This is a genomic window from Subtercola boreus, from assembly GCF_003399635.1.
GTDB lineage: Bacteria > Actinomycetota > Actinomycetes > Actinomycetales > Microbacteriaceae > Subtercola > Subtercola boreus_B.
This window is the reverse complement of the sequence record NZ_NBXB01000039.1, coordinates 1-57,671: the sequence shown is the minus strand read 5'-3', so window position 1 is coordinate 57,671 and position 57,671 is coordinate 1. Positions and strand designations below refer to the sequence as shown.

General features: G+C 67.2%; 55 protein-coding genes. 38 read left to right on the top strand and 17 right to left on the bottom strand.

Annotation, left to right across the window (positions count from 1 at the left end; genetic code table 11):
• Window positions 1-103: 103 nt before the first annotated feature.
• Window positions 104-1,402 carry a glycosyltransferase family 4 protein gene (locus tag B7R22_RS14755; protein ID WP_116412468.1) on the bottom strand — a complete coding sequence of 433 codons (1,299 nt, stop codon included), beginning with the start codon at window positions 1,400-1,402 and terminating at the stop codon, window positions 104-106.
• A 2-nt stretch (window positions 1,403-1,404) separates the two neighbouring features.
• Window positions 1,405-3,720 (bottom strand): glycoside hydrolase domain-containing protein, encoded by a 2,316-nt coding sequence (locus B7R22_RS14750; protein ID WP_116412467.1) that lies wholly within the window; start codon window positions 3,718-3,720, stop codon window positions 1,405-1,407.
• Window positions 3,721-3,986: 266 nt separating this feature from the next.
• On the opposite strand from B7R22_RS14750, the gene B7R22_RS14745 reads away from it, so the two are divergent.
• The 16 genes from B7R22_RS14745 (at window position 3,987) to B7R22_RS14675 (ending at window position 23,068) form a co-directional block, all read left to right on the top strand.
• Window positions 3,987-4,649 (top strand): hypothetical protein, encoded by a 663-nt coding sequence (locus B7R22_RS14745; RefSeq protein ID WP_116412466.1) that lies wholly within the window; start codon window positions 3,987-3,989, stop codon window positions 4,647-4,649.
• Complete coding sequence (locus B7R22_RS14740; RefSeq protein ID WP_116412465.1) at window positions 4,649-5,440, top strand: lytic transglycosylase domain-containing protein; 792 nt, start codon at window positions 4,649-4,651, stop codon at window positions 5,438-5,440. The genes B7R22_RS14745 and B7R22_RS14740 overlap by 1 nt, the downstream gene beginning before the upstream one ends.
• A 3-nt stretch (window positions 5,441-5,443) precedes the next feature.
• The gene (locus B7R22_RS14735; protein WP_116412464.1) at window positions 5,444-7,435 is read left to right on the top strand and encodes a protein kinase domain-containing protein; all 1,992 of its coding nucleotides are present in this window, start codon (window positions 5,444-5,446) and stop codon (window positions 7,433-7,435) included.
• Window positions 7,432-8,025 (top strand): hypothetical protein, encoded by a 594-nt coding sequence (locus B7R22_RS14730; RefSeq protein ID WP_116412463.1) that lies wholly within the window; start codon window positions 7,432-7,434, stop codon window positions 8,023-8,025. The genes B7R22_RS14735 and B7R22_RS14730 overlap by 4 nt, the downstream gene beginning before the upstream one ends.
• 68 nt (window positions 8,026-8,093) lie before the next feature.
• Window positions 8,094-8,219 carry a hypothetical protein gene (locus B7R22_RS20110; RefSeq protein ID WP_301182621.1) on the top strand — a complete coding sequence of 42 codons (126 nt, stop codon included), beginning with the start codon at window positions 8,094-8,096 and terminating at the stop codon, window positions 8,217-8,219.
• A gap of 411 nt (window positions 8,220-8,630) precedes the next feature.
• Window positions 8,631-9,023, top strand: coding sequence for a hypothetical protein (locus B7R22_RS14725; RefSeq protein ID WP_147305409.1), 393 nt, complete (start codon window positions 8,631-8,633; stop codon window positions 9,021-9,023).
• Between the two features lie 283 nt (window positions 9,024-9,306).
• Window positions 9,307-10,470, top strand: coding sequence for a phosphate ABC transporter permease subunit PstC (gene pstC / locus B7R22_RS14720; protein WP_253259100.1), 1,164 nt, complete (start codon window positions 9,307-9,309; stop codon window positions 10,468-10,470).
• Between the two features lie 8 nt (window positions 10,471-10,478).
• Complete coding sequence (gene pstA / locus B7R22_RS14715; RefSeq protein ID WP_116412461.1) at window positions 10,479-11,765, top strand: phosphate ABC transporter permease PstA; 1,287 nt, start codon at window positions 10,479-10,481, stop codon at window positions 11,763-11,765.
• Window positions 11,762-13,402 carry a phosphate ABC transporter substrate-binding protein PstS gene (gene pstS, locus B7R22_RS14710; protein WP_116412460.1) on the top strand — a complete coding sequence of 547 codons (1,641 nt, stop codon included), beginning with the start codon at window positions 11,762-11,764 and terminating at the stop codon, window positions 13,400-13,402. The genes pstA and pstS overlap by 4 nt, the downstream gene beginning before the upstream one ends.
• Window positions 13,403-13,632: 230 nt before the next feature.
• Window positions 13,633-16,251, top strand: coding sequence for a hypothetical protein (locus tag B7R22_RS14705; protein ID WP_147305408.1), 2,619 nt, complete (start codon window positions 13,633-13,635; stop codon window positions 16,249-16,251).
• Between the two features lie 115 nt (window positions 16,252-16,366).
• Window positions 16,367-17,449, top strand: a complete 1,083-nt coding sequence (locus tag B7R22_RS14700) for a hypothetical protein (protein ID WP_116412458.1) — start codon at window positions 16,367-16,369, stop codon at window positions 17,447-17,449.
• Window positions 17,450-17,488: 39 nt separating this feature from the next.
• Window positions 17,489-18,559: a hypothetical protein gene (locus B7R22_RS14695; protein ID WP_116412457.1), complete on the top strand. Its 1,071-nt coding sequence runs from the start codon at window positions 17,489-17,491 to the stop codon at window positions 18,557-18,559.
• Window positions 18,560-18,716: 157 nt separating this feature from the next.
• Window positions 18,717-19,790, top strand: coding sequence for a hypothetical protein (locus B7R22_RS14690; RefSeq protein WP_116412456.1), 1,074 nt, complete (start codon window positions 18,717-18,719; stop codon window positions 19,788-19,790).
• The gene (locus tag B7R22_RS14685) at window positions 19,787-20,641 is read left to right on the top strand and encodes a hypothetical protein (protein WP_116412455.1); all 855 of its coding nucleotides are present in this window, start codon (window positions 19,787-19,789) and stop codon (window positions 20,639-20,641) included. The genes B7R22_RS14690 and B7R22_RS14685 overlap by 4 nt, the downstream gene beginning before the upstream one ends.
• Window positions 20,638-21,660 carry a sortase gene (locus tag B7R22_RS14680; protein ID WP_253259099.1) on the top strand — a complete coding sequence of 341 codons (1,023 nt, stop codon included), beginning with the start codon at window positions 20,638-20,640 and terminating at the stop codon, window positions 21,658-21,660. The genes B7R22_RS14685 and B7R22_RS14680 overlap by 4 nt, the downstream gene beginning before the upstream one ends.
• A 613-nt stretch (window positions 21,661-22,273) precedes the next feature.
• Window positions 22,274-23,068, top strand: a complete 795-nt coding sequence (locus B7R22_RS14675; protein WP_253259106.1) for a phosphate ABC transporter ATP-binding protein — start codon at window positions 22,274-22,276, stop codon at window positions 23,066-23,068.
• A gap of 60 nt (window positions 23,069-23,128) precedes the next feature.
• Here B7R22_RS14675 and B7R22_RS14670 read toward each other — a convergent pair whose 3' ends face one another.
• Complete coding sequence (locus tag B7R22_RS14670; protein ID WP_116412454.1) at window positions 23,129-23,785, bottom strand: hypothetical protein; 657 nt, start codon at window positions 23,783-23,785, stop codon at window positions 23,129-23,131.
• Window positions 23,786-23,915: 130 nt separating this feature from the next.
• Between B7R22_RS14670 and B7R22_RS14665 the strand changes: the two genes are divergently transcribed.
• Both B7R22_RS14665 and B7R22_RS14660 read left to right on the top strand, forming a co-directional pair.
• Complete coding sequence (locus B7R22_RS14665) at window positions 23,916-25,085, top strand: inorganic phosphate transporter (RefSeq protein ID WP_116412453.1); 1,170 nt, start codon at window positions 23,916-23,918, stop codon at window positions 25,083-25,085.
• A gap of 5 nt (window positions 25,086-25,090) precedes the next feature.
• On the top strand, window positions 25,091-25,423 hold the full coding sequence (locus B7R22_RS14660) for a hypothetical protein (protein WP_116412452.1): 333 nt from the start codon (window positions 25,091-25,093) through the stop codon (window positions 25,421-25,423).
• On the opposite strand, the gene B7R22_RS14655 is transcribed toward B7R22_RS14660, so the two are convergent.
• Complete coding sequence (locus tag B7R22_RS14655; protein WP_116412451.1) at window positions 25,404-26,291, bottom strand: IclR family transcriptional regulator; 888 nt, start codon at window positions 26,289-26,291, stop codon at window positions 25,404-25,406. The genes B7R22_RS14660 and B7R22_RS14655 overlap by 20 nt on opposite strands.
• Window positions 26,292-26,435: 144 nt before the next feature.
• Here B7R22_RS14655 and B7R22_RS14650 point away from each other — a divergent pair, with 144 nt between their 5' ends.
• The 11 genes from B7R22_RS14650 to B7R22_RS14600 all read left to right on the top strand — a co-directional run bounded on the left by B7R22_RS14650 (window position 26,436) and on the right by B7R22_RS14600 (window position 37,640).
• A complete protein-coding gene (locus B7R22_RS14650) occupies window positions 26,436-27,101 on the top strand; it encodes an ABC transporter permease (RefSeq protein ID WP_116412450.1) in 666 nt (221 codons plus the stop codon).
• Window position 27,102: 1 nt separating this feature from the next.
• Window positions 27,103-28,197: an ABC transporter ATP-binding protein gene (locus B7R22_RS14645; protein ID WP_116412449.1), complete on the top strand. Its 1,095-nt coding sequence runs from the start codon at window positions 27,103-27,105 to the stop codon at window positions 28,195-28,197.
• On the top strand, window positions 28,194-28,985 hold the full coding sequence (locus B7R22_RS14640; protein WP_116412448.1) for an ABC transporter permease: 792 nt from the start codon (window positions 28,194-28,196) through the stop codon (window positions 28,983-28,985). Before B7R22_RS14645 ends, B7R22_RS14640 begins: the two co-directional genes overlap by 4 nt.
• Window positions 28,986-29,046: 61 nt before the next feature.
• Window positions 29,047-29,991 (top strand): glycine betaine ABC transporter substrate-binding protein, encoded by a 945-nt coding sequence (locus B7R22_RS14635; protein WP_116412447.1) that lies wholly within the window; start codon window positions 29,047-29,049, stop codon window positions 29,989-29,991.
• Entirely contained in the window at window positions 29,991-30,509 is a 519-nt protein-coding gene (gene fae / locus B7R22_RS14630; protein WP_116412446.1) for a formaldehyde-activating enzyme, read from the top strand. The genes B7R22_RS14635 and fae overlap by 1 nt, the downstream gene beginning before the upstream one ends.
• Entirely contained in the window at window positions 30,506-31,609 is a 1,104-nt protein-coding gene (locus B7R22_RS14625; RefSeq protein ID WP_116412445.1) for a mandelate racemase/muconate lactonizing enzyme family protein, read from the top strand. The genes fae and B7R22_RS14625 overlap by 4 nt, the downstream gene beginning before the upstream one ends.
• 39 nt (window positions 31,610-31,648) lie before the next feature.
• Entirely contained in the window at window positions 31,649-33,148 is a 1,500-nt protein-coding gene (locus B7R22_RS14620; RefSeq protein ID WP_116412444.1) for an aldehyde dehydrogenase, read from the top strand.
• Window positions 33,115-34,101: an NAD(P)-dependent oxidoreductase gene (locus B7R22_RS14615; protein WP_253259105.1), complete on the top strand. Its 987-nt coding sequence runs from the start codon at window positions 33,115-33,117 to the stop codon at window positions 34,099-34,101. Before B7R22_RS14620 ends, B7R22_RS14615 begins: the two co-directional genes overlap by 34 nt.
• On the top strand, window positions 34,098-35,285 hold the full coding sequence (locus B7R22_RS14610) for an iron-containing alcohol dehydrogenase family protein (protein WP_116412442.1): 1,188 nt from the start codon (window positions 34,098-34,100) through the stop codon (window positions 35,283-35,285). The genes B7R22_RS14615 and B7R22_RS14610 overlap by 4 nt, the downstream gene beginning before the upstream one ends.
• Window positions 35,282-36,784 (top strand): NAD-dependent succinate-semialdehyde dehydrogenase, encoded by a 1,503-nt coding sequence (locus B7R22_RS14605; protein ID WP_253259098.1) that lies wholly within the window; start codon window positions 35,282-35,284, stop codon window positions 36,782-36,784. The genes B7R22_RS14610 and B7R22_RS14605 overlap by 4 nt, the downstream gene beginning before the upstream one ends.
• 148 nt (window positions 36,785-36,932) lie before the next feature.
• A complete protein-coding gene (locus tag B7R22_RS14600) occupies window positions 36,933-37,640 on the top strand; it encodes a hypothetical protein (protein WP_116412441.1) in 708 nt (235 codons plus the stop codon).
• Window positions 37,641-37,645: 5 nt separating this feature from the next.
• Here the strand turns inward: B7R22_RS14600 and B7R22_RS14595 are convergent, their stop codons facing one another.
• The 4 genes from B7R22_RS14595 to B7R22_RS14580 form a co-directional block, all read right to left on the bottom strand.
• Window positions 37,646-38,497, bottom strand: coding sequence for a hypothetical protein (locus B7R22_RS14595; protein WP_216363482.1), 852 nt, complete (start codon window positions 38,495-38,497; stop codon window positions 37,646-37,648).
• A 3-nt stretch (window positions 38,498-38,500) separates the two neighbouring features.
• Window positions 38,501-39,235, bottom strand: a complete 735-nt coding sequence (locus B7R22_RS14590) for a helix-turn-helix domain-containing protein (RefSeq protein WP_116412440.1) — start codon at window positions 39,233-39,235, stop codon at window positions 38,501-38,503.
• Between the two features lie 74 nt (window positions 39,236-39,309).
• Entirely contained in the window at window positions 39,310-40,167 is an 858-nt protein-coding gene (gene ppk2 / locus B7R22_RS14585) for a polyphosphate kinase 2 (RefSeq protein WP_253259104.1), read from the bottom strand.
• A gap of 168 nt (window positions 40,168-40,335) precedes the next feature.
• Complete coding sequence (locus tag B7R22_RS14580; protein ID WP_116412438.1) at window positions 40,336-41,187, bottom strand: alpha/beta fold hydrolase; 852 nt, start codon at window positions 41,185-41,187, stop codon at window positions 40,336-40,338.
• Window positions 41,188-41,320: 133 nt separating this feature from the next.
• On the opposite strand from B7R22_RS14580, the gene B7R22_RS14575 reads away from it, so the two are divergent.
• The 5 genes from B7R22_RS14575 to B7R22_RS14550 all read left to right on the top strand — a co-directional run bounded on the left by B7R22_RS14575 (window position 41,321) and on the right by B7R22_RS14550 (window position 44,492).
• Complete coding sequence (locus B7R22_RS14575) at window positions 41,321-41,947, top strand: hypothetical protein (protein WP_147305406.1); 627 nt, start codon at window positions 41,321-41,323, stop codon at window positions 41,945-41,947.
• 64 nt (window positions 41,948-42,011) lie between these two features.
• Complete coding sequence (locus B7R22_RS18865) at window positions 42,012-42,461, top strand: hypothetical protein (protein WP_147305405.1); 450 nt, start codon at window positions 42,012-42,014, stop codon at window positions 42,459-42,461.
• A gap of 81 nt (window positions 42,462-42,542) precedes the next feature.
• The gene (locus B7R22_RS14560) at window positions 42,543-43,052 is read left to right on the top strand and encodes a hypothetical protein (RefSeq protein ID WP_147305404.1); all 510 of its coding nucleotides are present in this window, start codon (window positions 42,543-42,545) and stop codon (window positions 43,050-43,052) included.
• 84 nt (window positions 43,053-43,136) lie between these two features.
• Window positions 43,137-43,535 carry a hypothetical protein gene (locus B7R22_RS14555; protein WP_116412433.1) on the top strand — a complete coding sequence of 133 codons (399 nt, stop codon included), beginning with the start codon at window positions 43,137-43,139 and terminating at the stop codon, window positions 43,533-43,535.
• 150 nt (window positions 43,536-43,685) lie between these two features.
• Window positions 43,686-44,492: a hypothetical protein gene (locus tag B7R22_RS14550; protein WP_116412432.1), complete on the top strand. Its 807-nt coding sequence runs from the start codon at window positions 43,686-43,688 to the stop codon at window positions 44,490-44,492.
• A gap of 18 nt (window positions 44,493-44,510) precedes the next feature.
• Here B7R22_RS14550 and B7R22_RS14545 read toward each other — a convergent pair whose 3' ends face one another.
• The gene (locus tag B7R22_RS14545; RefSeq protein ID WP_147305403.1) at window positions 44,511-44,693 is read right to left on the bottom strand and encodes a hypothetical protein; all 183 of its coding nucleotides are present in this window, start codon (window positions 44,691-44,693) and stop codon (window positions 44,511-44,513) included.
• A gap of 575 nt (window positions 44,694-45,268) precedes the next feature.
• Between B7R22_RS14545 and B7R22_RS14540 the strand changes: the two genes are divergently transcribed.
• Entirely contained in the window at window positions 45,269-45,553 is a 285-nt protein-coding gene (locus tag B7R22_RS14540; RefSeq protein WP_116412430.1) for a hypothetical protein, read from the top strand.
• A gap of 77 nt (window positions 45,554-45,630) precedes the next feature.
• Here the strand turns inward: B7R22_RS14540 and B7R22_RS14535 are convergent, their stop codons facing one another.
• From B7R22_RS14535 to B7R22_RS14525, 3 genes are all read right to left on the bottom strand, one after another.
• A complete protein-coding gene (locus B7R22_RS14535; RefSeq protein WP_116412429.1) occupies window positions 45,631-46,398 on the bottom strand; it encodes an SCO1664 family protein in 768 nt (255 codons plus the stop codon).
• Between the two features lie 2 nt (window positions 46,399-46,400).
• Window positions 46,401-46,973: a DUF3090 domain-containing protein gene (locus tag B7R22_RS14530; protein ID WP_116412428.1), complete on the bottom strand. Its 573-nt coding sequence runs from the start codon at window positions 46,971-46,973 to the stop codon at window positions 46,401-46,403.
• A 74-nt stretch (window positions 46,974-47,047) separates the two neighbouring features.
• A complete protein-coding gene (locus tag B7R22_RS14525; protein ID WP_116412427.1) occupies window positions 47,048-47,734 on the bottom strand; it encodes an MSMEG_4193 family putative phosphomutase in 687 nt (228 codons plus the stop codon).
• Between the two features lie 320 nt (window positions 47,735-48,054).
• Here B7R22_RS14525 and B7R22_RS14520 point away from each other — a divergent pair, with 320 nt between their 5' ends.
• Genes B7R22_RS14520 through B7R22_RS14510 form a run of 3 tightly spaced genes read left to right on the top strand, consistent with a single transcriptional unit; the run spans window position 48,055 to window position 50,595 of the window.
• A complete protein-coding gene (locus B7R22_RS14520) occupies window positions 48,055-49,338 on the top strand; it encodes an IS256 family transposase (protein ID WP_437184151.1) in 1,284 nt (427 codons plus the stop codon).
• A gap of 6 nt (window positions 49,339-49,344) precedes the next feature.
• Entirely contained in the window at window positions 49,345-49,554 is a 210-nt protein-coding gene (locus B7R22_RS14515) for a hypothetical protein (RefSeq protein WP_116412426.1), read from the top strand.
• 36 nt (window positions 49,555-49,590) lie between these two features.
• Complete coding sequence (locus tag B7R22_RS14510) at window positions 49,591-50,595, top strand: LacI family DNA-binding transcriptional regulator (protein WP_116412425.1); 1,005 nt, start codon at window positions 49,591-49,593, stop codon at window positions 50,593-50,595.
• 18 nt (window positions 50,596-50,613) lie between these two features.
• On the opposite strand, the gene B7R22_RS14505 is transcribed toward B7R22_RS14510, so the two are convergent.
• The 5 genes from B7R22_RS14505 to B7R22_RS14485 all read right to left on the bottom strand — a co-directional run bounded on the left by B7R22_RS14505 (window position 50,614) and on the right by B7R22_RS14485 (window position 57,371).
• Complete coding sequence (locus B7R22_RS14505) at window positions 50,614-51,405, bottom strand: carbohydrate ABC transporter permease (RefSeq protein WP_116412424.1); 792 nt, start codon at window positions 51,403-51,405, stop codon at window positions 50,614-50,616.
• Between the two features lie 2 nt (window positions 51,406-51,407).
• Window positions 51,408-52,211: a carbohydrate ABC transporter permease gene (locus B7R22_RS14500; RefSeq protein WP_172582433.1), complete on the bottom strand. Its 804-nt coding sequence runs from the start codon at window positions 52,209-52,211 to the stop codon at window positions 51,408-51,410.
• A gap of 238 nt (window positions 52,212-52,449) precedes the next feature.
• Entirely contained in the window at window positions 52,450-53,799 is a 1,350-nt protein-coding gene (locus B7R22_RS14495) for an ABC transporter substrate-binding protein (RefSeq protein ID WP_172582431.1), read from the bottom strand.
• Between the two features lie 44 nt (window positions 53,800-53,843).
• Window positions 53,844-55,337: an ADP-ribosylglycohydrolase family protein gene (locus tag B7R22_RS14490; protein ID WP_172582429.1), complete on the bottom strand. Its 1,494-nt coding sequence runs from the start codon at window positions 55,335-55,337 to the stop codon at window positions 53,844-53,846.
• A 78-nt stretch (window positions 55,338-55,415) separates the two neighbouring features.
• Window positions 55,416-57,371: an RICIN domain-containing protein gene (locus B7R22_RS14485; protein ID WP_116412420.1), complete on the bottom strand. Its 1,956-nt coding sequence runs from the start codon at window positions 57,369-57,371 to the stop codon at window positions 55,416-55,418.
• Window positions 57,372-57,671 lie beyond the last annotated feature (300 nt).

Below are 57,671 nucleotides of genomic sequence, written 5' to 3'. Positions count from 1 at the left end.
CGGGAGCGCGGGTGCGCGGGTGCGGGAGCGCGCGGGTGCGGGAGCGAGCGGGTGCGGGAGCGCGGGTGCGGGAGCGAGCGGGTGCGGGTGCGGAGGGGTCGGGTCAGCGCGGCGCGCGCTCCGACGCGGGCACGCGCGCGGGCAACGCCTGGAAGAGGCGGTCGAACACCACGCGGCGGTCGAACTGCAGCGCGTACTCGCGGGCCCGGCCGGCCCACTCCGAGCGCTCGGCGGGCGTCGTCTCGAGGATCGCGTGGTCGAGCGCCCGCGCGATCGCACGGGGATCCTCAACTGGCACGATGAGCGCATGGTCGCCGATCGCCTCGCCGATGCCGCCCGTCATCGTGGTGATCACGGGCCCGCCGCCTGCGAGCATCTTCTCGGCCAGCGCGATGCCGAAGGTCTCGACGAACTCCGGCCGGGGCTTCGACGGCAGCACGAAGGCGGCGCATCCCGCCATCAGGTAGGGCTTCTCGGCGTCGCCCACATCGTCGAGGAAGACGATGCTGTCGGCCAGGGGCGACTGCGCGGCGAGGGTCATCAGCGCGGGGGCCTGCGGTCCGCGGCCGGCGATCACGAGCATCCGGCCCTCGTGCGCACTGCTCTGTTCGAAGCCGGCAATGAGGTCTTCGACGCCTTTGGCCTCGGTGAGACGGGAGAGGAACAGGACGTAGTTGTCGCGTTCGAGCCCGCGGGCGGCGAGCACGTCTTCGATCACGCGGTCGTCGAGGTTCGAGTACCGATCGGCGTCGATCGCCGGGTAGGAGACGGTGATGCGTCGGCGGCACTGTTCACCGAAGCGGGTTCCGTACTGCGCGTCGACGCGTTCGGCCTCGGTGACGATGAGTTCGCGGGTGTAGTCGGAGACGGCGACGCAGTGGTCCTGGCTGAGGTAGCTCGAGAGGATGTGCGCAGCGGCCCCGAGCCGGCCCTCCTCGACGGCGGTGCGCACGACGTTCGTGACGTCGGATCCCACGGCCTCGGCGATCGTGGTCACGTTGACGGGGAGCCCGGTGCTCCACGCGGCGCGCATCGCGTCGGAGACCGCGAGGGTGTGCGGGCTGAGGTAGAGCGACAGGCAGACGGTCGGCACGCCGTCGGTGAAGAGTTCGATCAACCGGCCGGTGATGCCGGCCAGGAACCGACCATCCGGAACCTTATAGTCACCGACCGGAGCCGGACGGTCGACGAAGATGCCCGGGCTGTAGGGCAGCACCGAGTCGAGGGGTTTGAGGGGAAGCCCGGCGCGTTCGAGCGTCTCGACCGGCCAGGTGACGATGCGCACCTCGTCGAAACCCCGTTCGAGGGCGGTCTCGGCGATGTTCCGCGCCTCGACCGAGTGGCCGCAGATCACAGGATCGGCGCGCACGACGATCACGAGACGGTTTTCGGTGGTGACCATGTTCACTCCTGGAGGGTTGCGAGGTTGACGGGCCGGGTGGCGGGGGAGGGGGCGGATGCGGTGGTGAGCAGCGTGGCCGAAGGGGGCAGCTCGGTGGTGCCCCAGTCGCTGGGTTCTGGTCCGAGCACGATCACCAGTTCGCCACCGCGGTGCAGGTCGGTGGCGCGGATCCAGGAGCGTGCGAGCGGTTCGTCGTTGAAACGGGCCGACTGCACGTATTGAACAGCGGCGGGTGCGGCATCCTGATCAGACGCAGAGGCCGGTTCGACGAACCCTTCCGTGCGGATGGTGAACGTGTTCGCCCCGAGCCGGATCGATGCCGCCTCGAAGGAGGGGGCGTTCACCAGGAACAGGTTCTGGCCGGCCACCGGGAACAGCCCGAGCGAGGCCCACACGTACCAGGAGCTGAGGCCCCCCGAGTCGTCGTTGCCCGGTAGCCCGCCCCGCCCGGTCCCGAACATCTGGTGGATCACGTTGTGCACCACCTCGGCCGTGCGATCGGGCCGACCGGCGTAGTGGTATGCCCACGGGGCATCCATGTCCGGCTCGTTGTTCAGCCCCTCGAACCGCCCCAGCGCGTAGCCGGCGAGCAGCTCGTCGGCCTGCGGCCGCAGCCCGGGTTGGATGACCGGCTCCGCCCCGAACCCGAAGAACTCGTCGAGCTGCCGTACGAACGCCTCCGTGCCCCCGCTCAGCGGAATGCGCGACGCCATGTCGTGCAGCAGCCGGAACGAGTAGTTGTAGAGCGTGCCCTCGTAGTAGGTGCTCTCCTTCAAAAGGCCGGATGTCTCGTCGAAGGCGTTCCGCCAGCGGGTCGCGAGCTCGGCGAACTGGGTCGCCAGCGCCGTGTCGCCCACGTGCTTCGCCACTCGCGCCGTGCACCAGTAGCCGAACGCGAGGTCGAGGGTGTGCGTGATCGGGTGGGTGACGCCCCGCTGCAGGAACTCCTCGCCGTAGGTGCGCCGGAGGTCATCCGACATGTGCACCAGAGCGCCGTTCCAGTCGATGCCGGGCAGCCCCAGCTGGCAGAGGTCGGCGAGGAAGGTGTGGGCGAGGGCGCTCGCCTGGCGCGAGAACCGGTCGCTGCCGCGGGCCATGCGGTAGCCGATCGGAAAGTTGCCCTCCTCCTCGCAGATCGTGAGCAGGGCGTTGGCGAGCTCGACGGCCCGCTCGGGCACCAGGGCCGTGAGCAGGGGGAGCTGAGTGCGGTAGATGTCCCACATCGTGGAGATGTCGAAGGCGAAAGCGCCGTCGGCCGGCCAGAACGGGCTCTCGTTCGGGGCCAGGCACGGTTTGACCAGCGAGTGGTAGAGCGCTGTCGCGAAGACCGCCCGGCGCTTCTTCGAGGGTGTCTCGACGGTGATCAGCTTGAGGTGTTTCCGCCAGGTCTTGCGGGTGCGCTCGCGCCGCGATTCGAAGCGCGAGATCAGGGCGGTGGAGGTGCCCGCGCCGCTGCCGCTCCCGCTCCCGCCACCGACATCGTCGAAGAGGTTCTGCTTCGCCTGCTCGACGCCTCGCAGCGAGAACCCGATCCGCAGCTCGATGACATCGCCCGGCTCGCTCGGCCCCGCCCACATCAGCCCGAACGGGCGGAGTGTGGTGGGCCGGATGTGGTCGAAGTCGAGACGCGTGCCGCCCGGCATGAGGCGCCGGTCGTACCAGAGCATCTGCCGCCACTGCGGGGTGTCGCACTCGATGTACACCGACAGGGGGGCGCCTTCGACGACGATCTGGCCGGCCGCCCTGCCGATGCCGACCGACTCGAGGTGCGCGCGAAGCGGCAGCGTCGACCCGTAGGGGATGGCGAGGCCGCCCTGCGAGAAATCGATCACGACGCGGGCGTTCCGGTCGCGGGGGAACGTATAACGGTGCACGGCGCTCTTCGGGCCCACGGTGAGCTCGGCAGTGACTCCGGAGTCGAGCGTCGCCGAGTACCAGCCCGGCTCGGCCTGCTCGTCACTCAGTTGCCAGGTGCGGCCGAGCACATCCAGCGGTTCCACCATCGGCGTCACTCGGAAGTAGTTGTAGTACTTGCGGATCGCGCCCGTGCCCGACTGCTGGAAGTGCGTGAAGCCCGACGCGAGCTGCGTGTCGTGGATGGTCGACGGCACACCCTCCAGGGAGAGGTCGTAGCGGCCGTAGCCCGTGGGGTAGGCGCCCGAGTACGCGCACGCCGACACCATGCCGAGCGGATGCGTCGCCCCCGGGTGCGTGTTGCCGATCTGCGGCTTCGGCCACCACCAGGTCGCGGCCAGCCCGGTCGGAGCCGGAAGCGCCGTCGGCTCCGTGCCGATGAACGGATCGACGTGGTCGATCATGCGGTGCCCCCGGGATTCATGGTGTGACGCTAGGCACGCCAGGCGACCGTGGCGTTGCAGAGAGGTGAATGTGGGGCGAACGCCTGGGGCCCTCGCGGTGCCGGACGCCCTGCCGCGACCGGAACCTGACGATGTGCTGATTCTGTGTGCCGTCCACGTGTGCTTCATGCTTCGTACGGTCCCCGTTCAGGTGCGACCGTCAGGGTGCTGACTGAACCTCAGCGGCAACGACGCACGGGGTACTCAGACCCATCGATCGAGGAACCGTGGCATCGACCCCCTACATCGCGTTCACGGAGTTCGTCTCCCGCGCCGACCGCGCCCTCACCGGCTGGTCGGGCTTTCGCGAGCACGTGCGGAGCGGGGCGCGGGCGATGGCCGAGCTCACCGGCGAGCCGTTGCCGCGCTCGCTGGATCCGCGGCTGGCGCCGCTGACTGCCGACACTGGCGGGGGTGCGGGGGCAGGCGCGGGTGCAGGTGCGGCGTCGGGCGGTGCCGCGGGAGGGCCGATCACCGCCGGAATCTGGCGTCTGCTCGCGCTCAACAATCGCGAGATCGCCCGGAGCCTGTTCCTCTACGAATCGGTCGGAGCGGCGAGTGCGCACGTGCGGAAGCTCCAGCAGAGCGAAGCCGACCTCGAGGTGCACCTCATCCGCGGGCCCGTCTCGATGCAGCACGGCTGGTATGCGACGCTCAACAGCGTCGCCGTGATGTCGTGCGGACGCTGGTACCCCGCGGCCGGTCTCTGCCACGAATCGGCCAGCTACAGCGTCACGGCGCTGCGCACCGCGCAGGTGGCCTCGGATGTCGCGCCGTCCGCCGCCCGAAAGCTCACCGCCCGCGCCGCCGCCCATGTGCGCACACGTGATGGGGTGGGCGCTTCCGCAGGCGGCCCCGGGGTCGGTGTCGGGGTGGGGGCGAAAACTTGATGAGGGCGCTGATCGGCGGCGCGACCCTGGTGCTTGCGGCCGGTCTCGTGGTCGGGGCGATCGCGGAGCCGCCGCGCGGGCAACCCGCCCGCTTCGCGGCGAACAGCGTGGCACTGCCCGCGGCAGCCGCGGGCGCCGAGGGGCCTGTGGCGGCGCCGGCAGCAGGGGCCGCTCAGCCAGCCGCAGGGGTCGGGGAGGTCGCGGGCTCCGCGCAGACCACCGCGGGCGATGCCGCCCTGGTCGATGCGACCTGGGCGTCGACGGTGGCGAGCCGCACGGTCACCCCGGTGCGCGCGCTCGTCGCTTACGCCGGTGCAGCCCTCCGCCTGCAGGCCGAGCAGCCCGCCTGCCATCTCGGCTGGAACACCCTCGCCGCGCTCGGTGCCATCGAATCCGGGCATGGCACGCACGGCGGATCCGCCATTGGGGCAGACGGGATCACCCTCCCCGCGATCTACGGCCCTGACCTCGACGGAAAGGCCTACGCGCACATCCCCGACAGCGACGGCGGCGCGCTCGACGGGTCGGCGACGGGGGACCGGGCGATGGGTCCGCTGCAGTTCATCCCGTCGACGTGGCAGCGCTGGGGGACCGACGGGAACGGTGACGGAGTCGCCGATCCGCAGCAGATCGACGACGCGGCGCTCGCGGCGGGGCGCTACCTCTGCAGCTACGGCGACCTGTCGACGGTGTCGGGCTGGCGGGCATCCGTCTTCGCCTACAACCACCTCGACAGCTACGTGGACTCGGTCGCGAAGACCGCGAACGACTACTCCGCGCAGGCGGGTTGAGCAATGGATGACCCACCCTCCGGTCTGCTCTCCGACCGGTTCGACCTCGGTGAACTGCTCGGCAGCGGCGGTTCGGCGTCGGTGTTCGCCGCGCTCGACACCACCACCGGCGACCGGATCGCACTCAAGGTGCTGCACCCGCACCTCTCGAACTCTGTCGCCGCGCGGGAGGCGTTCTTCGTCGAGGCCCGGGCCGTCGTGGGGCTCCGCCATCCGAACATCGTGGGTGTGCTCGACTTCGGCGTGCACGAGGGCTCGGGGGAGCCGCTGGCCTGGATCGCCCTCGAACTCGCGCCGGGCCTGACGCTGGCCGAGCACGTGGAACGGTTCGGCTCGCTCGGCTGGCGGGAGGCGCTCGCGGTCGGCGACGGGGTGCTGCGCGCACTGGAGGCGGCGCACGCGGCGGGCGTCGTGCACCGCGACGTGTCGCCGGCGAACGTGATGGTCGGGGCGGCCGGTGACGGTGGTGTCGGCGGTGTCGGTGGTACCGGTGGTGACCACGGTGCCGGATCCGTTGCCGGGCTGTCGATCTCGGCGGACGCCGTGCGCCTCGTCGACTTCGGACTCGCGGATGCCGCAGGCCGCCCGACTCTCGCCGCCGACATCCTCCGCTCGGAGCCTGAGCCGTCGACGGGGGCGCCGCTCGGCGTACTCGGCAGCGCGAACTACATGTCGCCGGAGCAGGCCAGGGGGCTGCCGGTCGACGAGCGCGGCGACCTCTACCAGGTGGGCGCAGTGCTGCACTTCGCGCTCACAGCCCAGCCGCCGTTTCTCCGCCCCACCGTCACCGGCGTCATGCGCGCCCACGTCTCCGCCCCGCCGGCCGTGCCCTCGGTGCAGCGCACCGGCGTGCCGCGCGGCGTCGACCGGCTCGTCGTGAAGGCGCTGCTGAAGGATCCGGCGCAGCGGTTCGTCTCTGCCGGGGTCATGCGGGCGGAGGTTCTCGCCCTTCTTGCGAGGGGCCCGGGCAGGCCCGTCGTGCCTGCCGCGCTGGCTGCGGGCACCCGGGCTGACGGCGCCGAGCCCGGCAGCACAGTGGCCAGCAGTCCGGTGGCCGACGGTGCAGAGCGCGGCAGCACGGTGGCCGGCGGCGCAGTGCCCGCCGGTACGGGGGCCGGGGCGTCGCTGACGGCACGCACGGTTCGGGCACCCCAACCCTCGGATGTCGCAACCGCCCGCCTCGACCAGGCCAACGGTGACGCGGGGGCGCATCCATCGGCCACCGCACCTCCGCTTCCTATCGCGGCTCCGGCGCCGGCCGGCCGCACGTCGGTGCGCGGCATCATGGTCGCAGCCGTCGTGCTCACGGCGACCGTCGTCGCCGTGGCATGGACGCTCTCGCTCGGAGCCGCCCCCAGCTCCACCGACGCCGTGCCGCAGCCGTCGACACCGGCGATCGTCGACCCCGCACTCGCGGTCGGCGCGGCCCCGGGTGGGGCTGGGGCATCCGGAGCCGCCACTCCGACCCCTGCGCCCGCTCCGACGGCACCCGCTGTGAGCCGGGTCGTGGCCGTTCCCGCCCTCGTCGGGGTCGACCTGTCGGCCGCGCGCGCTTCGCTACAGTCCGCGGGGTTGGCCGTCGGCGCCGTCTCGCAGCGCGACTCCGCCTCGCCGGCCGGCACCGTGCTGTCGAGCTCCCCGGATTCCACGGCGGCCCTCACACCCGGCGCGAGCGTCGACCTCGTCGTCGCATCCGGCTCCAACGCCGTACCTGTCGTGACCGGGCTCGCCCAGAACGAAGCGGTGGCGCGCCTGCAGTCCGCCGGCTTCGCGGTCGTCGTGGCGGTGCGCGCCCAGCAGGACGTTCCGGTCGGGCAGGTTCTCACGAGCGATCCTGCGGCCGCGTCGGTGCTGTCCCTCGGGAGCGTCGTCACGATCACCCTGGCGGATCCGGGACCGCCGGCGGGAACTCCGGCGCCCACACCGTCGGCACCCTCTCCGACGGCTGTCCCGACGTCGTCGGCGACCCCGGGCCCCGCCCCGGCCGCGCGGTGAGCGGTTGGAGTTCCGGCCGAACGGCCTTCGGCCCGGACTTCCGCTGGAGCGCCCTGCACCTCCTCGCCGTCATCGCCGCGTGCACGGTGCTCTGGGTGCCTTTCCTCCAGTGGATCGGCTCACCCGACAGGGACACCCTGCTCACCAACGCGGGCAAGTTCCTTGTCGTGTCGACGGCCTGCATCCAGGTCATTGTGATCGTGCTGGCAGTCCTCCTGCTGCTCGCGGCGGCGACATGGACCGAGGAGGGAGCACGAACAGGAAGCCTGGTCGTGGGCTGGATCGGGTTCGTGGCAGCTCCTGCCTGGGCCTACTGGGTCGTCTTCTCGTATATCGACTGGTTCGACGTCGGGGTCGATGACCGGGTCGTGTTCCTGGTCATCTGCGCGCTCCTGGCCGTGCCGGCGGTCGTGAGACCGTCTGCGGCCCGGCTTCGCGTGGCGCTGGGGGTCGTCGCGACGAGTGCGTTGCTCGCTGCGACCGCACTTCTGGCGGTCACCAGCGCGTCCGTGTTGCTGCTCGCGCCGGCGACCGCGTATTCGGCGGCGATGGTCGTCAGCGGTGCCTGCGCGAGACACGCCCGGGTCTGAGTCGACAGAGCCGAGGAGCGGCGGTCAGGCCCGTCTGCAGACCCACCTGTGAACCGAAGGATCGACCGATGACTCACTCCACGAACACCCCCGCCGTGCAGGGCCGCTACGTCACCGCCCCCACCATCGCGGCCGCCGGCTTCGGAACCTACACGGGCGTCACGGCGTCCGTCACCCGCGCCACCGGCTCCTAAACGGGCATCCTCGCCCCCGCCGCCCCGCGCGGCTCGTACATCGCCGCGGCTCGCTCGACGGCTCCGGATCGGGTCGGCCGCGCCTCCGTCTCCCGCGCCTTCACCACCCCCATCCCGCTTCCGCGTCACGCCTGACCGCCCATTTTTCCGCCCTCGGCTCCTCGCCGGCCGTATGGCTCTGCGTAAACTGATATTTAATCATCACGTGCCCTGAGATCTTTGGGTGGAAGAAAAAGTCATTGCTCTGGGCGGGTGAGCGGCGTCAGGGGTAGGTCTGGCGCTGAGGTCTTCGTCGATGAATCGAAGGCGCGGGACTATCTTCTCGTCGCGGTTGTCGTACTCAGTTCTGAAATGGCGGAAGCGCGCTCGGCTATCAGGCGTTTGACTCCTCATGGTCAGTCCAGGATTCACATGACCAAAGAGAGCGATGGTCGTCGGCGCCTGATTCTCGGAGCAGTCTCGGCCCTGAATCTCGGGGTGACCATCTATCGGGCCGAAAAGCGAGGGCGTACCGAGTTGGTTCGGCGGGAACTATGCCTTCGGGCGCTGGTGTCGGATCTTGCTCGGGCCAACCATTCGCGACTCTGTCTGGAGCGAGACGACACTTTGGTCAGCCGCGACCGTCAGCATCTCATTGATGCGACGAGGAAAACGGGGACGGACGGAGTTTTGTCCTACCGCCACGAGTCGGCCGTCTCGGAGCCGCTTCTGGCCTTGCCCGATTCGCTTGCATGGGCTTGGGCGAAAGGAGGCGACTGGCGCCGGCGGTGTCCTCAGGATGCCGTGCGCGTGGCCGACCTGTGAGAACTGCCTCTTCACAGCGCAAAACCCGAGCGCCACAACCATCCGGATGGGTCTCGGGTCCACTTTTCGCAGCTCAACGCCACGAACAACATCATCATAGCAAACGAGCACGCGAGATGACATAACATCGTGTTTTGCTACCGGTCATGGCTGCGGGGCGCCGCTCATTCCGCGTCCATCCCTCCTTCTCCGCGCGGGCCCCCGTCGTTCACTTTGCACCCAGAGCATCGATCTGTTGCGTTCCGCCTAGCTGAGGCGTGCCCGAGCAGAGGTGTGGTGAAGCGTGTCCGAAGACAAGTCGTTCGAGTCGCTGACCGACCTGCACGACGCGCTCAACCGGCCGACGAGCGTGAAGGTTCCGGTCGAGCGCGTGTTCGCGCCGGAGGTGGGCGGCGAGATCTTCGACGCGAACTCCCGCAAGCGGCATCCGGCCACCGCCACCCTCACCGACCAGCCTGAACCGACGAACCACCGCGACGCCGTCAAGCGGTCGCTCCGGTCGCGGCCGTCGCAGTCCGACTCGATCTTCAAGGGCGTCTCGCTCACAGCCGGCGTCACCACGGTGAGCATCATGCTGGCAGTCGGCATCTTTTTGTCGCTGCGGGCGAGCGACGCGCTGCAGGTGTCGGGCATCAACTTTCTGCTCGAACAGCAGTGGTCGCCGGAGACCGGGCAGTTCGGCATCGCGTCGGTCATCTTCGGCACGTTCACCATCGCGATCATCGCCATGTTCGTGGGGGTGCCGCTCGCCGTCGGCACCGCTCTGCTGCTCTCGGAGGTCGTGCGCGGCCCGATCCGCTCGTTCCTGGTGTCGCTGGTCGACCTGATGGCGGCCGTGCCGAGTGTGGTGTTCGGGCTCTGGGGCCTGTTCTTTCTGCAGGCGGCGGTCATCCCGGTGTCGGCCTGGATCTCGACGTACTTCTCCTTCATTCCGATCTTCGCGGTCGAAGACGGATCGGGTGCCCGCCTCACCGAGGCCAGTGCGTTCACGTCGAGCGCCTTCATCGCGGGCATCGTGGTGGGTCTCATGGTGGTGCCGACCCAGACATCGGTCATGCGCGAGGCCTTCTCGCAGGCGCCGATGGGGGAGCGCGAGGCGGCGTTCGCCCTCGGCTCCACCCGGTGGGGCATGATCCGCACCGTCGTGCTGCCGTTCGGACGGGGCGGGATGATCGGGGGCGTCATGCTCGGCCTCGGCCGCGCCCTCGGCGAGACGATTGCGGTGTACCTCATCATCTCGCCGATCTTCACAATCAACTGGGAGGTGCTGAAGACCGGCACGAACTCGGTCAGCGCGCTCATCGCGCTTCGCTACGGCGAGGCGAGCCAGTTCGGTCTCTCCGCGCTGATGGCGGCGGGGCTCGTGCTCTTCCTCATCACCCTGGTCATCAACTTCACGGCGTCGTCGATCGTCGCCCGGTCGCGCTCCGGCGCCGAGACGAGCTGAGCCGAACGATGTCGATCACCACCCTCGAACGACCGCTGGCCGGGAACGACGGCGACGACGGCGACCGCAGTGCAGACGGGCACGCCGAGACCGCCGCCGCCCCGCCTGCCCCGACGCACATCCCGTCGAAGGAGGGCATCGAGGTCGGCCCCCGCCGCCGCCTCCGCGAGTCGACACTGGATGAACGTTTCAACATCCTCGGTGCGCTGGTCGCCGGCCCCACCGTCGCAACTCTGCTCTTCGGCTGGTTCACCCCGCTGACCGGACCGATCGGCTGGGTCGTGGTCGCGTTCCTGGCGTTCATCGGCTTCTACATCCTGCTGGTGTCGCTCCGATCCGATCGTGAGGAGGTGAAGGATCGGGTTCTGACGGTGCTGCTCATCAGCGCGGGCACGATCCTCTTCGGCGCGCTCGCGTTCGTCGTGGTCTACACGGTGGGCCGCGGATCCGTGGCCCTGCCGCACCTGAACTTCTTCACCGAGACGATGCAGCTCGCCGGCCCCCTCGACGGGCTCGACGTGGGAGGTATCTCGCACGCGATCGTCGGCACGCTCATCCAGATCTCCATTGCGCTCGCGATCACGATTCCACTCGGCATCACGACGGCCGTGTTCCTCAATGAGATCGGCGGGAAGTTCGCCCGGTTCGTGCGCACGATCTCCGACGCGATGACGGCGTTGCCCTCGATCGTGGCCGGCCTGTTCGTGTACGCGGCGGTCATCCAGCTCATCACCCACCAGCGGTCGGGATTCGCCGCGTCGCTTGCGATCAGCGTGATGATGCTGCCGATCATCATCCGAGCATCCGATGTGGTGCTGCGGCTGGTGCCGGGGAACCTCCGGGAGGCGTCGTATGCACTCGGATCGACCCGTTGGCGCACGGTCTGGAGCGTCGTGCTGCCGACCGCCCGTTCGGGGCTGGTCACGGCAGTCATCCTCGGCACCGCTCGCGGCATCGGGGAGACCTCGCCGGTGCTGCTGACCTCGGGCATCACCGCGGTGATGAACCTGAACCCGTTCGAGGGCCCGATGATCTCGCTGCCGCTGCAGGTGTTCGACTTCGTGAAGTCGCCGGAACCGAACATCATCGCCCGCGGTTTCGGCACGGCTGCCGTGCTCATCCTGCTGGTACTGCTGCTGTTCATCGTCGCCCGGCTGATCGGTGGCAAGGGTGCGGGGCAGCTCAGTGACCGCCAGCGCCGCCGGGTCGCCCAGCGGTCGGTGGATGACCTCCGGCGCATGACCGTCGAGCGTTACGTGCTCACACCGACCCCCACCAAGGAGCCCCAGAAGTGACCCCCCGCGCCCGTTTTCTCCGTTTTCTCACCGCGACGCTCGCACTCGTGGTCCTGCTGCTCGGCGTCGGCGGGGGAGTGAGTGTGCAGAGCGCCTCGGCCGAGATCTACCTGCCGATCACCGGCAGCGGGTCGACCTGGTCGCAGAACGCTCTCGACCAGTGGCGCAAGAACGTCGCTGCGAACTACGGCATGACGGTCAACTATTCGGGCAACGGATCGTCGGCGGGCCGGCAGGACTTCATCAGCCAGTCGGTCGACTTCGCGGTGAGCGAGATCCCGTTCCAGGCGCACCCCGAAGACAACTCCGCGCCCGAGGTGCCGACCAGCGACTACGCCTACATGCCCATCGTGGCCGGTGGTACCTCCTTCATGTACAACCTGAAGATCGGCGGCAAGCGGGTCACCAACCTGAGACTCGACGGCGATGTCATCACGAAGATCTTCACCGGCGTCATCGTCAACTGGAACGACCCCGCCATCGTCGCCGACAACCCCGGCCTCGCCATGCCCGACAAGGCGATCGTGCCCGTTCTGCGCTCGGACGGATCGGGTTCCACGGCCCAGTTCACGCTCTGGATGTCGAAGCAGCACTCCGATCTCTGGAACTCCTTCTGCACCTCCGTCGGCCGCTCCACGCCCTGCGGGCTGACCTCGCAGTACCCCGGTTTCGGCAACGCGAAACTGCAGAGCGGTTCTCTCGGCGTCGCCGGGTACGTCAGCCAGGACTATGGAGAGGGCGCGATCACCTACGTCGAGTACTCCTACGCCCTGAAGTCGGGCTTCCCCGTGGCGAAGGTGCTGAACAATGCGGGCTACTTCGTGGAGCCGACGGCGCCGTCGGTGGCCGTGGCGCTCGTCGGCGCACAGATCAACAGCGACCTCACGCAGGTGCTCGACGGGGTGTACAACAACACCGACCCGCGAACGTATCCGCTCTCGAGCTACTCGTACATGATCCTGCCGACACAGACGAACAAGATCTTCACGGCCGAGAAGGGCAAGACCCTCGGGGCGTTCACGAGCTACCTGCTCTGCGAGGGCCAGCAGCAGGCCCAGCAGCTCGGCTATTCACCGCTGCCCCTGAATCTCGTGCAGGCGGCCTCTGACCAGGTGAAACGCATTCCGGGCGGGCCGGCGGGAGGCGTCGATCTGGCGAAATGCAACAACCCGGCACTGAAGATCCTCGACACGGCCCCGCAGCCGGTCGACTGCGACAAGCAGGGCCCGAACCAGTGCACGACCGGCACCGCGGGCGCGATCATCGACACTCCGGTCACCGGATCGGGTTCTGGCGGGAGTGCCGCCGCGGCCCCCACGGCTGACGGCGGAGCCGCTGCTGCGGCCCCTGCAGCGGATGCCGCGGCAGCTGCTGCGGCGGCGGCATCGGCCGCAGATCCGGCAGCGGCGTCGGCAGCGGGAGCTGCCGCATCCAACACCGCGGTCTACGACGCGAACGGTGCCGTCGTGAGCGGGAGCGCTGCCGCCGGGGCCTCCGTGGCTGTCAGCAAGCCGCTGACGCTGGCCGACCAGGCGTTCGGGCCGCAGCAGATCGTGATGATCTCGGCCGGAGTGCTGCTGCTGCTCGCGATCGTGCTTCCGCCCTTCGTCTCGCGCCGCCTGAAGCGCAGCCGGTAGTCGACCGCCAGACGCCCCCTTACCCCCCCCGAACGAGGGGGATGAACCCCCGGAATCATGCGGATCCCGGGGGTTTTTGGGCGCTCTGCGAAGTGTGAATCGCGCTCGCCCCAACGTGAAATCTCTCTGGGAGCACTCGTTCCCCGCACGTTCATCTGGGGGCCACTATCCGCCCATATTTTTACCCACGTTCCCCTTTCAAACCGCTGGATTCCAGCATGGAGTTCCCTGTGCCTTCTTCTCCCCGTCACCGCAGCAGCTATCATTCGCCCCGGCGCACCTGGTTGCTCTCCGGAGCAACCGGCCTTGTCGTCGGGCTCTCGGTCGGCGCGATCGTCGCCCTCTCGGGTGTCGTGCTGCCCGGCGAGACCGCGCACGCCGACGACTCGTCGGCTGTGACGGTGAAGGCCTCCGACCAGGACGCGGACATCGCGAATGCTCCGGCACCCGACCTCGCGGTCACCATCAGCCAGACGCGGGGGCTCGTGTCGCAGGGGCTCACGATCTCCTGGACCGGTGGCAAGAAGTCCGAGCTGCCCTCCACCATCACGGGTGGGGCGGACTTTCTGCAGATCGCCCAGTGCTGGGGCGACGACCCGGCGTCGAGCACTCCGTCGCCCGACCGCACCACCTGCCAGTACGGAGGGTTCTCGAGCCCCGGCGCCTCGCGTGACAACTACCTGGGCAGTATCGACGACGTTGCTCCCCAGGACATGGACTACACCGTGCCGTCGACCAACTTCGCGGTGCCGACCTACACGTCGATCCCGTTCCACGCCGTGACCGGCGAGACCGTGGCGTCGGTCAAGGACGGCGTGCACGACGAGACGGTCGACGTGAACCAGAACCCGTTCTTCACGAAGTACACGACCAACGAGGTCAAGTGGATCGGGTCGGGCGACAACGGCACGGGCAGCGCGAAGTTCGAAGTGCAGACCGCGTTGCAGGCACCAGGCCTCGGCTGCGGCGCGCCGGTCACTTCTGCCGACGGTGGCAAGTCCGGTCGCGCATGCTGGCTGGTCATCATTCCGCGCGGCGAGAAAGACCCCGGCAGCGCCGGCATCGACCAGTCGGGCCTCTTCTACGACACCTGGAAGCATCGCATCGCGGTCAAGCTCTCGTTCAACCCGCTCGGCGTGAACTGCCCGATTGGCGCCGCGGAGCGCCCGGTCGCCGGCAGCGAGCTCGTGGCCGCCGCCGTGGCATCGTGGCAACCGGCGCTCTGCAATGCGGCCGGCGGTTCGGTGTACTCGATCAGCACCGGTGCCGACACGGATGCCGCGGCAGCCGCCAATGGTACGACGCTCGCTCCGCTCGCATTGACCTCCCTGCCCCTCTCGGCCGAGGCCAGTGGCGGGGTGGACAACCTCACCTACGCACCCGTCGCGCTGGGCGGGTTGTCGATCGGCTTCGCCATCGACCGAGTCCCGTCCACTGTCGAAGGCACCCCGCAGACGGTGATCGATTCGGCGGGCCTGCCGTTCTCGTCTCTGAAACTCACTCCGCGACTCCTCGCCAAGCTGCTCACGAATTCGTACATCGACTCGCTGCCGACCGGGGCCGATCGTTCGCATGTCGGTTACAAGAGTCCCGAAGACCAGGGCAAGAACGCGCGCAACCTCACGCGGGATCCCGACTTTCTCGCCGTCAACGATCCCGAGTGGCAGTTCATGAACGTGATCAGCCCCTCTGTGGCCGATCTGCTCGAGCCGCAGGGGCGGTCCGATGCCGCCACCCAGCTCTGGAACTACGTGCTCTCTGACCCCACCGCGGTCGCCTTTCTGAACGGCGAGCCCGACGAGTGGGGGATGATCGTGAACCCCTGGAGCAGTACGAATGACAAGGTCGTTCAAGCCGTCAGCAAGAACACGGACTCCAGGGGTCTCGCTCTGCCTCGGGACACCTTCCCGAAGACCGACCCGATCGACCAGAAGGCCACCGACAACGGCGGCGAGGTGAACCTGGTCACCTGGCGCCCCTACGTCAACGATCTCGACACCGGGGCCTATCTGACTCTGCGTGGTGACGGGCAGACTCTCGGCCAGTGGAACCCCACCGCGGCGACACCGAAGTACGACAAGTCGGTGCGGAGCCTTCCGGGCCAACAGAGCGTGCTGGGGTTGACCGACACCTCATCGGCCGCCCGCTACCAGGTAGTCTCCGCCGAACTGCAGAACCCGGCGGGGAAGTTCGTCGCCCCAACGATCGATTCGCTGACCGCGGCTGCCGCAGCCATGACTGCCGCGCCCGCTCAACCGCAGGTCTACACCTTCGACCCGACGAGCGACGCCGCCAAGCAGGCTCCGACGGCGTATCCGCTGGCCATGCCCGTCTATGCCGCCGTGAACCGCACCATGAGCGACCCTGCGCTCCGGGCCGACTATGCGGCGTTCATCCGGTATGCAGCGACCGACGGGCAGACGCCCGGCGACACACTCGGCCAGCTGCCTAAGGGCTATGCGCCGATCCCGTCGGGTTGGCAGGCACAGGCACTCGTTGCGGCCGACACCATCGAGTCGGGTCTGTTGCCCGTTCCTCCGGTTCCCGAGGCGCCGAACGCACCCGTCGCGCCGGCCGGCAGCGCGCTGACCCCTGCGCAGGTGCAGGCGGGCGTCGCCGTCGTCCGCCCGGCGCGTGGCGTGTCGGCCCCAGCTCCGGCCGCGATCATCTCGGCGCCCGCGACGACGGTCGGCCCCACCGGCAAGGTCGCGGCCCCCCTCCTCGGGCCGGCGACTCCCGCAGACCCCGCCGGCGGACCGATCTCCGCCGCTGTACCCGCGAGCCTGCTCGCTGGACTCGGTGCCGCAGGTCTGGTGCCGTTCCTCTCCCGCACCAGGAGACGCTCCTGATGCCCACACTCTTGGAACCCGTGACGACCGGCGATGACTGCCTGCGTCACACCAAGTCGAGACGCCGTGACTGCGGATGCTCGGTCATCACACCCAAAAAAAGGAATCACGCACAGTGAAAATCACGAAAGTTGTTGCCGTCTGCGCAGCAGTTGGCGTCGCCGTTGCCGGCATCGCATTCGCAGCCCCCGCGTACGCCGACCCGGTGTCGAACAGCTACTCGCTGGTCGGCTCCGACACTCTCCAGGATGCAGCCAACGCTCTCGCCAACGGAACCACCGTCACCGGTGCTTCGGTTCGCGTGACCGCCGCCGGCAACACCATCGGCTCCTTCGACGCGTTCGGCTCGGACGCGATCCAGACCAAGGGCTCCGGCACCTACTTCGCCCGCCCCGCGGGTTCAGGTGACGGCGTCAAGGCGCTCAGCCGCTCGATCGACGGAGCGAACTTCTCCGTCAGCGGCAACTCGACGCCGGCCAGGGCCATCACCGGCCTGGTCGACATCGCCCGCTCCTCCAGCGGCCCCGGCGCAGCGGCGAACACCAGCGGTGTGCTGCAGTACTTCCAGTTCGGTCGCGACGCCCTGTCGTACGCCTACAACGGAACCGGCATCGACCAGCTCACCAAGGCGCAGCTCACGGCCATCTACAACTGCTCGCTGACGACGGTCAACGGCACCGCGGTCACCCCGGTTCTGCCCCAGGCCGCTTCGGGTACCCGCAAGTTCTTCCTGTCGGCCATCGGAATCACCACTCCCGGTTCCTGCGTCGTGCAGCGCGGAGACGCCGAGAACGACGGCACCGTGCTCGTCAACGCCGGTGAGCTCATCCCGTTCTCCGTCGCCAGCTGGGTCGCCCAGAGCAACGGCGCCGCGCAGGACCGCACCGGAACCGCTCGCCTCGGCAGCGCCGAGGGATCCGTGGTTCCCTTCACCGGCGCTGACGGCAGCTTCGTTCCGAACCCGACCTACTACGCAGACACCACCTTCGGCCGCGACACCTACGTCGTCGTCGAGGCTGCCCGCGTGAACCCGTCGAGCCCGAAGTACGACCCTGCTCTCGCTTCGCTCGTCGATCCCACCAAGTCGAAGAGCCTCACGAACTTCGGTTCGGGCCCCTCGACGTCGGGTGCTGTGAAGACCAAGTTCGGTTTCCTCGCCCCGTCGACCACCGTCTCCATCCGCGCGAACGCGTCCTAGTCACCCCAACTCACAGAGAATCTGAAAGGCACACCAGAAATGTTGCGTAAAAACGCACTTCGCATCGCCGCTATCGGCGTTGCAGCCGCGTCGCTTGTCGGCGCCTCGGCCTTCTCGGCCGCAGCCGCCACCTCGAATGGCTCGGACGCCACGTACTACCTGTACGACTCCGGCAACGAGACGCTCATCGCTCCGAAGACCGCCTCCGACGCCGGCCACGTCAACCTGTGGGACGACGACCTCGTCGGTTCCCCCAGCGCCACCGACGCCCGTTCGCTGTTCAGCTGCCCGACCGATGCGGAGACGGTGCAGACCTTCATCTCGCCGGTCGGCCAGGAGAAGGTGCGCTCCGCGTGGGTCGCCTACGCAGACGGCGGCTTCAAGCCCGGAACCAAGCAGATCCTCGAGCCCGGCGCCAACCTCGGCGCCCAGGTGCTGGGTTCGCCCGGCGCCGGTTCGGTCAAGGCTGCCGGCGGCAACTACAGCGTCGGTTTCGCCTGCGAGAAGTTCAACAACGTGGCTCTCGCGTCAGCCGGTATCTGGTTCGCGCCGATCTCGGTGACCGCCGGTTCGGGTGACTGGACCTACCAGCTCTCCGACACCGTCGCACCGCCCGCCCCGGCGAGCGGCTCGTTCGACCAGACCATCCAGGCGACCACCGTCGCCGGTCAGGATGGCATCCTCACGCTCGTCGCTCCGGCGTCGGCAACCACGGTGCTCGGCACGGCGACGCTCGTCGGCGGCCAGTCGACCTCGACCGGCAATCTCGGCAAGTTCACCGTCAAGGACGACCGCGTCGTCACCCACAAGGGCTGGACCGTGACCACCTCGGTCACCGACTTCACCAACTCGGGCGACTCGGCTGTCACCATCGACAAGAAGCAGCTCGGCATCGAGCCGATCGCCGTCGGTACCAAGCCCGCCAACGTCACGCTGTCGGCCGCCCAGGTCGCCGGTGCTGCCGTCAACCCCGCGCTCTTCGCGCAGGCCGACAACACCACCGCGGTCGCCACAACCGACCTCGACGCCAAGCTGACCTTCGTCGCCCCCGGCGACAAGCCGGCCGGTACCTACACCTCGAAGCTCACCGTCACGCTGGCCTCGAAGTAGTCGCACCACCTGCACACACCGGGGGGAGGGTCCGCGCGAGCGGCCCTCCCTTCGATGGTGCGGCGGGGCCGGGAACCGCCCCGCCGCTCCGCCTCCCGTTCACGTCTGGTTCACGCCTCGGCCCGCTGCCCGCAAACCTCTTTTGGATGAATGTACTGTGCCCGAAACAACCGCCCTCCCCCTGACGATGAAGCGTCTCGTCTCCTTTGTTCTCGCTGCGCTGTTCCTCGCGCTGGCGATGGTCGGTGTCTCCACGGCACAGGTCGCCCACGCCGATGACGAGTCGGGCATCTCCGGCTCGCCGTCGGATGGATCCGGTGCCGACGACCGCTCCCGGTTCAGCTACACGATCTCTCCCGGCCAGCAGATCAGCGACAGCTATCTCGTCACGAACGCCGGCACGATCCCGCAGACCATGAAGGTCTTCGCAACCGACGCCTACAACACGGATGACGGATCCTACGGCCTTCTCGACACGGATGCCGCACCCACCGACGCCGGCAGTTGGGTGTCCTTCGCCGATGGTGCCACGCAGCTCTCGATCCCACTCGAGCCGGGAGCGAGCCAGGTCGTTCCGTTCACGATGAACGTGCCGGCCGACGCCTCACCCGGCGACCATGCCGCGGGGATCGTCATCTCGGTACTCTCGACCGACGGACAGGTTCTCGTCGACCGTCGGGTCGCCACCCGGCTCTATGCCCGCGTCGCCGGTGCACTGCAGGCCGCCCTCACCGTCAGCAGCATCTCGGCCTCGTACGACGCCCAACTGAACCCGTTCGACGGCACGACGACCGTGACCTACACCGTTCGCAACAACGGCAACGTCGCTCTCGGTGCGAATGCGGTCATCGGCGTCAACACCTACTTCGGCATCGCCGCGGGAACGCTGCAGCGTTCCGAACTCGCAGAGATGCTCCCGGGCAGCACCCGCACCCTCTCGGTGGTCGTGCCGGGCATCGGTCAGCTCGGTTACCTCAACCCCTACATCAGCCTCGCGCCGACCGTCGACGCCGATGCGCAGGATCCGGGGCCCCTCGCCACTGTGGACCGTGACACCGTGGCTGTGGCGATGCCGTGGTGGCTGGTCATCCTTGTCGTGCTCGCCGCACTCGTCTTCCTCTTTCTGCGCTGGCGCCGGGCCCGCGACGCGAAGAACGCCGTCGCCTGGGCCGAGTACACAGAGGCAGAAGCCCGGCGCCTTGCCGCTGAGCAGCCGGTGGCCGCAGGGTGAGCGGTTCAGGATCGCGTCTCGCGGTCGCCGTGGCTGCGCTGGTGCTGGTCGCGCTCGCCGGCACTGCACTGCTCGGGGCGAACCCCGCCCTCGCTGATGACACCGGCGGGGTCGGCATCACCGTGACGGTGTCGCCCGCTCCTGCCGAACCCGTCACGACGTTTCCGCCGGCACCACCGGTGTCGGGTGTGGGCGGCAACGGCAGCCCCTCGCTCTCGAAGCCGTCCACCTCCGGCCTCGGCAGCAGCAACACCGGCAACACTGTCGTCACCGGTGGGCCCGCAGCCTCAGCGCCCGTTCCCGCTGCCGACGAGTTCGATCTCGGCGGCATCGTCTTCGTCAGCGGCGTGACGTCGGGCTACGGCTGGAGCATCAACCCGTTCGGCGGTGACTCCCATGCGGAGTTCACCGTGCACAACGTTTCGCAGTTCACGATCGACGGTTCGGCCGGCTTCCAGCTCGTGGGGCCGTTCGGCAACGAGATCGCGCGGGTCGACGGCATCCGGATCGACCAGCTGAAGCCCGACGAATCGCGGGTCATCGAGGCGACGCTGGGTGGGCTCGGCCAGTGGGCGTTCTTCACTACCCACGCGACCTTCACACCCCCCGAGAACGTGGCCGGAACGGCCCTGTCGTCGATCACCCGGGACGGGTTCATGTTCGTGCTGCCATGGTTCGTGCTGGTGCTGCTGATTCTGGCCGCCGGAGCGTTCCGAGTCGTCACGATCATCCGGAACCCGCCGCCGGTCGCCGCGGCTGCCGGGTCTGCCGCTGCCGGAACCACGGCCGCCGCCACGCCCGTCCCCGCGACCGCCGCGCGTCGTCCCGAGACGGACGGGGGAGCGGCGTGACCGCGGTCATCGACGAGCAGGCGGCCTTCGCCCCCGAGGCTCCGAGCCGGGACGCATCGCTCCGGGCGCCCAGAATGCCGCGCGGAGGGCGAGGGCCGAAATCGCCGCAGGCTCCCAAGCCGCCGCGCCTGCCCCGCCGCCCGCCGCCCTCCGCGCTCGGGCCCGCCGCCCCTCCCGGACCGGTGCAGGTCGTCGTGCACGGTGTTCTGCTGCTGGTCGCGGCGATGCTCTTCGCTTTCGCGGCCAACCTCATGGTGCTCAGCCATGTGCAGCACTTCGTCGCCCAGCAGCAGCTCAGCAACGAGTACCGCGTGCAGGCGCTCGCGGGCACGGCTCCGGTCAGCGAGGCCACGTTCGACGACCAGCTGGTGGCCGACGGCTCGCCGGTGGGTGTCATCGACATCCCCTCGATCAACGTGCGCGAGGTGATCTCCGAGGGCAGCTCTGCCGATGTGCTGAAGAACGGGCCTGGCCACCGGCGCGACTCCGTGCTCCCGGGCCAGGCCGGTATCAGCACCGTGATGGGTCGGGCCGCGGGGTACGGCGGACCCTTCTCGCGCATCCAGGAGCTCGCACCCGGCGACAAGCTCTCCGTGACGACCGGGCAGGGCGAACAGCAGTTCGAGGTCATCGGTGTGCGGTACGCCGGCGACCCCGTGCCGACCTTCGCCGGCGGAACGTCGAGACTCACCCTCGTCACGGCGAGGGGCCCCGCGTTCATCCCGACTGGCATCGCCTACGTGGATGCCGAACTGACCAGTGCCGTGCAGCCGGCCGGCAAGCGGCAGACCACTTACCTCGCGCTGCCCGCGGTCGACCAGGCGATGTCGACCGACACCACCACCGCGTGGGCACTCGTCTTCGCGCTGCAGTTCCTGCTGGTCGTCGAACTCGCGGCCGTCTGGGCGTTCCGCCGCATTGGGGCGCAGAAGACGTGGGTGGTGTTCGCGCCGCTCTCGATCCTCGCTGCGCTGTTCGTGGCCAACCAACTCGCCCTGCTGCTGCCCAACCTGCTGTGATCGGCCGCGCCGCGACCGGCCTCCCGGATGCGCGCGCCCCGCTCGCCAGCCCCGCCCGCCCGCTCGCCTCTCCGACACGAAGTGACACACCATGACTGATCCTGCCCCAGACCCCGATGTGACAGAGGTGCTTCCGGCACTCGGCAACAGGGGTCGACGCGTGCGGCCCCCGGGCGAGGTGGCTGCGTCGTCGCTGCTGCCCGATGCCTCGGCTGCGGCGTCGAGTGCCGCTGTGGCGACCTCCGCGGACGCTCCGACGACAGCTGTGCTGAGCGGGTCACCGCCGGATCTCGCCAAGACACCCACGGCCCCCACATCATCGAAGCCGCCGAAGGCCCCGAAGCCGCCGAAGGCCCCGAAACCGCCGAAATCGCCCCGCCTGCCGCGCCTCGGCCGACGCGAGAACCCGCCCGTCGCCGCGTCCGACGAAACCACCTGGTTGCCCCTCAGCGGCGCACCCGGCCCGCGGGACTGGTCGCCGGTCGTCGGGCCCGACTCGGCCCCGCCGCCGGCCCCTTTCGACGGAATGATCCAGTCCGCCGGTGTCGTTCCCGGCGCGCCGCCGGCCGGTTACGCCTCGGGATACGTCGCCCAGTCCCAGCCGGGAGCGCAGCTGCAGGCGGCGCGGGCACCGCTCGCGGGCCTCGAGGCGCGCAATATCTCCGCCTGGTTCGGCGACCACCAGGTTCTGGATCGCGTCTCGCTCGACATGCCCGCCGGCGTGATCACCTCGCTGATCGGGCCGTCGGGCTGCGGCAAGTCGACGTTCCTCCGCATCCTGAACCGGATGCACGAACTCGTGCCGAGCGCGAGCCTCGCCGGTGAGGTCCTGATCGAGGGCACCGACATCTACGACCCTTCCCGAAAGCTCGTGGATGCCCGCAAGAGCATCGGCATGGTGTTCCAGAAGCCGAACCCGTTCCCCGCGATGTCGATCTACGACAACGTCGTTGCGGGACTGAAGCTCACCGGCACCAAGGTGGGGCGCGACGACCGCGACCAGCTCGTCGAGAGCTGCCTCATCAAGGCGGGGCTCTGGAACGAGGTTCGGGATCGCCTCCGTTCCCCGGGCGGCGGCCTCTCGGGCGGCCAGCAGCAACGGCTCTGCATCGCCCGCTCCCTCGCCGTGACGCCGCAGGTGCTCCTCATGGACGAACCCTGCTCGGCCCTCGACCCCACCTCCACCCGGGTGATCGAAGAGACCATGCTCGAACTCGTCAACGACGTCACGATCGTGATCGTCACGCACAACATGCAGCAGGCCCAGCGGGTCTCGACGCAGTGCGCGTTCTTCCTCGCCTCGCAGGGCCAGCCCGGCGGCATCGTCGAGCACGGCGACACCGAGGCCATGTTCAGCGACCCGATCGACTCCCGCACCTACGACTACGTGAACGGCGTCTTCGGCTGACCTCCCCCGCATCGATTCGACGCGCAGGGGAGGGGAGGCAGGGGGGAAGCGGGGAGGGTACTAGGAGGCGGGGCGGGTCGTGAAGCGCCGGTCGAGAAAGCCCGCAGCGCCGGCGATCGTCACGCGGTCGGCGCCGAGGTCGAAGGCCACCGCCGCCCACGCGCCGAGCGGGTCGTCGACGCGCAACACCGGCACGGTGCCGTCGTCGACGAAGATGCGGTCGCGCCGGCGACGCATGTCCGACACCCAATGGGTGGTGCGCAGCAACTGCTCCTCCCACCCGGCCGTGGGGTCGCCCCGTTGCGGCACCGGCAGCGCGAGCCGGTCGTTCCGCACGAGGTAACTCACGGCGTGCTCGGTGAGGTCCGACCGGGCTCCGTCGAGCCGGGCGGCCGAGGCTCCGGGGCGGGGCGCGCGCCCGGTGCGGATGGATGCGGATGCCGGCCGCCGGCCGTGCACGCTGGCGGCCGCGTGGAAGACCTCGAGTCGCACAGAGCTGCCCGGGCCGAAGGTGGTGCGCATCCCTGACGGAACCTCTCCCTCGCCCGGTGCGACGAAGAGCGCGGGTCGGGTTCTGCCGAGCCTCCGGAGCGCAAGGATGCTGAAGGGGACATCAGGATCGGCAGCGCGTCCGAAAAGAGCCTCAGCGTGAGAGATCTCCGGACAGAACCGTTCGTCTGAGAGGCTGACCAGCTCTTCGAACAACGCTTTGACCACTGTAAAACTGTACTAGCCCGAGCGTGTTAACCGGGCGTTCATCGAGCACTTCTAACGTCTCGTCTGAGAAACCCACCCGACGCCGAACCGCGACGCCCGGACCCCACACGCACGCCTGGAGGATCATCCGATGGACGTACTCATCACTGTCTTGCTCGTCATCGTCATAGCGCTCGTCTTCGACTTCACGAACGGTTTCCACGACACCGCGAATGCCATGGCCACCTCGGTCGCCACGGGCGCCCTGAAGCCGAAGGTCGCCGTGCTCATCTCGGCGGTGCTCAACCTGGTCGGAGCTTTCCTCTCCACTGAGGTCGCCAAGACGATCTCGCAGGGCATCATCAAGGAGGGCGAGGGCGGGATCCAGGTCACGCCCACCATGATCTTCGCCGGGCTGGTCGGCGCGGTGCTCTGGAACCTCGGCACCTGGTACCTGGGGCTCCCGTCGAGCTCGACGCACGCCCTGTTCGGCGGACTCATCGGCGCCGCCATCATCGGCGCGGGCGTCAACTCGGTCGACTTCGGCGTCGTGCTCTCGAAAGTGGTGCTGCCGGCGCTCTTCTCACCCTTCGTCGCCGGGCTCGTCGCGCTCGTCGCCACCTATGCCGCCTACCGCATCACGCGCCAGGCGCGCACCCGCGGTTCGGACCGTGGATTCCGTCACGGCCAGACGATCTCGGCCTCCCTCGTGTCGCTTGCCCACGGAACGAACGACGCCCAGAAGACGATGGGCGTCATCACGCTCACCCTCATCGCGGCCGGCTACCAGGATTCCGGCACCGGCCCGCAGCTCTGGGTGATCGGTGCCTGCGGCCTGGCGATCGCCATCGGCACCTACCTCGGCGGCTGGCGGATCATGCGAACGGTGGGCAAGCGCATCACCGATGTGCAGCCCGCACAGGGTTTCGCCGCCGAGACGAGTTCGGCCGCCACCATCCTGATCTCCTCGCACTTGGGCTTCGCCCTCTCGACCACACAGGTGACGTCCGGTGCGGTGGTCGGATCGGGTCTCGGCAAGAAGCTCGCCCGCGTGCACTGGGGTGTTGTCGGCAAGATCGCCCTCGGCTGGGTCTTCACCCTGCCGGCGGCGGCGATCGTGGGAGGCCTCGCGGCCTGGGCCGCCTCCTCCAGCACGCTCGGACTCATCATCGTCGCGGTGCTGGCGCTCGTGCTGGGTGCCGGCTTCTTCGTGCTGGCCAGGCGGCACCCCGTCACGCAGGAGAACGTCAACAGAACAGGCGACGACGCCGCAGACGGTTCAGACGATGCGGGTGCTGAGCTCGCCGGAAAGAAGGCCTGACGAGCATGTGGACTCCGGATGCACAGACAGCCGTTCCCGCCGCCCCGCACCTCATCGCAGCGGCCACCGACCAGTTCCTCGGCGTCGACTGGGGCGCCTTCGCGATCGTCTTCCTCATCTCCTTCGCGGCGGCGGTGGTGATCGTGGTGTTCTACGCTCTCGGGCTCCGCCTGCTGGCCGCCGGTTCCCCAGACGACACCGGATCCGAGGGTCACGTGACGAGTGCAGCACGAGGCCCGCGTCCTGTCGCGGCGACCTTTGGCGGGTACCTGTGCCTCGCCATCGGGGGCGCCGCGGTGCTCTACGGGCTCTATCTGATCATTCCGCAGTTCCACTGACCCGCGAACCCCGGCGGGGCGCGGCGCCGAGCTCGGCCGAGAGCTGCTCGGCGATCTCGGAGACGAGTCGCCCCGCGGCATCCAGGTGCCGGCCGAGGCGTGCCTTCGGTGCGCTCACGTTGATGGCGGCGACGATGTTGCCTCGAAAATCGAAGACCGGTGCCGAGACGCCGACCACCCCCATCTCGAATTCCTCATCGACGCTCGCGTAGCCCCGGCGGCGGATGTGCCCGATCTCGGTCAGAAGGCTCTCGAAGTCGGTGATCAACGGGATGCCGCCCTCCGCCGCCGGTTCGGGGGGGAGCCCGGTGAGGGGTGCGACCACAGGTGCGACTGGACCCGTCACGGCACGATCGTTGCCGTGCCGGTCGTACCAGCCGCGGATGTCGGCATCGCTCCAGTCGCTGATCAGCACCCGGCCGGCCGACGTCATCCAGGCGGCCACGCTCACGCCCTCCCACGCGATGCCCCGGAAGGCGTGCTCGCTCAGCTGGCTGCTGAGGGTGAGCACACTGTCGCCGCGGAGCACGCAGAGGTGGGCCGTCTCGTGGGTGGCGGTCACGACGCGGCGGAGAAAGGGTACAGCCTGCCGCACGAGCCGGGATTCGAGGGTGCGCGCCGCCAACGCGTAGAGCTGGTAGCCCAGTCCATAGGTGAGGGTGGCCGGGTCGCGGGCGACGAGACCCGCATCGGCGAGCGTCGCCAGGGTACGCGACACCTGCCCCTTGTCGCGCCCGACCAGTTCCGCCAGGCGAACGACGCCGAGTCCGCCCGACTCTTCCGCCTCTGGCGAGCCGAGTACTTCGAGCAGTTCGAGGTCACGACGGAGGCCGGCGGAGTTCCGGCGAGGGGTGGGTGCGGCATCCATTCGCCCACTGTAGTCCCCCAGTTGGCATATGCACAACTGCTGTTGCGCAAAAGAACACCGCACCCGTAGTGTCGACGTGTCGCACCGACCTCCACGACTTCGCGGCGGTCACCACTCAACGAAGAGCAGAGGAGCTGTGCATTCATGACCGGATTCGACCTTCCGGGCCTCCTGGCCTTCTGGGGAAAGCGCTACGACGACATTCTCCAGCTGATCGGTCAACACCTGCTCGTCGTGGCCGTGGCGTTGCTGCTCGCCACCGTCATCGGTGTCGGCATCGGCCTCCTCGTCTGGAACAGCCCCGTCGGGCGCTCGCTTGCCGTCACGAGCGCTGCCGTCATCCTGACGATCCCCTCCCTCGCGCTTCTGGCAGCGATGATCCCGCTCTTCGGGCTCGGCTGGGTTCCGACGCTGATCGGCCTCACGCTCTACTCGCTGCTGCCGATCATCCGGAACACCGTGGTCGGGCTCCGCGAAGTGAGCCCCGCGATCATGGAGGCGGCCACGGGCATGGGGCTCTCCCGGGGGGCGGTGCTGCTGCGCATCCAGCTGCCGATGGCCTGGCCGGTCATCGTGACCGGAGTGCGCGTCGCGGCGCAACTCACCATCGGTATCGCGGCGATCGGCGCGTACGTGGGTGGCCCAGGACTCGGCCAGATGATCTTCCAGGGCCTCAGCTCGCTCGGCTCGAAGAACGCGCTCAACTATGCACTCACCGGCACCCTCGGTGTCATCGTTCTGGCCCTCATCGTCGACGGCCTGTTCACACTCATCACGAAAACGACCACCTCGAAGGGACTGAGGGCCTGACATGACCGACTCGACAGCAGACACCGGCGCGTCACGCGTTCTGGGCGGGCGCCCCACAGAGGCGACCATCCGCACCACGACCACCATCACCACGGTGAAGAACACCAGCGGTGCGCACATCGAACTGAAGAACGTGAACAAGGTCTACGGCGAGCAGACCGTGCCGGCCGTCGAGGACTTCTCGATGGATGTCGAGCCCGGCGAGCTGATCATGTTCGTCGGCCCCTCCGGCTGCGGCAAGACCACCACGATGAAGATGATCAACCGCATCATCGAGCCGACCTCGGGGTCGATCACGGTCGATGGGCGCGACGTGCTGTCGCTGAACCCGAACGAGCTCCGGCGGCACATCGGCTACGTCATCCAGCAGATCGGCCTTTTTCCGCACATGACGATCGCCGAGAACATCTCGGTCGTGCCGAAGCTGCTCGGCTGGTCGAAGGAGAAGACCCGGAACCGGGTGGATGAGCTGCTCTCGGTGGTGCAGCTCGACCCGAAGACGTTCGCGGGGCGCTACCCGAAGCAGCTTTCGGGCGGGCAGCAGCAGCGCGTTGGAGTGGCACGCGCCCTCGCCGCCGACCCGCCCGTGATGCTGATGGACGAACCGTTCGGTGCGACCGACCCGATCACCCGCGAGAAGCTGCAGGTGGAGTTCCTGCGCCTCCAGGAGTCGATCGGCAAGACGATCATCTTCGTGACGCACGACTTCGACGAGGCCGTGCGGCTGGGCGACCGCATCGCGGTGCTCAGCGATCGGTCGAAGATCGAGCAGTTCGACACCCCCGCGAACATCCTGAGGGCACCGGCCAACGACTACGTCGCCTCGTTCATCGGGCATGGGGCGGCGCTCAAACGTCTCGCGCTGATTCCGCTCTACGACGCGCTGCTCGGCAGGGCTTCGGATGCCCGGGGCACAGCGTCGCTGCCCGAGACCGATTCGCTTCGGGATGCCCTGGACCTGCTCGTGCTGACCGGCCTGCCGGCCATCGGGGTCACCGACGCCAGCGGGAAGGTCGTGGCATCCGTCACCGTCGACCAGATCTCGGCCGAACTCGGTGACGACGTGGGCGGCGCGGCTGCGGGAGCCCTCTCATGACGTTCGAGGCGGTGATCGAGCGCGACGTGAGTGTCGCGCCCGCAGAGCTCGGGGTTCGGCGCGCCCGGTTCTGGACCCTCCGCCGCATCGCCACCCCGATTGTCATCGTGCTGGTGCTGCTGGCTCTGTTCCTCTGGATCCAGACCCTCGAGATCGACTCGATCATGGCGCGCACGCTGAACGCCGACTACATCCTGCTGCGTACCAGGGAGCACCTCGAGCTGACGTTCATCGCGTCGGCGCTGGTCGCCGTGCTGGCGATCCCCGCGGGTATCGTGGCCAGTCGCACCACGTCGCGGCTCCTTCGCGGAACGATCCTGACGATCGCCAACATCGGGCAGGCGACGCCGGCCATCGGCTTCATCATCCTGCTCGCGATCATCTGGCAGATCGGATTCCAGACCGCACTCATCGCCCTGGTGGCGTACTCGTTCCTGCCGGTGCTCCGGAACACCATGGTCGGCCTCGCCCAGATCGACCCCAGCGTCACGGAGTCGGCGCGCGGCATGGGGATGAATCCGGGACAGGTGCTGCGGCGCATCGAACTGCCGCTCGCGGTGCCGGTGATCCTCGCCGGGCTCCGCACCTCGCTGGTGTTCTGCGTCGGGGTCGCCACGGTGGCCACGTTCATCGACGCCGGCGGCCTCGGCGACATGATCGTCAACGGGCTGAAGCTGCAGCGCTTCCCCGTTCTCATCACCGGTGCCGTGCTGGTCTCCTGCATCGCCCTGCTGATCGACTGGCTCGCCAGCATCGCCGAAGACCTGTTGCGCCCGAAAGGCGTCTGACCCTCTCTCCTTCACCATCCCTCTCACCCTCACCATCCCTCTCACCCACAGAAAGAGCACCATGAACCTCAAACGAACCACAGGGCTGCTGGCCATCCTGGCCGTCGGCGCACTCGCCCTCACCGCCTGCTCCGGCGGAAGCACTGGCGCTTCCTCCTCGGGCAAGGGTGACGAGCTCGCGGGTCTCTCTGGCGACGTCGGCGCGAAGGACTTCTCCGAGCAGTACATCCTCGCGAACATCACCAGCCAGCTCTTCAATGCCCACGGTGCGAACACCAAGGCCAACACGAGCGTCGTCGGATCCGCCAACGTGCGAGCCGCCCTCGTGGGCGACCAGTTCCTCGGCTACTGGGAGTACAGCGGAACATCCTGGATCACCTACAACAACAACACGACCCCCGTGCAGGGCGAACAGGCCCAGTTCGACGCCACCAAGAAGGCCGACGCCGCCAATGGCATCGCCTGGCTCGACCCGGCACCCCTGAACAACACCTACGCCTTCGCGATCCTCTCCGACAAGGCGAAGGAGCTCGGCGTCACCAAGCTCAGCGACATCGCGAAGCTCCCGGTCGCAGACCAGACGTTCTGCATCGAGAGCGAGTTCTCGACCCGCGACGACGGGTGGCCCGGAGTCAAGAAGGCCTACGGTCTGGATGCCGTGCCCGACTCGAACGTCGCGCTGCTCGACACCGGGGTCATCTACACGACCACCGCGAAGGGTGACACCTGCAACTTCGGCGAGGTCTTCCAGACGGACGGCCGGATCCCGGCTCTCGGGCTCACCGTGATGCAGGACGACAAGTCGTTCTTCCCGGTCTACCAGGGCGCCTTCACGCTCAAGCAGAGCACCCTCGACAAGTACCCCGGCATCGCCGACGTGGTCGCGCTGGTGTCGAGCAAGCTCACCACCGAGGAGATGCAGAAGCTGAACGCCAAGGCCGATGTCGACGGTGACGACCCCGCCGACATCGCGAAGAGCTGGCTGACCGAACAGGGTCTGATCTGATGACCTCGGGTCTGCAACTCGGCGAGAGCTTCATCGGCGACGGCGTCAACGCAGCCCACGTCAACACCGTCTTCGGCGACCGCCAGGGCCCCGCCGGCGTGGCTTGGGCAACCGCCCTCGCCACCCCGAGCGCCGGCCACGTGCCGTTCGTGACGGTGCTTCGGCCCTCCCTCCCCGTGAAGCCGCTGACACTCTTCGTCACGAAGTCGGCCCCGGCCTCGGATGAACACGGACTTCTCATCTGGGGCCCGGCCCAGGCCGGCATCGCCGCGGGAGTCGCGGAGGCGCTCGCCGACGGCATCGTCTCCCGCGAACAGGCCGACAGCCACGTCATCATCGCGGCGGTCTGGGTGAACCCCGGCGCCGACGACGCCGAACAGGTCTACGAGAACAACCGGCTCTCCGCGCGCACCGCACTCGAGAACGGCGCGCGCCTCCTGCCGTCGACCGACGATGTCATCGCCGCCCGCGGCTCCGCCTCCAACCCGTTCTACACACCGAAGGCCAGAACCACATGAAGATCACCGACATCCGCCTCACGCGGATGGTGCTGCCGCTCGATCCGCCGTTCAACGCGGCGTGGGATCCGGAACCCCGCCGGTCGTTCCCGGCGACGCTCGTCGAGGTCTTCACCGACGAGGGTGTCACCGGAGTCGGATCGGGTGACACGATGGACGGCTTCGACGCCTACCGCGACCTGTTCATCGGCACCGACCCGCTGCAGATCCTGAACCAGGTGCGCCGCATCGAGACGATCAACTTCCACGGTGGCCGGTACTGGCCGCTCGAGGCAGCGCTCTGGGACATCATCGGCAAGGTCGCGGGCCTGCCGGTCAGCGTGCTCTTCGGTGGGGCGCGCGACCGGCTGCCGGCCTACGCCTCGTCGGGGGAGCTGAAGAGCCCGGAGGCCCGGGCCGAGTCGGCGCTCGCCGCCCGCGAGCTCGGCTTCAAGGCGATGAAGATCCGGATCGCCCGCACGGCGCTCGCCGAAGGAGTGGAAGCGGTGCGCCGCACCCGCGAGGCGGTCGGGCCCGACTTCGACCTGATGGTCGACCTCAACCAGATGTGGCGGATGTCGGGAGACATCGACGCGGCGCTCCCGCTCGCCCGCGTGCAGCACGTCGCCGCCGAACTCGTCGACCTCGGCGTGCTCTGGCTCGAAGAACCGCTGCCCCAGGTCGATGTCGCCGGCGCGCAACGCGTGCGGGCCCAGACGGGCATCCAGATCGCCGGGGGGGAGATGGTGCGGTCGCTCCCCGAGATCATGGCCCTCATCGAGCAGGATGCCTTCGACATCTACCAGCCCGACGTCGCCCTCGCGGTCGGCATGCACCGCGCCCGCCAGGTCGCCGAGTCGGCGAACCTGCGGCACCGCTCGTTCACCCCGCACACCTGGAGCAACGGGCTCGGCCTGCTGGCCAACCTGCATGTGGCAGCGGGCGTGGATGCCGGTCCGTACATCGAGTTCCCGTTCGACCCGCCGGGCTGGACCCCGGAGCGGCGCGACTTCTTCCTCGAGCCACTGATGATCGACTCGCACGGCGACCTCATCGTGCCGTCGGCACCCGGGCTCGGTGTCAGGATCGACCGCGCCGCCGTGGCCCGCTACGCCGTCTGACCTGCCCTTCTTCCTTCCCAGCCACAACAGAGAGACATCATGACCGACTGGATCGCGGCTGCTGCCGCCCTGCGCCCGGAGACCCGGCTCTTCATCGACGGGGAGTTCCGCCCCTCGAGCGACGGCGGTACCTTCGACACGATCACGCCCCGCGACGGAAAGGTGTTCGCAGCCGTCAGCTCAGCGAACGAGGAGGATGTCGACCGGGCCGTGCGCGGTGCGGCCACCGCCTTCGAGAGCGGGGTCTGGTCGCGCGCCGACCGGCGCACCCGGCAGGCCGTGCTGCTTCGGCTGGCAGACCTGATGCTCGAGAACCGCGAGGAACTGGCGCTCCTCGAGTCGCTCGACTCCGGGCATCCGATCTCCGACTCACTGAACGTCGACGTGCCGAACGCCGCCCGCACGGTGCGCTGGTACGCCGAAGCGCTCGACAAGGTCTACGACGAGATCGCGCCCACTCCCGAGAACGCGCTCGCCCTCATCAGCCGCGAACCGCTCGGGGTAATCGGGGCGGTCGTGCCGTGGAACTATCCGCTGATCATCACGGCGTGGAAGATCGCGCCGGCGCTCGCGGCCGGCAACTCGGTCGTGCTGAAGCCCGCCGAGCTGACCAGCCTGTCGGTATTGAAGCTTGCGGAGCTGGCCGCCGAAGCAGGGCTTCCGGCAGGCGTGCTGCAGGTCGTGCCCGGTCTTGGGCGGGTGGCGGGGCAGGCGCTCGGGAGACATCCCCTGGTCGACAAGATCGCCTTCACGGGGTCGCCCGCCGTCGGCCGCGGCTTCCTCAGCTACGCGGGGGAGTCCAACGGCAAGCAGGTGTCGCTCGAACTCGGCGGCAAGTCGGCGCAACTGGTGCTCGCCGACGTCGAAGATCTCGACGCCTGCGCCTCGGCCGTGGCCTGGGGCATCTTCTACAACGCCGGCCAGACCTGCCACGGCGGCAGCCGTCTGGTGGTGGATGCCCGGGTGCACGACGAGCTTGTCGAGAAGATCATCGCCGTGGGCTCCTCGCTCGTGCACGGCGACCCGTTCGACGAGAGCACCCAGCTCGGCACGATCGCGAGCAGTGTGCAGCTGGATCGGGTCCTCTCCTACACAGAGGTGGCCCGATCGGAGGGTGTCACGGTGAACGGCGGCTCCCAGGTGCGGCCGGTCGGCCTCGAAGACGGCTACTACGTCGAGCCCACGGTCTACGACAACGTCGACAACACCGGACGCATCGGCCAGGAGGAGATCTTCGGGCCTGCGCTCTCGGTCTCGGTCGTGGATGGCGCGGCCGAGGGTGTGCGAGTCGCCAACGAGAGCGCCTACGGCCTGGCCGCCAGCGTCTGGACGAGCGACCTGCGGACGGCCCACCGCGTGGCGCGGGACCTGCGCGCCGGCACCGTCTGGGTCAACACCTTCGACGTGGCCGACGTCATCACCCCGTTCGGCGGGGTGAAGCAGTCCGGCGCGGGCCGCGACCGCTCGCTGCACGCCTTCGACAGCTACACCTCGCTGAAGACCACCTGGATCGACATCGCTCCGGGTTCGAACTACTGACCACTCTCCAGAAAGTGACTGAAATGACGAACACCCAGCCGACCACGGTCGGCTTCATCGGCCTCGGAAACATGGGCTCGGGCATGACCCGCAACCTGCAGGCGGCGGGCTTCCCGCTCGTGGTGAACGACATCCGCCGGGAGGCCGCGGCCGAGCTGATCGCCGGCGGCGCGATCTGGGCGGCGACTCCCGCGGAGGTCGCCGCGGCGAGTGACGTGGTCATCACGATGCTGCCCACCCCGCGCCACGTCGACGCCGTCGTGAACGGTGCAACGGGCATCCTCGCCGGTATCGCCGACGGCGGTACCTGGATCGACATGTCGACCTCGGTACCCGACGTCGCCAACCGGGTGCGGGCGGACAACGCTCACCGAGGGCTCCACATCCTCGACGCCCCCGTCTCCGGGATGTCGGTGGGCGCTGCCAACGGCATGCTGCAGATCTTCGTGGGTGGTGAGGCAGCCGACGTCGAGCGCCTCCGCCCGGTCTTCGAGGCCATGGGAGACCCCGAGCGCATCCTGCACGTCGGGGCGGCGGGCACGGGTTACGCCGTCAAGCTGATGATCAACCAGCTCTGGTTCTCGCACCTCGTCGCCACAGCCGAAGTACTGGCCATCGGGGTGAAGGCGGGTGTCGACTTGGAGGTGCTGCGGAAGTCCCTGGTGGCGAGCCCGGCGAACAGCAACTTCGTCGAGAACGATGTGCTCAGCATCCTCGATCACGGCGACTACGACGAGGGCTTCGCCATCGCCCTGGCGTGCAAAGACCTCGGGCTCTCCATCGACCTGGCCCGGTCGGTGGGGGTGCCGGCAGAACTCTCGGGGCTCGTCGAACAGATCTACCGACGAGCCAAAGCGCAGTACGGCGACCTCGCCGGCGAGATGACGCCCTTCAAGCTCTACGAAGACCTCGCCGGGTCGGAGCTGCGCCGCGAAGTGGCGGTGCACGCATGAGCATCCTGCCACCTCAGAACGTCGCTCTCAGCGACATGCCGCTCGACCTCGACCCGAAGCCGTTCGCGCGGTTCGGGCGCGGCCGGGTCTCCGAGGTCGGAGCCGTCACGGCGGCGACCGGCGCGTCGAGCGCCCTCATCGTGACCGACGCGTTCCTGGCGGCCTCGCCCGTCGTCGCCGCAGTGCGTGACTCGCTCGAAGCAGCCGGCATCGCGGTCACCGTCTACGGGGGAGTGACACCGAACCCGACGACGACGTGCGTCGACGAGGGAAGCGATGTCGCGCGCGACGCGAATGTCGAAGCTCTCGTGGCCGTCGGTGGCGGCTCGTCGATGGATGCCGCCAAAGGCATATCGCTTGGAGCAGTGAATGCCAACCGAGGCATAGATCTCGACTACCGCAACGAGTTCACCAACGAGGCTCTGCCGATCATCGCCGTTCCCACGACAGCAGGAACCGGCGCCGAGGTGAATGCGTTCGGCGTGGTCACCGACGTCACCGAGCACCGCAAGTTCTACGTCGGCTCGAACAGCGCGCTCGCCCGCGCCGCAGTGCTCGACCCCGATCTGACTGTCGGGCTGCCCCCGAAAGCCACCGCCGCCACCGGGATGGATGCCCTCACCCACGCACTTGAGTCCTACCTGTCGCTTCGGCCGAACCCCTACAGCGACGGCATCGCGCTCCAGGTGATCTCGACCGTCGCCGACTACCTGCCGCGCGCCGTGGACGACGGCAGCGACATCGAAGCGCGCTCCCAACTGCTGCTGGCCTCGCACATCGCCGGCGTCGGGTTCTCGCACACCGGCCTCGGCCTCGTGCACGGCATCGCGCATCCCCTCGGCGGCCGGTTCGACATCCCGCACGGCCTCGCGCTCTGCCTCGTGATCGAGCGGGTGCTGCGCTACAACCTCAGCGTGCGGGGCGAACGCCTCGCCCGGGTGGCGTTCGCGCTCGGGGCCGGCGACAGCCGCGCATCCGATGCAGAGAATGCGGAAGCGGCGATCACCGCCGTCGCCGCCCTCGCCCGCCGGGTCGGCATGACCGCCACCCTCTCGTCGTTCGGCGTCACCGCCGCCGATCTCCCGTCGCTCGCCGCCGACGCACTGGCCGACGCCGTGACCATCAACAACCCGCAGCAACCCGGCGCCGACGACATCGTCGCCATTCTGGAGGCCTCCCTGTGAGCCGCGCACTCGTGACATCCACTCCCACTCCCGACGACGAACGGCGCCTCATCGACTCCCTGCCCACCGGGCTGTTCATCGGCGGCGAGTGGCGCGCCGCGAGCGACGGCGGCACCTTCGACGTTCTCGACCCGTCGACTGGGCTCGTGCTCACGTCGATCGCCAGCGCGACGCCGGCCGACGGCGCCGCGGCTCTGGGTGCTGCCGCCGACGCCCAGCGAGCGTGGGGTCGCACGGCGCCACGTGAACGCGCCGAGATCCTCCGCCGCGCCTTCGAGGCCGTGACGGAGCGCGCCGACGACTTCGCCCTGCTGATGACGCTCGAAATGGGCAAGCCGCTCGCCGAGGCCCGCGGCGAAGTGGCCTACGGCGCCGAATTCCTCCGCTGGTTCTCCGAGGAGACCGCGCGCATCGCGGGCCGTTTCGCGATGGCCCCGGATGGCAACAGCCGCCTGCTCGTCATGAAGCGGCCGGTCGGGCCGAGCCTCTTCATCACGCCGTGGAACTTTCCGCTCGCGATGGCCACCCGCAAGATCGCCCCGGCCATCGCGGCGGGTTGCACCATGGTGCTGAAGCCGGCGGCGCTCACGCCGCTCACGGCGCTGTTGTTCACACAGGTGCTCGCCGAAGCCGGGCTGCCCGCCGGCGTGCTGAACGTCATCCAGACGACCTCCGCCGGTGCCGTGACCGGCCCCCTGATCCAGGATGCCCGGCTGCGCAAGCTCTCCTTCACCGGGTCGACCGAGGTGGGCCGCAGGCTCATCGCGGATGCTGCGCACCAGGTGCTCCGGGTGTCGATGGAGCTTGGCGGCAACGCTCCGCTGCTGGTGTTCGACGACGCCGACCTCGACAAAGCGGTCGACGGTGCGATGCTCGCCAAGATGCGGAACGGCGGCGAGGCGTGCACGGCGGCCAACCGCATCCTGGTGCAGCAGGGCGTCGCGGCGGAGTTCTCGCGCCGGCTGACGGAGCGGATGGCCGCCCATACCGTGGCGCGGGGAACCGACCCGGCGTCGAAGACCGGCCCGCTCGTCGACGAGGGCACCCGCGAGAAGGTGCACGAACTCGTGACGTCGGCCGTCGAAGCGGGAGCGACCCTGGCGCTCGGCGGCCGTGCCGTGCCGGGGGCAGGCTACTTCTACGAGCCGACCGTCTTGACTGACGTGCCCGCTGGGGCGCGCATCCTGAACGAAGAGATCTTCGGGCCGGTCGCTCCGATCGTGACCTTTGCGACGGAGGAGGAGGGCATCCGGCTGGCGAACGCCACCGAATACGGTCTGGTCGCCTACGCCTTCACGCGCGACCTGAACCGCGGGCTCCGGCTTGCAGAGGAGCTCGAGGTCGGGATGTTCGGACTCAACACCGGCATCGTCTCGAACCCCGCGGCCCCGTTCGGCGGCGTGAAGCAGTCGGGCACGGGGCGGGAGGGCGGCATCGAGGGCATCGAGGAGTACCTCGAGACCCGCTACGTCGGCATCGCCGACCCCTACGCGACGTGAGGCCGGGAGTTGTCCGCCCTCTGTTAGGCATGAGAGGGCGGCGGTCGCTGTCCGCCGTTCAGCGGACTGACAACGTGCCGGCGCGGGGGTAGCTTCGAGCGTATGACGACTCCGCACCCGCTCACCTGGCGGCGGCCGGTTCACTCTGGTGTTCGCGGCCGTGCAGGTGATCATCCTCACCGTCTTCGTCTTCAGTCAGGGGCTCGGCAGCCTCTTTCTCGCGTCGCTGCCCGACGCGTCACCCTCGAACCTCGCCGCCGTGGCCCTCGCCCCGCAGCTCTGGGTGCTGCCCGCTGCCGCCACCCGGCTCGTCAGACCGCGCTGGCTGCTCGTCGTGAGCGCCGCGGGCCTCGCCCTCGCCCTGCTCCTCGGGGGCGCGGCGGCGCTGAGCGGCCAGCAGCACCAGTCCGCGCTGAATGCCGCGTACGACGGGCCGGTCTACGCTCCCTCGTTGTCGCCGGCTTCGCCGGTTGCCGGTTTCCACCTCCGCGGGGTCGAGCTGCCGAACGGCTACGCAACGTACGACGGGGCCGTGCAAGTGTCGCTCTCCTACATCAGCCCCGGCCCCGGGGCCGACGCCTCGGGCGACCGTTACTACGATGTCGGCTTCAGCGCGACTCACAACCCCGATGCGTGCCCGTCGAGCGCGACCTACAGCACCTGCACGGAGGTCGGCACAGCGTTCGGCGCCCCCGTACGACGGAGCGAATCATCCGGCGACTACCTCGTCGAACTGCCCCGCGGCTCGGTGACGCTCACCGGCTCGCTCACCCCCGCCGAGGCGCTCACGGTTCTCGCCGACCTGCAGCCCTCCTCCCTCGACGCCGTCGCCCGCCTGCGCGTCACCACCCCCTGAACGCGTCAGCTGGGGCGGCAGTCGACGATGAACTGCATCAGAGCCGTGGCGTCGGCGGTGTCGAAGAGTTCGCGGAGTTTCTCGTTGAACTCCAGCCGGCGCCTCGCTGAGATGGAGATGGCGTCGAACCCGTGGAGCATGAGTTGCCCCGTCATCATGATGCGGGCAGTACGTTTGTTGCCGTCGAAGTAGAACTGGCGCCGTGTCGCGGCGCAGAAGTAGGCGATCGCCTGCTCCCGAGGATCGTCGAGCTGCCCCAGATAGGCGAGCAGCTGCACGTTCTCTTCGCGGAGAGTGCTGCCGCTCGATCCAGGATCAGACGCCTGATATCGACCGAGTTCGCCGAGGCCGACCAGCCCCCCGCCCCCGACCTGTCCCTCGCCGCGGAAGTGGCCCGATTCGATTGCTTCGTGAACCGCGACGAGTCCGTGGATGTGGTCGCTGGTCGGCTTGTCGAGTCTGAAAGAACCTGACTTCACCAGGTCGTCGAGTTCGTTGTAGGCGTCATTGAGGGCGAGGATCTGGTCCTGGTCCTCGATCCGGTGGCCGCTCACCGTGACGCCCTCCAACAGCGTCTGCACCTCGGGCAGCGTGTAGGGGTTGCCTTCGAGCGCCGCCGCATCCCAGATGTACTCGGGCAGCGCGGAGCGGAATCGAGCGCGCACCCGGCTCGTCGTCGACGGGCCAAGCAGCGAGAAGTCGATCGCCTCGCTCCTCCAGCTGATGCCGGTCTGTTCGACCTGCTCTGCTCTGTCGGCAGAAGTTCCAGCTGACGTACCGACTGTCACCTTGCGGCCTGTGTTCTTGGCTGCGTACTGCTCGGCCCCGTTTGCCCACCCTCGGTTCGACTCAGACACGGTTCACCAACTCCCCGCTATGTCGGCCGCGACATTCGCAGCACTACCGCCCAGTCCGAACCCATCGATCAGTGCCTGAATCGGTGCAACGTAACGAAGGCGACCTGCGACGAGTGCGTCGATGCCCAGATCGTCCGTCAAGGGCGCGACGATGACATCTGCCCTCTCGGGACGGCCCTGTACCAGGTGGTCGAGGGATCGAACGACCCGGTGTACATCCTCGGCATAGAGGACGCGGGCTGTGCCCGGCAGCGGTTGTTGGTCGCTCGAGATCTGTTCGAGAGCACCTCGCCCGGAGAGGATCCACGCCTTGCCCGAGTTCTCGCCAGCAGCCGCGAGTTTGAGGTCGTCGGCCTCCCCGGTCAGGAAGACGGCTCCGGTGCGCTTGATCAGACTCGAACTCACCCCGGCAACTCGGACGATGTCGACAGGATCGATCCCGGCCAGGCGGCCGAGGCGGTGAATCCACTGTGTGACGGACTGATCGGGCGGGAGATCGTAGCGGCCATCCAGGAGTACGCGGGCGGCGCGACCGGCGTCAGGATCGGAGAGTGGTCGGGTCGCCACCGTTAGATCGAAGCCAGCTGCGATGGCCAACTCTCGAAGAGTCTCGGTGCGAGAGTCCGTCTGACCCCGGTCGATCCGGAAGAGGGTCGACCGGGACACCCCGGACCGCGCTGCGAGAGCGACGGCAGTCAAACCCGACGTTTCGAGCAGCTGGGTGACGAAATAATCCATGTATGCAACACTACGCCCAAGTGTTCCAAATCCGGAGCACTTGAATCGCACAGAACGGGGAGGAGGGGGCGGGGTCAGGGGCGAGGGCGGGCGTTCTCGCCGCGTTCGTAGACCTCGGATGCCGGACCGACGATCTTCGCGTCGGGGGCGCCCACGAGCTCGACGTCCTTGTTCGCGTAGTCGAAGAGGTTCAGCACGTGGCGCATCGCCTCCAGCCGGGCGCGCTTCTTGTCGTTGCTCTTCACGACCGTCCACGGGGCGTCGGCGGTGTCGGTCCGCTCGAACATCGCCTCCTTGGCCTCGGTGTAGGTGCCCCACTTGTCGAGCGACGCGATGTCCATCGGCGAGAGTTTCCACTGCCGCACGGGGTCGACCTGGCGGATCGCGAAGCGGGTGCGCTGCTCGTCGGCCGACACCGAGAACCAAAATTTCACGAGGTCGACGCCGTCGCCCACGAGCATCCGTTCGAACGCAGGGGCCTGCCGCATGAACTCCTCGTACTGCGCATCGGTGCAGAAGCCCATGACGCGCTCGACGCCCGCCCGGTTGTACCAGGAGCGGTCGAACAGCACCATCTCACCGGCGGCCGGAAGGTGCTTGACGTAGCGCTGGAAGTACCACTGGGTCTGCTCGCGCTCGCTCGGCTTCTCCAGCGCAACGGTGCGGGCCCCCCGCGGGTTCAGATGCTCGGTGAACCGCTTGATCGTGCCGCCCTTGCCCGCGGCATCCCGCCCCTCGAACACGATGACGAGCCGGCGACCCTCGGCCTTGATCCAGTTCTGCAACTTCAGCAGCTCGATCTGCAGCAGGCGTTTGCGGGCCTCGTACTCGTCGCGGTCCATGCGCTCGTCGTAGGGGTAACCCTCGCGCCAGGTGTCGACGGAGGCGCCGTCACGGTTCAGCAGAACCGGATCGTCGTCGTCGACGTCGATCACGGTGAAACCGAACACGTCGTCGAGGTCGGGGGCCGGGGAGTGCGTGGTGTCGAGGCTCTCAGAGGGGGTCACGATGCGCGAGTGTACACAGGCCCGTCGACGGCGAGGTGGCCGGCGGGAGAACATCGGGTCATGACCGAACCGATCTTCGAGCCGCGGCGGACGTCAGGCCTGCCAGCGGTCGAGGGTGCTCCGGATGGTGGCGAGCAGGGCGAGGGGCTCATCGAGCATGATCGCGTGGCCGGCATCCGGTATCTCGATCACAACGACCTCGTCGGACGCGGCGAGGGCGACGCGGGCGGCGGGTGAGAGCAGGCCGTGCTCGCCGAAGATCATGACGACGGGGCAGGCCAGGCCGTCCAGGGTGCGCGGCGAGTCTCCCGCCAGCTTCAGTAACGCGGGGTCGAACTTCCAGCCCCAGCCGCCCGGAACCTCTGTGACGGAGTGCTCGGCGATGTGGCGCGCGATGTAGTCGATCGACGGCTGCGCCGGCACGGGCCGGAAGCGCGTGACCGCCTCCTCCTTCGTCGCGTAGACGCGCGCACGCCCGAACAAAGCCGGGTCAGATTCGGGCCGCGGCCGCGGCCGCGTGCCGGTGGGTTCGATCGGCGAGTCGACGATGATCACGCCGGTGAGGGCGGGTGTGCCCCGGCGCGCGAGGATCGTCGTGGCCAGGCCGCCCATGCTGTGCCCGATCACGACGGGAGGGCTGCCCAGCTCTGCCGCCGTGATCACCGCCGCGATCTCATCGGCCCAGCCGTCGAGGGAATACCCCGGCCGGTGATCGCTGTCACCGTGGCCCGAAAGGTCGATGGCGACGACACGGCGGGGGTTGGCGAGGGTCGGTGCGAGGTGGTCCCACCAGCGCGCGTTCGCGGCGCCCCCGTGCACGAGCAGCAGGTCTGGAACGCCGGGGGAAGAGGTGCCCCAGGTGCGGTACGAGACCTCGGCGCCGTCGACGGGCACGGTGTCGACGCGGGCAACGTCGGCCAGGGCATCCGTGAACCAGTCGGGCACTCTCCCACGATAGCCGAGATGCCCCTGAGGGCCCGCCCGACGATGGGCGGCATCATGGGGTCTTTAATGAGTAAACCTCGCATAGACCCCCAGAGGGGTCTAACCTCGGACGAACGGCTCTCTGGAGGAATGCATGCGTCGAAGTACGAAGGTCTCCGCGATGATGACGGGAGCGCTCGTCCTGCTCGTGGCCCTGTCGTTCCCGCAGGCTTCACAAGCGGGTTCGACGGAGGTCGGCCCGGCCGCTTCGTCTGCTGACGTACTCCGTCTGCCTGAAATTCAGCCGACGTCTGCGCCCGCTGCGCGAATGCCGTCGGATGACCCGGCGTACGGAACCTGGCAGAACGACTTTCTGGCCGCGGCTGATGTGATCAGGCAGGGCTACCCCGACGATCTTGCCGAAGTGGTCGTCGGTGACGATCTCACCACCGGAACAGTCAGCTTCGCTGGTGCCGCACCCGTCGAGGCGCTAGATCAACTGGGGAGACTCGGCGGAGTGCGCGTGACTGAGAATATCGGGTACACCGAGAAGAGCGTGTCGGAGACGGCCGCCCAGGTCTACAGCCTGGCCAAAGCGGCCCTTGGGCCCGAAGCGGAGCTCAACACCTACTACGACGGTGCCGACGGCAACTTCCACGTGAAGTACCGCTCTTCAGCGCCCCCGGACGACGCGTATCTGCAGAGCTCCATTTCAGCGCAGCTCGATCTCCCCGGAAACAAGCGGCTGGAGGTCGAATCCGATCCGTCCGACATGCGGTGACAAAGGCGGCCTCTGGGAGTTCCAGATTCACTCTCGCGCTGTGGACAGGACCGTGAGGACGCGGATGTCCGGGGCTGTCCTCGTCGGCGCTGCTTGCCTGATGGTCGCTTCCGCCTGCACCTCGAGTGAACTGACACCGAACCCCACTCCCAGTACCGCAGTCACACCGGATGTGCCGTCCTTGCTCACCGGGCTCTTTGTGCCACGCGGCGCGGTCGAGTCGCTGACGGGAACAATGGGCAGCGCTGGCGGGTGCATCGCGTTCACGGACTCGGCGACGAAGTCCACTGCCCCAGTGCTCTGGCCGCTCGGCTCACACGTCGGTCCCGGCGCGCAGACTATGGTGCTCGACAATGGCAGTGTCGATATGGATGCTCCCCTCACCATGCTGGGCGTGCGCATCCAGGCGAAGGAGCTGTGGGCCGAGACCGAGGGTGTGGCCGAGTGCGCGCCCGACCCCGAGCAGTCGGTGATCGTGGTCACCGGGCTGCCGGGCATCCTCATGCAGCAGTGACCCCCGCGCGCTACCCTTACGACCGGAGAGTCGAAGAGCCATGGGCATTCTGTGGCGCACGTCACGGTGAGGGGCACTGCAGTGGATGAGCAGAGCCTGCTTCGATCTGGCTCCGCAGGCCGGACCGTGGCGATGCGGATTGCCGGCGCAGCGATCGTCGCCACCCTCTGCCTTGCAGCCACCACCGCCTGTGCCTCAGGTGAGTCGGCGGCCCCTCCCACTCTCGGCGTCGTGCCCGCGTTGCACGCACCCTCCCTCCTGTCGGGAGACTTCGTGGCGCTCGCGCCCGCGCGGTCGATGAGCGGCGCCGTCGTCAGCGCAGACGGCTCCATTGCCTTCACAGATTCCGACACGGGGATGACGGCGCCCCTCCTCTGGCCGCGGGGCACAACGGTCGGTGCGCCCGCGAGCTCACGGGTCGTACTGCTGAACGGCAGCATCGTCCTCGACGCACCACTGACTATGATCGCCACCTCGATCCAGGCGAAGGAGCTGTGGGCCGAGACCGAGGGTGTGGCCGAGTGCGCGCCCGACCCCGAGCAGTCGGTGATCGTGGTCACCGGGCTGCCGGGCATCCTCATGCAGCAGTGAAACCCCTTGCGCCGAGAGCCGGTATCCGTAGAGTCGGAGTGCCGACGGGATGCGCGGCGAATGTCGACCTGAAGGGGGGCGGGGATGCTCCGGAAGGTCACACCTCGCACGGCCGGAGTCGTCGCCGTCGTCATCGGGATGGTTCTCGCCGTCTGCGGGGGAGGGATGATCGCCACGCCGCCCGTGAGTATCCTCGGAGCGATCGTGCTCGTGCCCGCCACGCTGCTGGTGGCGATCGGCTGCGTCTGGCTCGTGCGGCGCGACTGGGATGAACCGTGGCCGCCGAATGTGCGACCCGACCTCGCCAAGCGGTTGCGGATCCGGCGCGTGCTCCTCGTCGCCAGTGGCGTGCTGCTGCCGGTCGCGCTGGCCTACGGCATCTTCTCGGCGACACGCGGGGAGTGGGGGTCGCTGGTGATCTCGCTGATCCTCACGCTGAATGCCGCCACCAATCTGGCCGTGTACCGGCGACTGCGGCAGTAGACGAACCGATCAGCAGGAATGCTATTCTGAGCATCCGATCGCGGCGCTGTCTGCGATGAGGGGGATGCACCTATCGGGGTGCCCTGTCAGGTTCGATTTCCTGAATCCTCCACCCTCCTCCCGGGTACGGAGCGGGTGCACAATGGGTGCATGACACCGACCGACGAGACCGAACGCGGGGGCTGGCTGCGCGCGCGGCTCGGCCGGTGGGGCACCGTGGGTGGGGTCGCCGGCACAGGGTTCGAGGCATACCTGCGGGTGCTGCATCCGGTTCCCGTCGACACCGACGGCGACATCGACGGCACAGACGCTTCTGGGGCGGCCGCGCGTTCGGCCGACTGGACCTGGCGGCAGGTCGCGTCACGCACCGGTGGGACGGTCCACCCGCTCGTGCAGTGGACGGCACTCACCGACCCACTCCCCGACAGCTCCGGCGGCTCCGGCGAGCTCCGCGTCGACGGCCCGGATGGTTCCGTACGACTGTCGCCCCCGCCGACCGGGCGTCTCGCGCCCCGCCTGCTCGCCGCACTCGTGCCGGCGCTCGCCGCAGCGACCACGGCGGCCGACCGGATCACTGTCGGCGTGTGGAACGGTTGGGGAATCCCCGATCTCGACGTCGGCGCTACGCTCGCCCTGCCGGGCAGGGATTACGTGCTCCGGGCCGGATCCCTCGGCGAACTCGCTGATCCGGACTGGCCGTGGCGGGCCGGGATCGCCTGGCGGGAGCCGTTCGAGGGCCCCATGCCCCAGCTCATCTGGCCGGCGGACCACGCCTGGTTGGTGGCCTCCGAGATCGACTGGGACTCCACGATCGTCGCCGGCCCCCGCACCCTCGTCGATGCTCTCCTCACGCTCCCGGTCATCGAATCACTAGAGGTCGGCGAGTCGTACAGCCTCATGTCGGGCTCCGACCAGCTCAATCCCGGTGCTCGCCTCGGCGAAGGACAAGATGGATGAGACGGCCCACGGGCGAGTTCAGGCCACGCGGCGAATGTGCGTTTCCGGGTTCGATGGGCTCGTTCTGGTGACGATGTATCGTCCGGTGGTCGGGTTCCGCACAACGGTCTTGCCAGAGCGGCGAAGGTTCTCGGCGGCCCTCTCTGCCAGCTCCTCTGCGAGTTCGTGGGCCCGCTCGCTGTATCCACTCACGTCTGCCACCATCTCCTCCTTGTGCGAAAGGCCACCTGTGAGTCAAGAATAACGTTCGCGACCCCTATCGCCATCTCATTGTCCTCGTCTCTGGACCACGGCGCATCGATGAGTGCCCGGAGAACTGAGAGTCCCATCTCGGAGTCTCCTTGGTCGGTGCTCACCGACTTGTCGCACGCCCAGGTGAAGCGGCCCCACCATTGCGAACGATCATCTGCAAACTGCTTTTGATCTCGATCGCGTCTGGAGTTGTGGAATGCGATCCATGCTGCGACCCCTGCGCCAACGACGGCAAGGCTGCCGCCGAACCGGCAGACACGATGAATTGGCCCCACCACTGTCCGTCTGGGTAGGGCGGTGGAATCGAGCGTCCGATGATTGCGCCGACAGTCGTGCAGAACAATGCGCCAGGCCACGCCCGTTTCAGATTTCTGGGATGGTGGGTCAACTGTCCTGCCCGTTCGAGAAGTCGCCTTGGTGTGTCGAGGCCACCTTACACGAGCATCACTCACTTCATCACGGTCGTTTGGTCAGGTGCGTCGAGGCGCTGTGCGCCACTCAGGGGTGCGGGGCGTGATCACGCGGTGGGCGGCCTCGACGGCGGATGCCCGGGCGGAGCCGCCCTCACCGTCACCCAGCAGATCGGCGGATCCATCGGAACCGCTGTCTTCACGGCGCTCTACGCCGAGATGGTCGCGTCGGCCGCTCCGGCGGGCTCCGGCCCGTTCGCCGGATTCGTGGAGGGCTACTCGACCGTGTTCCTGGCCGCGGCCGTCGGCGTGCCGCTCGCCGCTCCGATCAGCTGGTTCACGGTACGCGTGCCGCGGAGCGGGTTCGTCGCCGACGCGGAGGCCGTGCACCTCGGCTGAGAACCGTACGGGCAGGCCGGATGCCCACTCGGCCGGATGCCCGGGCGGGCCGGGTGCACGCGGGCAGCAGAGGCCCGTCAGAACAGGGGCCAAGGAACGGCGGGCATCTGGCCGCGGGGGCCGGGGAACTTCCCCGCCTGGAGCAGACGATCGCAGCGCGCGGCGAGTGCCCGCAACTCGCGCGCGGTGATCATCCCGGAGAGCGCCTCGCCGAGGGCGCCGTCGAGCTCGGTCCGCACCCGCTCGACCCCCTCGCGCTCAGCCGGCAGCAGCTCATCGCCGACGAAGCCCCAGAGCACGGTGCGGAGCTTGTGCTCCTCGTGGAACGTGAGGCCGTGGTCCACCCCGTACCGGTGCCCGCCCGGCATCGGCAGAATGTGGTTGCCTTTGCGGTCGGCGTTGTTCGTGACCATGTCGAACACGGCCATGCGCCGCAGCTCGGCCGAGTCCTCGTGGATGAGGGACACTGGATGATCGTGCTCGTCACGCCCGTCGAACACGTGACGCCAGCCCGACTCCGGCATCGTTCCCCAGGAGACGAGGTCGACGGCATCCTGAGTCTCATCGACCTCCTGCCAGAGCTGCAGCATGCCCGGGCCGAGCGGGCCGTCACCGAGCCACGTGCGCGGAACCACGTTCCAGCCGAGGGACTCTGAGACGAGGTACGCGGCGGCCTCCCGGTTCGCGAGGTTGCCGTCGGGAAAGTCCCAGAGCGGCTTCTCGCCCGAGAGGGGCTTGTAGACGACGGTGAGGTCGCCCAGCTGGGCGAGGAACGTCGCGTTCGAGGCCGTCGTGATCCGCCCGGTGAGCTCCAGCTCGCCGCCCGACGAAAGGGCCCCGCTCACGGTCAGAAGCCGCCGGGCATCACGCAGGTGTGGCCTTCGGGATCGACCGGTGTGCCGCAGAGGGGGCAGAGCGGCCGGCCGGCGCCGACGATCTCGAGGGTGCGCTTCGCGAACGCCCGGGCCGTGCCGACGGGGATGCGCACGACCATCATCTCCTCGGGTTCGAACACGCCCGCCTCGGGTGCTTCGCCGAGATCGAAGGAGTCATCGTCGTCGTCGGTCTCGATCACCGGGAACGCTTCGATGACGACCTGCAGCGTCGACGGATCCCAGCCGAGGCTCATCGTTCCGGTGCGGAACTGCGAGTCGACGGGCTGCTCGAGCGGATCGTTGTCGACCAGTTCCACCGGGGTGGCGTCGGGGATGCTCAGGGGGTTGCCATCTGCCGACATCAATTCGTCGAGGATCTCCTCGATCTTCTCAGCGAGAACGGCCGACTGCTCCTTCTCGAGCGAGACACTCACGATGCGGGATCCGGTGCGCGCCTGCAGGTAGAACGAGCGGGAACCGGGCTGGCCGACGGTGCCGACAACCACCCTGTCGGGCCAGTCGAAGCCATGGACGATGGTGGGCATGCAGCCATTCTAAGCGCGGCCGGGCGCCCGCTCCGCCCTGGCCGGGGGCCTTGCTTCGGGGCCTGCCCGGTGCTCTACTCCGTGCCCGCGCCGCCACCGACGGCAGCATCGGCAGGGGCTTCGCTCTTCGCCAACCAGGAGAGGTCGCCCGAGTCGGTGTTCGTCGACACCACGTCCGGCCGGTTCGCCCCGTAGCGCACGATGGAGAGGGATGCCGGACCCACAGTGATGCGCTGGAAGAGGTCGAGGTGCATTCCGAGGGCATCGGCCAGAACCGACTTGATGATGTCGCCGTGGCTGACGGCGACCCACACCGCGCGCGGGCCGTGTTCGGCCTCGAACTCCGCGTCGAGCCGGCGGATGGCCGACACCGAGCGCGCCTGCATCTGGGCCAGCGACTCGCCGCCGGGGAACACCGCTGCCGAGGGCTGCGACTGAACGACCGACCAGAGCGGCTCCTTTGAGAGGTCGCTCAGCTGCCTCCCCTGCCACTCGCCGTAGTCGCACTCGGTGATGGCCTTCTCGATGGATGTCGAAAGAGTTCCCTGCTGGCTCGCAAGCAGAATGCGCGTGGTCTGGCGGCAGCGTTCGAGTGGGCTCGACACCACGGCGACCACCGGAACGGCAGCGACGCGTGCCGCTGCGCGTTTCGCCTGCTCGATCCCCACCGCGTCGAGCCTGACCCCGGCGGTTCGGCCCGCCAGCACTCCGGATGCGTTCGCGGTGGTGCGGCCGTGCCGCACGAGGAGGACTGTGGCCATGACTACAGCCTAGACACCGAGCGCCTCCGGCCCCTTCCGACGCTGCCCAGCAATGTTTCTTCGTCATCGACAACACCCCACCTCCCGTCCCTACTGTCACGAGGCCGGCCACGCCGCAGCCCGTCGTCGGGCAGCCGATGACGGTCACGATCTCGCCAACCCCGGACCCGGTCACAAACACAATCGACCCGATGTATGCGTTCATGTATTGGTGGGGTTACGGGGGTCAAAGAAGGTATTGCAAGGGCTCTCGCGGGACTGTCTCGAATTCGGTGTTTCCGGTCTGATACGTCGGGCGTGAGTCTGGCGGGGAAGGTGCCGTGATGACGACACTGGATGCTGTGAAAAGAAACAAGCCGGAACCCTCCGCGGAGGAACTGGCGGCGAAGGAGCTGGTGCGCCTGGCGGCCGAGCAGGGCCTGTCCCTGACCGGCCCGGACGGGCTGTTGAAGCAGTTCACCAAAACGGTCCTCGAGACCGCGCTGAACGAAGAGATGACCGAGCACCTCGGCCATGAGAACAACCACGCTGAACCTGACCGTGGTTCCTCGAACGTGCGGAACGGAACGAGACCGAAAACGATCCTGACCGAAGCGACCGGGCATGTGGAGATCGAGGTGCCGCGGGATCGGGACGGGACATTCGAGCCGGTGATCGTGAAGAAGCATCAACGCCGCCTCACCGGAGTCGACGAGTTGGTCCTCTCCCTGTACGCCCACGGGTTGACCACGGGTGAGATCAGCGCCCACTTCGCGCAGATCTATGGGGCGCAGGTGTCCAAAGAAACGATCTCGAGAATCACCGACAAGGTCTCGGAGGAGATGGCGACGTGGGCCAACCGGCCTTTGGACGGCGTTTACGCGGCGATTTTCATCGATGCGATCGTGGTGAAGATCCGTGACGGGCAAGTCGCCAACAGGCCCATCTATGCGGCGATCGGCGTCTCTCTGGAAGGCGAGAAAGACGTCCTCGGCTTGTGGGCCGGGACCGGCGGTGAGGAGGCGAAGTTCTGGATGAGTGTCCTTACGGACATCAAAAACCGGGGCGTCCAGGACACGTTCTTCCTCGTCTGTGACGGGCTGAAAGGGTTGCCGGAGGTAGTGTCGAACGTGTGGCCCCTCACCACGGTCCAAACATGCATCATCCATCTGATCCGCAACACGTTCCGGTTGGCGTCGAAGAAGGACTGGGACGCCCTCAAGAAGGATGTCCGACCCATCTATACCGCCCCGAGTGCGGCCGCGGCCAGGGTGGCGTTGGAGGAGCTGACGGAGAAATGGGGCCGCCAGTACGGGGCGATCATCCGGTTGTGGGAGAACGCGTGGGAAGAATTCACACCCTTCCTTTCCTACGACATCGAGATTCGCACCGTGATCTGCAGCACCAATGCGATCGAGTCCTTGAACGCCCGCTACCGGCGCGCCGTCCGCGCCAGGGGCCATTTCCCCACCGAAGCCGCCGCGCTCAAATGCCTCTACTTGGTGACCCGGTCTCTTGACCCGACAGGGGCCGGCAGGACACGCTGGACCGTGCGATGGAAGCCCGCCCTGAACGCGTTCGCGATCACCTTCGCCGACCGCTGGCCAGCAGCAGAAAACTACTAACCAAAAATGCTGGAAACACCGAAAACGTTACAGACCCTGGACATCATGGGACGAGGCGGACGTAAGAGATGGCTCAGCGTTGACGACGCCTACTGGAAGCTGATCCACACCATTATTCAGACAGACGCTGAATTGCAGGTGGTTTTGCTTGATGTGGCCGGCTTGTGCCTCGTCGATGCGTCCTGCGCTTCGCGTTGCCCTAGCATGATTGATTGAGCGGTTCAATAGTTTTGTTGACGATCGGGGCGGTCGATGGTGTCTGGTGGTCCGACGATTCGTGATGTTGCACAGTTGGCCGAGGTGTCTCTTGGGTCGATTTCGAACTATCTAAATGATCGCAAGCCTGTTTCTGCGAATGTTCGGGCGCGTATAGAGGCGGCTATCGAGCAGGTGGGGTTCATTCCGAATGATGCTGCGCGGATCATGCGGGGCGCCAGAAGCCATGCGATCGGTTTTGTTATCCCTGATGCGGGTAATCCGTTTCTGATCGAGGTGGCTCGGGGGATCGAAGATGTTGCGATCGCGGCCGGTTATGTAGTTGTCTCGTGTAATACCGATGGTGATCCGAGTCGAGAAGATCATTACGCTCGTGCGTTGTCTGAGATGCGGGTTGCCGGCGCTGTCGTGATGGCCGCGAGCACGACCGAAAATCATCTGCGCACAATGGAGGCGAGCGGCGCCGCAGTCGTCGTGATCGGTTCAGGAGATCACGGTTCGTCGTTTCCGACTATCGAGATCGACAATGTTCATGGCGGATTTCTGGCCGCAGACCACCTCATCAAGAAGGGCCACCGAGACATCGTCTTCATGGGTGGCCCGGGTGCGGCGCCGCAGATCGATGACCGGTTTGCAGGGTGCCTGCGCGCGGTACGCGAGGCTGGACTGGATGACAGCGTCTTAAGACGAGTGGATGCGGCCGGTAACAGTACCCAGGCGCGCGTCGCCGCGTCGGAGGTCGTCGCAGATAGGATGCCTCGACCCACCGCCGCGATTTGCGCGAATGATCTTCTTGCCCTCGCTTTGGAGTCGACGTTGTTGCGTCGTGGGGTACGCGTTCCCGAACAATTCGCCATTACCGGCTACGACGATATCGAGGCGGCCGTTCTGGCCCCGGTGCCGCTGACGACCGTTCGTCAGCCTCAGTACGAGTTAGGTAGGCGCGCTGCAGAGTTCGTGCTCGACCTCGCAGAGGGCCGCGCGCCGGTAGAGACCGGTCACGAATTCATGGCCGAGCTCATTGTGCGCAGCTCCACCTGAGTCATCAGCGCCGCCCGGCTATTTGACGGCGCCGGCCGAGAGGCCTTTTTCGAAGAACTTCTGTAAGCATAGGTAGGCGATCACGATCGGTAGGCAGATCAGCACGAGGGCCGCGAAGATCTTGGGCTGATCAGAACCGTAGGTACTGGTGAAGTACAGCGGAATGGTGGTAACCGTCTGCATCGACTGGTCTTGTAGAAAGAGAAGAGGGAGAAAGAATTCGTTCCAGGCCTGCAGAAACGCCCACACGATGATCACGGCAGTGATCGGCTTGGCAAGCGGCAGCACGATGCGCACGAGGGTGCCGAAGCTGCTGCAGCCGTCGAGCCGGGCCGCTTCGAGTACTTCATCGGGTATGGCAGCGAGGTAGTTGCGGGTGAGCAACAGGGTGAACGGGATGACCGTTGCAGCCAGCGGCACGATGACTGCGAAGTAGTTGTTGAACAGACCGAGTTGTTGCACGATCAGAAACAACGGCACCACCAACGCGATGGTCGGCAGCACCAGGCCGACGAGAATCGAGTTGAAGACGAGTGTCTTGCCGGTGAAGTTCATCTTCCCGAACGCGTAGGCAGCGAGCATTGTGCACACGTAGACCAACCCGATGACCCCGGCAGAGATGATGGCACTATTCAGCGTCGATTGCAGAAGCGGCGTCTGGGTGATGACGGCCTGATAATTCTTGATGAAGCCTTCGCCGTCGAACGACTTGGCAACGATCGCGATCAGAGGCAGAAGAAACGGCAGAGCCAGAAGCGATGCCACGATCTGGGCGACAACGCGGGTGGGCATGGTTGGGCGAGTGAACATGTTCAGTCCTCTCCGAATCGGTAGGCGCGAATTTGGATGGTCGTGAAAACGAGAGCGATCGCGAGAAGTATCAGCGACAGCGCAGCAGAGTAGCCCGCGTGGTACTGCTCGATGACCTGCTTGTAGATGTAGGTGGTGAGAAACTCGGTGCTACGGCCGGGGCCACCGCCCGTCGTGAGGTAGACGATGTCGAAAGTCTTCAAGGCTCCGATGCAGCCCACCAACGCGAGTGTGGCGTGAGTTCCTTTCAACTGCGGCAGAAGAATGTAACGCACGACTTTCATGGCACCGGCGCCGTCTATCGCGGCGGCCTCGAAGAGGTTCTGGTCGATTTGCGAGATGGCGGCTTGGTAGAGCAGAAAGCTGAAACCCGTCCACTGCCAGATATTGATTGCGGCTAGGGCGTAGAGAGCGAGGTTCGGGTCTGCCAGCCAGGGCGTAGCGCCCTGGCTGCCGAACGTGTGCAGGAGGTCGTTGAATTGACCGTCGGGGGCGAGCATGCCGCGAAACGCAGTCGCGACGGCGGCCGGGGCGAGAACGACGGGGAGGAACATGATGACTTTGTAGGCCGGTCGGCCCCACACGGCCTCGCCGCTGAGCAGGATCGCCATGAACAGCCCGAGTGCCATTTGGATGAAGATGGTCAGCACGCCGAAGATGAACACGTGCCCGAGAGATTGCCAGAGCACCGGGTCGTTGACGGCAGCGATGAAGTTGGCGAAGCCCACGGGGGTGCCTGCCGGGTCGATGCCGTTCCAGTCTTGAGTGCTGACCCAGCCCGTATAGCCGATGCCGACGTAGATCACTCCGACAACTAGAATCAAGGCGGGTAGCACGTACAACCATGGCGTGACGGTTCTCTGCCCGATGCCACGCCCGCGGTGAGGGCGCGAGCGAACGGACGGTTTGGCGGGTGGCGGGGTCTCGGTCTTTCGAATCAGGGTTGATGTCATAACGGGCGTGACCCCGCGGCGTGTAAGCCGCGGGGTTACGCATCCTTTCCGTGTGATTCGTTCGGTTTCGTCTTCAGCGCTAGATTTTCGCCTACTGGTTGGCGGCCTTGATTGCTGTCTCGACGGAGCTGGCTGCGACACTAGAACTCATCTGGCCCGAAGCCACGGCTGACAGTGCCTGGCCGAGGGCGGTCGCGACGTCGGCGTTGGAGATCTGACGTGCACCGATGAGGTTCGAGATCTGGGTTGCCTGATCAGCAAGCGCAGGCTGCTGCACGGCCGGGTCGGTGAGCCCGGTGTCGGGGACCGGAACCGACTTCAAGGCGGGCGTCTGAAGCGAGGTCGCCATCATCGTCTGGGCGGTCTGGCTCGAGGTCAACCACTGCACGAAAGTGAACGCTGCGGCCTGATTCTTGCTCTTGGCCGACACTGCCCAACCCACGTCGGGCCCGCCGAAGAGCCGCCCTGTTTTTTTCGCGCCACCGACGACGTCGGGAAACGCGATCGGTGCGAAGACCTGCGAAGTGATTTGCGGGCCGTACGTGGTGGCGGCGGTGGCCAGGGTGGCCGTCGTCATGTGGTCGTCGTTCCAGGTGCCGAGCGCGATCATCGCCGCCTCGCCCTTGTTGAAGGCGTCGTTGGCATCGGGGTACTCGGTTGTGCCGAGCGCTCCGGGGTCGATGATTCCATCGGTGTAGAGCGACTTCCACGCATCGAATGCCTGAACGAATGAGGCTTCGGTGAAGTCAGCCTGCCCGTTCACGGCTTTGTAAAACTCGCCCGGAGCGATCTCATTGACGATCGACTGGTACACATCGAGGTTCACCCAAGAGTCTTTCGCGCCCTGAACGAAGCACTTCACACCGATCGCTTCGACCTTCGTGCAGGTGTCCTTCCACTCGGCGAGCGTGGTCGGGGGTTTGGTGCCGGCCTTGTCGAGAATGGTCTTGTTGTACCAGACCAGGCCGCCGCCGGTGATCATCCAGGGCAGACCGACTTGCTTGCCTTTCACGTTCAGCTGGTCTGTGGCGTTGAGCTGGGTTTGCCAGTCGCTGCCAATGTTCTGCGCCGCCAGAGGTGCAAGGTCGGTCGTCAGTGGCGCGAATTGCTGTGCCATTGCGCCGACCTGCAAGCCGAAGACGTCGGGACCGGAGTCGGTCGTCGCGGCGAGGCGAACAGCGTTGGGGTAGTCGGCGATTTGAATGAAGCGCTGATTCACCGTGATGTTCGGGTGTTCCTTCTCGAACGCGGCGATCCACGGCTGAGCGGTGGTCGCATCCGGGTTCCAGGACCACCAGTTGATCGTTGATTTCGCGTTGGGATCAACGGCCGGTGTACTCGAGCTGCATGCTGTCATGCCGGCTGCGGCAGTTGCCAGCACGGCGACGGCTGCAAGACGGGCGAGCCACCGGTTGCGGGTGGTTTTCAATGTTTTCTCCATTACGTCGGTGTAGGGATTTGTGATGAGTGGGCGAGATAAAGCGGTTAGGGACGGAAAGCGTTTTCGATCCAGAGGGTGCTGGGCATTTCGACCAGCGCGAGCACCCATTCGGCGACATCTCGGCCGGCCGGGGGTTTCTTGATCGCGACAAGCAGGTCGTGTACCCCGGCGCTGATGGTGAAGTCGATGAATTGCCCGACCGGCGCCATGTGCGGGGCAGGAAACATCGAGTTGCTGCCTTGGGCCCCGTGCAGGTAGTCGCCGTCGAGCCAGATTCGGTAGTCCTCGGTCGAATTGAGCATCAGGCGAACCTGATCGCGGCCCCGAGCATCCATTCGGTAATGCAGCATCAGTAGACGGCTCTCGAACGAAGTGCTCGGCATGCGAACCCAGGTACCAGGCAGCTGAGCTGGCAAGAATTCAAGTTTGGGTGGGGTGCTGCCAACCGGCGGAAGTTCGGAGTTATCGCGGTCGGCCCACGATCCCCACTCGGTGCTGAAGTGAGCGATCTGCACGGCAATGCCATGCGCGCCCGCGTCGAAGGCTTCAGAGACCGCGGCCGGGCCCTCCGAATTCAGGCGACGCTGAAGATCCAGTACCAGATCGGTGAAACCGTTTAGAGTCTCGGGCGGTGTGATGCCGGTGATTTCTTTGTTTAGCACCAAATCGTTTCCGATCGGGGTCAGCCACTTGTCTTCGATCGACGACGGGTCGAGGATGCCTAGCAGAGCGCCGATCGACGCCGTTGAGCTGTCGCAATCCTCTCCGCAGTTGTTCGTGATGCAGATGCGTTCTGAGAACGTTGAGCCCATCAGCCACCCGAGGATGACAAATCCGGTGTTCGGGCGCACATCAGTGAAATCATCGGAACCGTACGCGGCCATAATGAGCTCACGAACCGCATGCCAATCGGTGTTTTCGCGAACCCAGCGTCGCGTGTCGGTCACCACCGAGGTGATACCGCTGTCTGCGGGGATGCCGGCCAGCGCGCCGTCGATGAGCGTGTCGGGGTCGGATTCGATGAACGCCAACGATTGGAGCCTGGCCAGAAACTGTGCTGCGTAGATGCCGTCGCCGGCGTGATCGAAGCATGCGTCTTCGTAGGCGTACGCGGCAGCGAGGTCGGGGTTTCCAGGTGCAAGGCAGGCCCAGAGTTCAGAGCGGATCGCAGCGCCCTCACCGGCAGTGAACCAATTGTCGAAGCTACCCGTGTGCGGTGGTTGCAAGCCCTCAGCGAGGTTGCGCATTCCCACGCCGTATTCGTTCCACGGAAACTCGACGTGGTCGCGCCACGCCTCGGCCAGCACGTGACGGTCGACGACAGGTGTCTGCTGCTCGCTCAGTACGCAGGCGTAGAGCACTTGAAGATCGAGGTCGTCATTGGGTACCATCTCTTCCGGAACCGGGTGATAGTAGTCCGCGTTCAGTGGGCCGGTGAGCCCTTCGAAGGTCTGACCGAGCGTGCCGCCGACAGCTTTACCCAGCCAGCACCCCTCTATCTTGTCCCGCACCGTCGCGGTCTGTTTCAGGTCAGTCATCGTCATATGGTTTCTCCCTCAGGTTGTAAAGTCGGTGCGCCGGCGTCGTGCATCGGCCGGCACGCGATCGTTCGCGGGTCAGTTAGGTGTGAGCGTCCAGCGCTGAGCGGAGCTACCGGCCCAGTACCACTGATGAGCCAGCGCCCCATCTGCGGTACTGGAGTCGGCGATACTCAACGTCTTCCCCGAGGCCTTGTTCGCCAGAATCACCGATCCGTCGATCACGCTGAGAATCCGCCACTTCTGCGCATCGGTAGCCGCCCAGGTTCGCTGAGTCGCTGCCGACCCGTCGCTGGTCAACGGCGGCTCGATCGTCACGGCCTTACCGCTGAGCGGGCTGAGTACCTCGAAATACCCGCCCCCGACCGGCTGCAGATACCAGTGCTGAGCGGCGACGTTCACGTCGTGCCATTGCCAGAGCGTCGCGCCATCGGCCGTACTCGAGTTGTCGATGCTGAGCACACTGCCGCTGTTGACGTTCTTCAGCGAATACGACGGCGATGCTCCCGCCGTGGAACCCGAATACAGGTAGGTTATGGTCGACGACCCAGGAGCCGTGATGCTGAGCCCAGATGAGCTCACCGCCACAGCGGGCTTTGCGGCGAGGTGATCGGTGTCATTCGTGACAACCGGCGTGACGGTTCCGCCATTCAGACCCGACAGTGTGAGCGCTTGGGGGCTGCTTGAGGTGTTGGTCACGACAACCGCGTAGCTGCCGTCGGTGTTCTTATAAGCCGTCGACAAAACCGAAGAACTCGACGAGGCGGCCTCGACCCTGACCGCACCCTTATGCACATAACGGGAGTAATTGCCCATCGCCCAGAGCCGCGCAGAGACCTCATAGCTCGACGATCCGGTGATGCGAATCAGGTCTTCGTTGTCGCTATGGCTCCACGCGCCCGTCCAGCCCAGATAAGCGCCGACGCCGTTGTTCATTGCCGTGTAAATGGTCTGAGCCCAGTACTGTCCGTCGCACGAACCAGTGGAGTAAGCGATATTCCAGGTGTCACCCACGCAGGTGAACTCCGATTGCCAGCTCGGTTTGCCCGCCAGTGCCGCCGCAGGAACCGCCGCAGGTGTTCCACCATAACTATGAAACGAAGCCACCGACTGACGTGCTGCAGCCGTGGCATCGGACTCGATCGCCTGCTGATAGCTTTCAGCCGAACCCGCATCCGCGACATCGGAACTGGCGATCTTGGTCGAGAGGCCCGCAGAACTGAGCGTGGGGCCGAGAGTATCGACGAAACTCGCAAGTTGCGAACTGCTGGCCGTCATCGACTGCCAGTTCGGCGCATCCTGCGGCTCGTTGAACGGGCTTAGATAGTCGAGCGTCACGCCCTCAGCAGCATAATCTTGAACATACTTCGTCAAGTAATTCGCGTACGCCTGTCGCCAATCGCCGCTCGCGCAGCTAGTGAAGCCGCACAGGGTGCCCCCATATACAGCCCCGTTCGACTTCATGAACGCTGGTGCGCTCCATGCATCGGCGTAGATCGACGAGACGCCGCGCGCACGCGCATCTTTCGCGATCTGCACTTGACCGTCAGCACTGTGATCCCAAACATAGCTCGGTGCGCCGGCCGGCGAGGCCGGAGCGTTCGGTTCGATAGTGAAATCGGGCACGGGGGTGTTGCCGTTGGGGTACGTCTGACCGGCTCCCAACTCGACCCGGAGAATATTCAGCCCGATCCCAGAACTCGGCGAGAAAAGCAGATCCTCGACCGATGCACGGTTGGCCCCCGACAGCGAATTGAGGTTGTACGGCAATCCACTCGTGCCGGGCACCTGGTCGACCATCGAAGCGCCGAAACCATCAACCGTCTGAAACTGCAGTCCAGGATCAATACGAATCGAAACTGCGGGATCAGCGTTTGCACGTTGCGGTTGACCCGCGACAGGCCCGGCCATCACCGCCGCAAGTGCCACCACACCCATCGCCGCAGACACAGCAAAAACTCTTCGTGACATCATCGTCCCGTATTCCTTCTCGTCAATGTGGTCTCGGAAGACCTGATAAGTGAAACGGTTCATCCTTGTGCATGAACCGTTTCACCTAAAATAGAGGCTCCCAGCTGACAACGCAAGGCAAATAGGAAATCGTTCTCTTTCGAACTCATCCGTGTGGCTATGTCAAGTTGTTTGACTACCGGGGTGACGGTCGGATTCGCTACCACTGCTGGTCTGCTGGGCTTGGTGTTGTTGGGGGTCGTACACAGCGGAGGAAAAGGCCGAGTTCTTCCGCCAGCTGAAGCTGGCAACGTGTCGAAGGTCGCGAAAGAGCTCGGGTTGGTGAGGATCACGTGCTACAAGTGGGCGCATCAGGCGGGGATC

Coding starts and splice junctions, on each gene's coding strand:
- B7R22_RS14755 (WP_116412468.1), bottom strand. CDS start 1,402: ATGGTCACCACCGAAAACCGTCTCGTGATCGTCGTGCGCGCCGATCCT.
- B7R22_RS14750 (WP_116412467.1), bottom strand. CDS start 3,720: ATGATCGACCACGTCGATCCGTTCATCGGCACGGAGCCGACGGCGCTT.
- B7R22_RS14740 (WP_116412465.1), top strand. CDS start 4,649: ATGAGGGCGCTGATCGGCGGCGCGACCCTGGTGCTTGCGGCCGGTCTC.
- B7R22_RS14735 (WP_116412464.1), top strand. CDS start 5,444: ATGGATGACCCACCCTCCGGTCTGCTCTCCGACCGGTTCGACCTCGGT.
- B7R22_RS20110 (WP_301182621.1), top strand. CDS start 8,094: ATGACTCACTCCACGAACACCCCCGCCGTGCAGGGCCGCTACGTCACC.
- B7R22_RS14725 (WP_147305409.1), top strand. CDS start 8,631: ATGACCAAAGAGAGCGATGGTCGTCGGCGCCTGATTCTCGGAGCAGTC.
- pstA (WP_116412461.1), top strand. CDS start 10,479: ATGTCGATCACCACCCTCGAACGACCGCTGGCCGGGAACGACGGCGAC.
- B7R22_RS14695 (WP_116412457.1), top strand. CDS start 17,489: ATGTTGCGTAAAAACGCACTTCGCATCGCCGCTATCGGCGTTGCAGCC.
- B7R22_RS14665 (WP_116412453.1), top strand. CDS start 23,916: ATGGACGTACTCATCACTGTCTTGCTCGTCATCGTCATAGCGCTCGTC.
- B7R22_RS14660 (WP_116412452.1), top strand. CDS start 25,091: ATGTGGACTCCGGATGCACAGACAGCCGTTCCCGCCGCCCCGCACCTC.
- B7R22_RS14655 (WP_116412451.1), bottom strand. CDS start 26,291: ATGGATGCCGCACCCACCCCTCGCCGGAACTCCGCCGGCCTCCGTCGT.
- B7R22_RS14650 (WP_116412450.1), top strand. CDS start 26,436: ATGACCGGATTCGACCTTCCGGGCCTCCTGGCCTTCTGGGGAAAGCGC.
- B7R22_RS14645 (WP_116412449.1), top strand. CDS start 27,103: ATGACCGACTCGACAGCAGACACCGGCGCGTCACGCGTTCTGGGCGGG.
- B7R22_RS14640 (WP_116412448.1), top strand. CDS start 28,194: ATGACGTTCGAGGCGGTGATCGAGCGCGACGTGAGTGTCGCGCCCGCA.
- B7R22_RS14635 (WP_116412447.1), top strand. CDS start 29,047: ATGAACCTCAAACGAACCACAGGGCTGCTGGCCATCCTGGCCGTCGGC.
- fae (WP_116412446.1), top strand. CDS start 29,991: ATGACCTCGGGTCTGCAACTCGGCGAGAGCTTCATCGGCGACGGCGTC.
- B7R22_RS14625 (WP_116412445.1), top strand. CDS start 30,506: ATGAAGATCACCGACATCCGCCTCACGCGGATGGTGCTGCCGCTCGAT.
- B7R22_RS14620 (WP_116412444.1), top strand. CDS start 31,649: ATGACCGACTGGATCGCGGCTGCTGCCGCCCTGCGCCCGGAGACCCGG.
- B7R22_RS14610 (WP_116412442.1), top strand. CDS start 34,098: ATGAGCATCCTGCCACCTCAGAACGTCGCTCTCAGCGACATGCCGCTC.
- B7R22_RS14590 (WP_116412440.1), bottom strand. CDS start 39,235: ATGGATTATTTCGTCACCCAGCTGCTCGAAACGTCGGGTTTGACTGCC.
- B7R22_RS14575 (WP_147305406.1), top strand. CDS start 41,321: ATGCGTCGAAGTACGAAGGTCTCCGCGATGATGACGGGAGCGCTCGTC.
- B7R22_RS18865 (WP_147305405.1), top strand. CDS start 42,012: ATGTCCGGGGCTGTCCTCGTCGGCGCTGCTTGCCTGATGGTCGCTTCC.
- B7R22_RS14555 (WP_116412433.1), top strand. CDS start 43,137: ATGCTCCGGAAGGTCACACCTCGCACGGCCGGAGTCGTCGCCGTCGTC.
- B7R22_RS14550 (WP_116412432.1), top strand. CDS start 43,686: ATGACACCGACCGACGAGACCGAACGCGGGGGCTGGCTGCGCGCGCGG.
- B7R22_RS14530 (WP_116412428.1), bottom strand. CDS start 46,973: ATGCCCACCATCGTCCATGGCTTCGACTGGCCCGACAGGGTGGTTGTC.
- B7R22_RS14525 (WP_116412427.1), bottom strand. CDS start 47,734: ATGGCCACAGTCCTCCTCGTGCGGCACGGCCGCACCACCGCGAACGCA.
- B7R22_RS14515 (WP_116412426.1), top strand. CDS start 49,345: ATGCTGGAAACACCGAAAACGTTACAGACCCTGGACATCATGGGACGA.
- B7R22_RS14510 (WP_116412425.1), top strand. CDS start 49,591: ATGGTGTCTGGTGGTCCGACGATTCGTGATGTTGCACAGTTGGCCGAG.
- B7R22_RS14505 (WP_116412424.1), bottom strand. CDS start 51,405: ATGTTCACTCGCCCAACCATGCCCACCCGCGTTGTCGCCCAGATCGTG.
- B7R22_RS14495 (WP_172582431.1), bottom strand. CDS start 53,799: ATGGAGAAAACATTGAAAACCACCCGCAACCGGTGGCTCGCCCGTCTT.
- B7R22_RS14490 (WP_172582429.1), bottom strand. CDS start 55,337: ATGACTGACCTGAAACAGACCGCGACGGTGCGGGACAAGATAGAGGGG.
- B7R22_RS14485 (WP_116412420.1), bottom strand. CDS start 57,371: ATGAACCGTTTCACTTATCAGGTCTTCCGAGACCACATTGACGAGAAG.